The sequence below is a fragment of the Microcoleus sp. Pol7_A1 genome (assembly GCF_036701085.1).
Taxonomy (GTDB): domain Bacteria; phylum Cyanobacteriota; class Cyanobacteriia; order Cyanobacteriales; family Microcoleaceae; genus Microcoleus; species Microcoleus asticus.
This window is the reverse complement of the sequence record NZ_JAUBQD010000039.1, coordinates 1-57,671: the sequence shown is the minus strand read 5'-3', so window position 1 is coordinate 57,671 and position 57,671 is coordinate 1. Positions and strand designations below refer to the sequence as shown.

The 57,671-nt window shown below is 44.4% G+C and carries 44 protein-coding genes, 1 tRNA gene and 1 pseudogene (1 of these 46 running past the window's edge); 28 read left to right on the top strand and 18 right to left on the bottom strand.

All coding sequences use genetic code 11. From position 1 onward, the window contains the following. The 6 genes from msrB to QUA20_RS20685 form a co-directional block, all read left to right on the top strand. Positions 1-70: the 3' portion of a peptide-methionine (R)-S-oxide reductase MsrB gene (gene msrB, locus QUA20_RS20710; RefSeq protein WP_172190869.1), read on the top strand. The gene continues 329 nt to the left of window position 1, outside the view; the window shows 70 of its 399 coding nt (coding positions 330-399); the start codon falls outside the window, past its left edge; it ends in the stop codon at positions 68-70. Positions 71-201: 131 nt separating this feature from the next. Next, positions 202-930, top strand: coding sequence for a UMP kinase (gene pyrH / locus QUA20_RS20705; protein WP_216670679.1), 729 nt, complete (start codon positions 202-204; stop codon positions 928-930). After that, the gene (gene frr / locus QUA20_RS20700) at positions 917-1,465 is read left to right on the top strand and encodes a ribosome recycling factor (protein WP_172190871.1); all 549 of its coding nucleotides are present in this window, start codon (positions 917-919) and stop codon (positions 1,463-1,465) included. Before pyrH ends, frr begins: the two co-directional genes overlap by 14 nt. A gap of 207 nt (positions 1,466-1,672) precedes the next feature. Continuing rightward, positions 1,673-2,200, top strand: a complete 528-nt coding sequence (locus QUA20_RS20695) for a hypothetical protein (protein WP_333190916.1) — start codon at positions 1,673-1,675, stop codon at positions 2,198-2,200. A gap of 547 nt (positions 2,201-2,747) precedes the next feature. Further along, entirely contained in the window at positions 2,748-3,200 is a 453-nt protein-coding gene (locus tag QUA20_RS20690; protein ID WP_333190915.1) for an NADAR domain-containing protein, read from the top strand. Between the two features lie 376 nt (positions 3,201-3,576). Then, positions 3,577-6,582, top strand: a complete 3,006-nt coding sequence (locus QUA20_RS20685) for a GAF domain-containing protein (RefSeq protein ID WP_333190914.1) — start codon at positions 3,577-3,579, stop codon at positions 6,580-6,582. 7 nt (positions 6,583-6,589) lie between these two features. Here the strand turns inward: QUA20_RS20685 and QUA20_RS20680 are convergent, their stop codons facing one another. Beyond that, the gene (locus QUA20_RS20680) at positions 6,590-7,366 is read right to left on the bottom strand and encodes a pentapeptide repeat-containing protein (protein ID WP_333190913.1); all 777 of its coding nucleotides are present in this window, start codon (positions 7,364-7,366) and stop codon (positions 6,590-6,592) included. A gap of 259 nt (positions 7,367-7,625) precedes the next feature. Continuing rightward, positions 7,626-8,270 (bottom strand): pentapeptide repeat-containing protein, encoded by a 645-nt coding sequence (locus tag QUA20_RS20675; RefSeq protein ID WP_172190875.1) that lies wholly within the window; start codon positions 8,268-8,270, stop codon positions 7,626-7,628. A gap of 967 nt (positions 8,271-9,237) precedes the next feature. On the opposite strand from QUA20_RS20675, the gene QUA20_RS20670 reads away from it, so the two are divergent. Then, positions 9,238-9,675: a helix-turn-helix domain-containing protein gene (locus QUA20_RS20670; RefSeq protein ID WP_333190912.1), complete on the top strand. Its 438-nt coding sequence runs from the start codon at positions 9,238-9,240 to the stop codon at positions 9,673-9,675. Between the two features lie 297 nt (positions 9,676-9,972). Here QUA20_RS20670 and QUA20_RS20665 read toward each other — a convergent pair whose 3' ends face one another. Continuing rightward, positions 9,973-10,326: a metal-sensing transcriptional repressor gene (locus QUA20_RS20665; RefSeq protein WP_172190877.1), complete on the bottom strand. Its 354-nt coding sequence runs from the start codon at positions 10,324-10,326 to the stop codon at positions 9,973-9,975. Positions 10,327-10,528: 202 nt separating this feature from the next. Between QUA20_RS20665 and QUA20_RS20660 the strand changes: the two genes are divergently transcribed. From QUA20_RS20660 to QUA20_RS20630, 7 genes are all read left to right on the top strand, one after another. Further along, positions 10,529-11,773: an HhoA/HhoB/HtrA family serine endopeptidase gene (locus QUA20_RS20660; RefSeq protein ID WP_333190911.1), complete on the top strand. Its 1,245-nt coding sequence runs from the start codon at positions 10,529-10,531 to the stop codon at positions 11,771-11,773. A gap of 77 nt (positions 11,774-11,850) precedes the next feature. Continuing rightward, positions 11,851-12,501 (top strand): RNA ligase family protein, encoded by a 651-nt coding sequence (locus tag QUA20_RS20655; RefSeq protein ID WP_333190910.1) that lies wholly within the window; start codon positions 11,851-11,853, stop codon positions 12,499-12,501. Between the two features lie 153 nt (positions 12,502-12,654). Next, on the top strand, positions 12,655-15,063 hold the full coding sequence (locus QUA20_RS20650) for an EF-hand domain-containing protein (RefSeq protein ID WP_333190909.1): 2,409 nt from the start codon (positions 12,655-12,657) through the stop codon (positions 15,061-15,063). A gap of 149 nt (positions 15,064-15,212) precedes the next feature. Continuing rightward, on the top strand, positions 15,213-15,410 hold the full coding sequence (locus tag QUA20_RS20645) for a hypothetical protein (RefSeq protein ID WP_333190908.1): 198 nt from the start codon (positions 15,213-15,215) through the stop codon (positions 15,408-15,410). Then, positions 15,403-17,814, top strand: a complete 2,412-nt coding sequence (gene hsdR / locus QUA20_RS20640) for an EcoAI/FtnUII family type I restriction enzme subunit R (RefSeq protein WP_333190907.1) — start codon at positions 15,403-15,405, stop codon at positions 17,812-17,814. Before QUA20_RS20645 ends, hsdR begins: the two co-directional genes overlap by 8 nt. Next, the gene (locus tag QUA20_RS20635; protein WP_333190906.1) at positions 17,814-19,247 is read left to right on the top strand and encodes a class I SAM-dependent DNA methyltransferase; all 1,434 of its coding nucleotides are present in this window, start codon (positions 17,814-17,816) and stop codon (positions 19,245-19,247) included. The genes hsdR and QUA20_RS20635 overlap by 1 nt, the downstream gene beginning before the upstream one ends. Next, positions 19,240-20,757: a restriction endonuclease subunit S gene (locus tag QUA20_RS20630; RefSeq protein WP_333190905.1), complete on the top strand. Its 1,518-nt coding sequence runs from the start codon at positions 19,240-19,242 to the stop codon at positions 20,755-20,757. Before QUA20_RS20635 ends, QUA20_RS20630 begins: the two co-directional genes overlap by 8 nt. Before the next feature lie 154 nt (positions 20,758-20,911). Here the strand turns inward: QUA20_RS20630 and QUA20_RS20625 are convergent, their stop codons facing one another. From QUA20_RS20625 to QUA20_RS20615, 3 genes are all read right to left on the bottom strand, one after another. After that, positions 20,912-22,105, bottom strand: a complete 1,194-nt coding sequence (locus tag QUA20_RS20625; RefSeq protein ID WP_333190904.1) for a glutathione S-transferase family protein — start codon at positions 22,103-22,105, stop codon at positions 20,912-20,914. A gap of 240 nt (positions 22,106-22,345) precedes the next feature. Beyond that, a complete protein-coding gene (locus QUA20_RS20620; protein WP_445304691.1) occupies positions 22,346-23,230 on the bottom strand; it encodes a tetratricopeptide repeat protein in 885 nt (294 codons plus the stop codon). A 211-nt stretch (positions 23,231-23,441) separates the two neighbouring features. Continuing rightward, entirely contained in the window at positions 23,442-26,672 is a 3,231-nt protein-coding gene (locus QUA20_RS20615; protein ID WP_333190903.1) for an ATP-binding protein, read from the bottom strand. A gap of 396 nt (positions 26,673-27,068) precedes the next feature. Between QUA20_RS20615 and QUA20_RS20610 the strand changes: the two genes are divergently transcribed. The 7 genes and pseudogenes from QUA20_RS20610 (at position 27,069) to QUA20_RS20585 (ending at position 34,285) form a co-directional block, all read left to right on the top strand. Then, entirely contained in the window at positions 27,069-28,007 is a 939-nt protein-coding gene (locus QUA20_RS20610; RefSeq protein ID WP_333190902.1) for a circadian clock protein KaiA, read from the top strand. 189 nt (positions 28,008-28,196) lie between these two features. Continuing rightward, positions 28,197-28,511, top strand: a complete 315-nt coding sequence (gene kaiB / locus QUA20_RS20605) for a circadian clock protein KaiB (RefSeq protein ID WP_172190796.1) — start codon at positions 28,197-28,199, stop codon at positions 28,509-28,511. A gap of 340 nt (positions 28,512-28,851) precedes the next feature. After that, a complete protein-coding gene (kaiC, locus tag QUA20_RS20600) occupies positions 28,852-30,414 on the top strand; it encodes a circadian clock protein KaiC (RefSeq protein WP_333190901.1) in 1,563 nt (520 codons plus the stop codon). Positions 30,415-30,768: 354 nt separating this feature from the next. Next, on the top strand, positions 30,769-30,969 hold the full coding sequence (locus QUA20_RS32065; RefSeq protein WP_445304692.1) for a diguanylate cyclase domain-containing protein: 201 nt from the start codon (positions 30,769-30,771) through the stop codon (positions 30,967-30,969). A 293-nt stretch (positions 30,970-31,262) separates the two neighbouring features. Then, positions 31,263-31,669, top strand: a pseudogene (locus tag QUA20_RS20595) (EAL domain-containing protein). Positions 31,670-31,847: 178 nt separating this feature from the next. After that, positions 31,848-32,663: an alpha/beta hydrolase gene (locus tag QUA20_RS20590; protein WP_333190900.1), complete on the top strand. Its 816-nt coding sequence runs from the start codon at positions 31,848-31,850 to the stop codon at positions 32,661-32,663. A 14-nt stretch (positions 32,664-32,677) separates the two neighbouring features. Further along, complete coding sequence (locus QUA20_RS20585; protein ID WP_333190899.1) at positions 32,678-34,285, top strand: diguanylate cyclase domain-containing protein; 1,608 nt, start codon at positions 32,678-32,680, stop codon at positions 34,283-34,285. Positions 34,286-34,357: 72 nt separating this feature from the next. Here QUA20_RS20585 and QUA20_RS20580 read toward each other — a convergent pair. After that, positions 34,358-34,430: transfer RNA gene (locus tag QUA20_RS20580), tRNA-Arg, on the bottom strand. 22 nt (positions 34,431-34,452) lie between these two features. Here QUA20_RS20580 and QUA20_RS20575 point away from each other — a divergent pair. From QUA20_RS20575 to QUA20_RS20555, 5 genes are all read left to right on the top strand, one after another. Further along, positions 34,453-34,602 carry a hypothetical protein gene (locus tag QUA20_RS20575; RefSeq protein WP_333190898.1) on the top strand — a complete coding sequence of 50 codons (150 nt, stop codon included), beginning with the start codon at positions 34,453-34,455 and terminating at the stop codon, positions 34,600-34,602. Between the two features lie 196 nt (positions 34,603-34,798). After that, entirely contained in the window at positions 34,799-37,669 is a 2,871-nt protein-coding gene (locus QUA20_RS20570; RefSeq protein ID WP_333190897.1) for an ATP-binding protein, read from the top strand. Beyond that, complete coding sequence (locus QUA20_RS20565) at positions 37,662-39,098, top strand: response regulator (protein WP_333190896.1); 1,437 nt, start codon at positions 37,662-37,664, stop codon at positions 39,096-39,098. The genes QUA20_RS20570 and QUA20_RS20565 overlap by 8 nt, the downstream gene beginning before the upstream one ends. Before the next feature lie 127 nt (positions 39,099-39,225). Beyond that, a complete protein-coding gene (locus QUA20_RS20560) occupies positions 39,226-39,621 on the top strand; it encodes a response regulator (RefSeq protein ID WP_333190895.1) in 396 nt (131 codons plus the stop codon). After that, entirely contained in the window at positions 39,618-42,224 is a 2,607-nt protein-coding gene (locus QUA20_RS20555) for a PAS domain S-box protein (RefSeq protein WP_333190894.1), read from the top strand. Before QUA20_RS20560 ends, QUA20_RS20555 begins: the two co-directional genes overlap by 4 nt. 103 nt (positions 42,225-42,327) lie before the next feature. On the opposite strand, the gene QUA20_RS20550 is transcribed toward QUA20_RS20555, so the two are convergent. The 6 genes from QUA20_RS20550 to tkt form a co-directional block, all read right to left on the bottom strand. Further along, entirely contained in the window at positions 42,328-43,416 is a 1,089-nt protein-coding gene (locus tag QUA20_RS20550) for a response regulator (RefSeq protein WP_333190893.1), read from the bottom strand. A gap of 304 nt (positions 43,417-43,720) precedes the next feature. After that, positions 43,721-45,220 carry an ATP-binding protein gene (locus QUA20_RS20545; RefSeq protein ID WP_333190892.1) on the bottom strand — a complete coding sequence of 500 codons (1,500 nt, stop codon included), beginning with the start codon at positions 45,218-45,220 and terminating at the stop codon, positions 43,721-43,723. A 91-nt stretch (positions 45,221-45,311) separates the two neighbouring features. Next, positions 45,312-45,464 (bottom strand): hypothetical protein, encoded by a 153-nt coding sequence (locus tag QUA20_RS20540; RefSeq protein ID WP_333190891.1) that lies wholly within the window; start codon positions 45,462-45,464, stop codon positions 45,312-45,314. Between the two features lie 445 nt (positions 45,465-45,909). Beyond that, positions 45,910-46,356 (bottom strand): response regulator, encoded by a 447-nt coding sequence (locus QUA20_RS20535; RefSeq protein ID WP_172186380.1) that lies wholly within the window; start codon positions 46,354-46,356, stop codon positions 45,910-45,912. 48 nt (positions 46,357-46,404) lie between these two features. Beyond that, positions 46,405-49,200 carry a PAS domain S-box protein gene (locus tag QUA20_RS20530; RefSeq protein ID WP_333190890.1) on the bottom strand — a complete coding sequence of 932 codons (2,796 nt, stop codon included), beginning with the start codon at positions 49,198-49,200 and terminating at the stop codon, positions 46,405-46,407. Positions 49,201-49,536: 336 nt separating this feature from the next. Then, positions 49,537-51,552, bottom strand: a complete 2,016-nt coding sequence (gene tkt, locus QUA20_RS20525; protein WP_333190889.1) for a transketolase — start codon at positions 51,550-51,552, stop codon at positions 49,537-49,539. A 34-nt stretch (positions 51,553-51,586) separates the two neighbouring features. On the opposite strand from tkt, the gene QUA20_RS20520 reads away from it, so the two are divergent. After that, positions 51,587-51,724, top strand: coding sequence for a hypothetical protein (locus tag QUA20_RS20520; RefSeq protein ID WP_172186377.1), 138 nt, complete (start codon positions 51,587-51,589; stop codon positions 51,722-51,724). Here the strand turns inward: QUA20_RS20520 and QUA20_RS20515 are convergent. After that, entirely contained in the window at positions 51,713-51,994 is a 282-nt protein-coding gene (locus QUA20_RS20515) for a hypothetical protein (protein WP_333190888.1), read from the bottom strand. The two genes, QUA20_RS20520 and QUA20_RS20515, sit on opposite strands and share 12 nt — an antisense overlap. Positions 51,995-52,032: 38 nt before the next feature. Between QUA20_RS20515 and lysS the strand changes: the two genes are divergently transcribed. Beyond that, on the top strand, positions 52,033-53,586 hold the full coding sequence (gene lysS, locus QUA20_RS20510) for a lysine--tRNA ligase (protein ID WP_333190887.1): 1,554 nt from the start codon (positions 52,033-52,035) through the stop codon (positions 53,584-53,586). A 144-nt stretch (positions 53,587-53,730) separates the two neighbouring features. Here the strand turns inward: lysS and QUA20_RS20505 are convergent, their stop codons facing one another. The 4 genes from QUA20_RS20505 to def form a co-directional block, all read right to left on the bottom strand. After that, a complete protein-coding gene (locus QUA20_RS20505) occupies positions 53,731-54,330 on the bottom strand; it encodes a TerD family protein (RefSeq protein ID WP_333190886.1) in 600 nt (199 codons plus the stop codon). Positions 54,331-54,411: 81 nt separating this feature from the next. Further along, complete coding sequence (locus QUA20_RS20500) at positions 54,412-55,866, bottom strand: TerD family protein (protein WP_333190885.1); 1,455 nt, start codon at positions 55,864-55,866, stop codon at positions 54,412-54,414. Between the two features lie 102 nt (positions 55,867-55,968). After that, entirely contained in the window at positions 55,969-56,538 is a 570-nt protein-coding gene (locus tag QUA20_RS20495; protein ID WP_172186372.1) for a TerD family protein, read from the bottom strand. Positions 56,539-56,991: 453 nt separating this feature from the next. Next, complete coding sequence (def, locus tag QUA20_RS20490) at positions 56,992-57,525, bottom strand: peptide deformylase (RefSeq protein ID WP_333190884.1); 534 nt, start codon at positions 57,523-57,525, stop codon at positions 56,992-56,994. Positions 57,526-57,671 lie beyond the last annotated feature (146 nt).

Below are 57,671 nucleotides of genomic sequence, written 5' to 3'. Positions count from 1 at the left end.
CGGGCCGAAACCTACCGGTCAGCGTTACTGCATGAATTCTGCTGCTCTTAATTTTGTCCCCAAGGATTAAATGTAGTCAACCGTTCTCAGTCAACAGTTCTGGAACAGGCTTTTGGGTCTGTTCTGGGTAATTGATGTTCAAAATGCACCCATGCTGCTATCTTATGGTGGAGGCAAACAGAGTAAAAAAATAGTGGCGGCATGGGGATGGTTTATCAGCGGGTTTTGCTGAAGCTCAGCGGTGAAGCGCTGATGGGCAGCTTGGGCTACGGCATCGATCCGATAGTCGTTCAGTCGATCGCCCAGGAAGTGGCCAAAGTCGTGTCCGAAGGCATTCAAATCGCGATTGTTGTCGGTGGCGGCAACATTTTTCGCGGGGTGAAAGCTGCTTCGGCAGGTATGGATCGGGCAACGGCTGATTATGTGGGCATGATTGCTACGGTGATGAATGCTATCACTTTGCAGGATGCCCTAGAACAAGTAGGAGTGCCAACGAGGGTGCAATCGGCGATCGCCATGCAAGAAGTAGCTGAACCCTACATCCGGCGGCGGGCGATTCGCCACCTCGAAAAAAAACGAGTAGTAATTTTTGGTGCCGGTTCTGGCAATCCTTTTTTTACTACGGATACTACAGCCGCTCTGCGGGCGGCTGAAATTGATGCAGAGGTGATTTTTAAAGCTACTAAGGTAGATGGGGTGTATGATTCCGACCCCCACCTCAACCCCAACGCGCGCAGGTATCAAACCCTCACCTACGGACACGTCTTGAATCAAGACTTGCGGGTGATGGACAGTACCGCGATCGCCCTTTGCAAAGAAAATAATATTCCTATTATGGTATTTGACCTCTCGGTGTCGGGCAACATCTACCGAGCTGTAATGGGAGAATCTATTGGAACTCTTGTCGGAGGTTTTTGTGAAGTTAGCTGAAGCAGAAGATCATATGCAAAAGGCAGTTGAGGCTACTCAACGGTCTTTTAATACTATTCGGACGGGACGGGCCAACGCCTCCCTCCTCGATCGAGTCATGGTAGACTATTACGGCTCTCCAACTCCGATCAAATCCCTTGCCAATATTGGCACGCCGGATGCGACCACGATCAACATTCAACCGTTCGATCGCACAGCGCTCAACTCGATCGAAAAAGCGATTTCCCTGTCTGATGTAGGACTCGTTCCCAACAACGACGGTTCAGTTATTCGCTTGAACATTCCGCCGCTGACGAGCGACAGACGCCAAGAATTTGTCAAAATGGCCAGTAAGTTTGCTGAAGAAGGTAAAGTTGCAATTCGCAATATCCGCCGCGATGCCGTTGACTCGATTCGCAAGCAGGAAAAAAGCAGCGATATCTCTAAAGATGAATCGCGGGACTTGCAAGATAAAATTCAAAAGCTGACGGACAAGTACATTGCCAAAATAGAAGAAGTTCTAGCAGCGAAAGAGAAAGATATCACGACAGTTTAGGGAATGGGAAATTGGGCCTGGGGAATAGGAATAGTTTTGAGATTGCCGAGAGCCGGCCGCGGACAACGCCCAGACTCTCGATGAGTTGTGATTTGTGAGTTAAAAACTCAAGATTTAACGCTCATAAGTTAGCAATTACCAGTTACTAATTCCATGTTCCCCACAACCAATTACCAATAACCAATTACCCATAACCAAAAATGTTTGATGGCATTATTGTCGGTGCAAGCCCGGCAGGTAGCACAGCAGGTTATCACCACGCAAAGCAGGGATCTTCTGTTTTGGAAAGAACCAAAACTCTGTTCGATCGCAAGTTTAGAAACTCGCTCAATCAAAGGCGATTCGCTCAATTTCGATTTTGGTACTATTAAAAAAGGTTTTATCTGGAGCTTTCCCAAAGCTGACGGCTACTCTTTGAGTATGGCTGCGATGCGCGGCGACAAGCCAAAAGATATCAAGAAAATTTTGGCCGACTGCGCCACTAAGTGCGGTGCGGATGTTAGTGTCAGCAACGTGCGGGAACACCCCATGAGTCTGCGGGATGCCGATCGCCAATTGCACTCGCAAAATATGCTGCTCGCAGGAGACGCAATCTGTCTCGCCGACTCTCTCTCCGGCGAGGGGATTCGACCTGCCCTATTTAGCCGATTTAAGGCTGCTCAGGCGATATATCGAACTCTTGGAGGTGCCGGCGACGCTAAGGAGCAGTATACTCAAACGATCGCCCAAAAATAGGGAACTGATATGGTTTGGGCCGGTCGCTTGGCTAGAGCCTTCTATCAGTTTACAGGAGCTGCTTGCAGAGCGGGCGTCAAATTGCTGATCGCTACTCAGTTGATAAGCAAAATTTTGTGCGGTGAACTGCGTTATGCTGATATCGCTAACCGCGCTCTTAAAAAGCTGATACCGTTTTAGGACAAAGAAAGAAGGAAAAAGGAAGATTCTTAAATCAATTCCTTATTCTTCATTCCCAATTCTTAATCGTTAATTTAAAAATAGGAATTACGCACTATTCCTCAGAAAGCCAGTTGATTCCTAGATTTTTTGTGGCCAAGCCCAATTTTTTCCAATAAACGGGGTTCAAAAGCGTAACTTCTATTTTAAATAAAGTCGATGCGAGGCTTTTTTAATACCAGCCCCGCGCTGCTTGTAGAATCTAATCTCAAATACTCTTGACAAAAAGTGGTTTGATAAGTTACTAAGAGTGCGGTGAGGTGCTTTAGGCGCACCATGAATAATTACATTCTACCTAAATCCTGTAAAATATAAAATCTCAAATCTAATGATAATTTATTTTTATAAAGTAGAGGAGCCTTACGGCTGCTTTTCTAATTTTTCACTACACGACATTAGTCTGCACGGTCAACATTGGTTGACTGTGGAACATTACTATCAAGCGCAAAAATTTGTCAGCACTGATGAAAGATTAGTGGCGACGATTCGAGCCGTAGCAACTCCCCAGGAAGCCGCCAAATTAGGTCGCGATCCCAACCACCGGATTCGTGCTGATTGGGAAGCGGTGAAAATTCCTATTATGCGCGAAGCAGTTTTAACTAAGTTTCTCGTTCATACAGACATTCAAGCTATTCTCCTCGCCACAGGGGATCGAATGATTGTCGAGGATTCGCCAACAGATTACTACTGGGGGTGTGGCTGCGACCGAACCGGTCAAAATCATTTGGGTAAAATTCTGATGAGCGTGCGCAAGGAAATTAGTCAGCGCCTTGCGGGCTGATAAAAATTCAAATTCTTTCGTTCGTTATCATTGTATAAACTTTTACAATAAATGTCAAACTATCCTAACAATCAATAGTTTTGATAGTAAGAGTTTAATATTGCGAGAAATTTATAAGAGGATTAAAATAATAATAATTATTATTTGCTTAAGTCGCTCAGCAGGTTGAAGGCAGGGACTCAACCAGCGCGATCGCAGATTTTTATGATCCCAAGGCGCCAAAGGCGATAGACCGTCGTCTCTCACCAGTGCGCCACCGATTAACTGTACAGATCGGTTGAATCAAAAACTCAGGGTGGTGCATTTGAGTTTGAGCGCTCCAACAGCACATCAAAACTTTTTATTATCATTGTATAATTACAAAAGGAGATTTATTATGCAATTCACAGAAAATACGCAAGAATTACATCATAAACTAGACAGAGAAGTTTTGGTACGGCGGATAACAGAACGCATCCGCCAATCTTTAGAATTAGAAGATATTTTAACCAGTACGGTAGTAGAAGTGCGGTCTTTTTTGAAAACAGATCGCATTATGATTTACAGATTTAGTGTTGACGGGAGTGGAGAAGTTGTTGCTGAGTCAATTAATAACAACCGTCTCCCTTCCTTGAAAGGACTGCACTTTCCAGCAGACGACATTCCCGCACACGCCCGGGAGATGTATGTGAGTATGCGCCTGCGGACAATCATAGATGTTAACTCCGGGACGATCGTCCTGAGTCCCCTTGATGTTGCAGACACCGGTCAACCTTTAGTAAATGAAGAGATGCACTACCGAGCGCTCGATCCTTGCCACACAGCTTACCTGATGGCAATGGGAGTGCAATCTTCCTTAGTCGTCCCGATTTTGCACCGCACGATCGCGTCAGAAAAAAGCAACACACATATCTGCGATGCCCGGACCTGCTTGACTCGATACGAGCCAGGAAACAATCAAAAAATTCACATCGAACTGTGGGGACTTTTAGTGTCTCACCACTGTGCGCCCCTCAATATTTCACCAGCAGATTTAGAAGTAGTTCAGCTCGTATCAGATCAATTGTCTAGTGCTATCACCCACGCGCTCCTCCTCCAGCAAACCCGCTGTCAAGCCACCCGGGAAGCTACCGTGAGCCGCATAGCAGCCCTGTTGTACGGTCACGCTAACATTCAACTGCAACAAGGTTTAGAAGCCACCGTCACCGCTTTGGGCGGCAGTGGCGGCAGACTCTATCTCAACCCCCCCAACCTCAAGGGTGAAAAGTTATCAGTTCCCAAGATCGATCGAGCATTTTCCATTACGCCTGCCCAAAGTGATGCTACCTTTGAACTTTTCGCCACAGGAGAACAGCCCACACTTCCCGACTGGGAAATAGTCAAGGCGATCGAAGCTCATCCTCTCTGGCAGCAATGGCTAACCAAAGGATTCAAAAATACCGAAGAAATTCCTAAATTCCCAATTCTTACTAATGCTCAATTTCCAGTTTGGATAATTACAGACTTATACAAAGAACCTTTATTTAGAGTTTTAGTTCCCGCTTTCCAAACTACTAAAATTCGGGGTTTGCTGGTAATTCCGCTCCACTACCAACAAAAAATAGTCGGCTGTTTGACCATTTTTCGCAATGAAATTGATACCGAAAAAATGTGGGCGGGGCGCTTTGATAGCAGCGCTGCACAAAGGCTTCCCAGACAATCCTTTGAACTCTGGCGAGAAATTAAAAAAGGTCAGTCACCAGAGTGGAAGTCGGAGGATATAGAGCAAGCTTTAGCTATAGGTAGCCAATTTTGTGCGGCAATTGGGCAGTACGTTCTTTATAAAGAAGTCCAAGCCCTAAATGCCAACTTGGAGCGTCAAGTTCAAGAACGCACCGCCCAATTGCAAAAATCCTTGGACTTTGCCCAAGTATTGACGCGAGTTAGAGACCAGATTCGCAGCACCTTAGATTTAACAACCATACTGCAAACTATTGTGCGAGAAGTCAGAGTTTTGTTGGATACCGATCGCACGGTAATCTACCAGTTTGCAGAAGACAAACAGGGCGAGGTAGTTGTCGAAGCTGTTTGCGGCCAGTGGCGGTCAATTTTAGGTATAACATCTCCACAAGAATGCTTTACCGAAGCCTCAGACTGCTTTTCTCAAACCGGGCGGGTGCGAGCAATTAATGATATTTATACTGAGGATTTAACAGCCTGTCACCGCGAGTTTTTGGAAGATTTGCAGGTGAGAGGAAGTTTAATTGTGCCCATGAGGGGCAAAGATTCCCAATTGTGGGGGTTGCTGATTGCCCATGAGTGTTCGGGGCCCAGAGTTTGGCAAACAGCAGAACAGGAATTGGTGCAACATTTAGCGGCTCAAGCTGCGATCGCCATTCACCAAGCAGAACTTTATCAAGAAAGTCTCAATGCAGCAACTGCCGATCGATTAAAAGCCGAACAGCTAGCTAAAACCCTCACAGAATTGCACAATACCCAAGCCCAACTGATTCAAACCGAAAAAATGTCCAGTCTCGGACAACTGCTGGCGGGAGTCGCCCACGAAATCAATAACCCCGTTAACTTTATCTACGGCAATCTGTCCCACGCCAGCGAATACACCAAAGATTTGCTCTGCTTGGTGGCACTCTACCGCCAGCACTACCCCAATCCCAACCAAGAAATTAGCGAGTGCTCTGAAGCAATCGACATCGAATTTCTTGCCGAAGATTTGCCAAAAATTTTGGGTTCCATGACAGTCGGAGTTGACCGGATACGCCAGTTAGTTGTATCTTTGCGCAATTTTTCCAGGAGCGATCAAGCCGAGAAAAAAGCTGTTGACATTCACGAGGGCATCGACAGTACCCTGTTGATTTTGCAGCACCGGATTAAAGCCAATTCAGATCGCAACACCGTAGAAATTATTAAAGAATACGGCAATTTGCCCTTAGTAGAATGCTATGCCAGCTCCCTCAATCAGGTATTTATGAATCTGATCGGCAATGCCCTTGACGCCCTAGAAATGAGACAAAGAGAGCGAGTTATGAATCTTCCCTTTCCAGTGGCAAGTGGAGCGGCGACACATTTAAGCTCGCAAAAACTGGCTGTCGAGCCACTAGATATAAATGCCAGCACCGAATGTTTGATTCCTGATTTCCCATCCCCTTGCATTCGGATTCGCACCGAATTAATCGATGAAAAAAGGGTAGGAATTTATATTGCCGACAACGGTCACGGTATCCCCAAAGAGTTAATCTCTCACATCTTTAATCCGTTTTTTACTACTAAACCCGTCGGTCGGGGCACGGGTTTAGGACTGTCTATCAGTTACCAAATAGTAGTTGAGAAACACCAAGGCGTACTCAAGTGTGTTTCTATACCTGGCCAGGGTACAGAATTCAGGATCGAGATTCCACAGAATTAGGTAACTGTTAAGGCAAGATCAACTTCACCAGAACAGAACCGATCGAACCCAGAAGACTCATAAAGTCGCCGCGGCTGGCAGTGCGGGCTTCCGTAGGCTTTTGGCGCGCCACAATGGCTTCGGCTAACTGCTTTGACAACTCCTGACCTTGGGGATTTCCTTGAGCTGCAAAAAGTTGGTTTGCTCTTGCAGCGTCTTGAGTCGCGCCGGCGAAGTCTCCCAAGTCAGCGCGAGACATACTGCGCGCAAAATAAACGGCTGCTAAATCCGATTTCAGATTCAGTGCTTGATTGTAATAATCAATGGCGTTTCTGTAGTTTCCCGCTTGAGCTTCCAGCACTCCCAACCGGTAGAAGTCTTCAGCCGTGCCGATATTGGTTGGCATTCCTCTAACTCCGAGCAGTTGCGCGTTAGTTAAATTGGCGTTGAGCAAATTGGCGTCGCTGAGATAGGCACTTCTCAAATCAGCACCGCTGAGGTTTGCCCCCGTCAGGTTGGCCCCTGTCAGGTTGACGCCAAACAGGCTGGTGCCGCTGAGGTTGGCACCGCTGAGGTCAGCCCCGGTGAGGTTGGCTCGGCTGAGGTTAGCCAACCTCAAGTCAGCACCTTTGAGATTGGCTCCTGTTAAATTCGCTAAGACCAAGCCCGCACTGCTGAGGTCGCAGTTGGGGCACTCTCTGGTGGCTAGTAATTGTTGCGTGTGTTGGATGTTCTCGGCGGGTGCAGGAGCGATCGGGGCGATCGCGCTCAGCAGCGTTGCAGCAGCGAGGATTCTGAGTTTCATTTTAACCGTCCAAAATCCAAAATATTAAATCTAAAATAGCTTTTATCGAAGCAATTGAAAATCACCATAACACGAGTTAACCAACAAATCCTTTGGCTCGCCGTATGTAGGAGTTCTGTGCGCCATCAGCACCCTACATTGAAGTTATCCGCCTTACCTTAGTGTCAAATAAACACTTCCCTGCCAATAAATTAGGGTAATGAATTACTCATTACCCTTTAGCCGCGGTTCTCGGCAACCATAAAAATTAACAAATAAATTACTCGTGAATCGTGCCGTCGGGCATCGTCGTACCCTTAAGATATACTCCGCTCAGGTTGACTTTTGTAAGGTTTGCTCCCAACAGGTTTGCGCCGCTTAAGTCTGACGCACTTAAAATCGCTTCAGTCAAGTCTGCCCTAATTAGATTCGCCCCCATTAAGTCAGCTCCACTGAGGTCTACTTTGCTTAGGTTTGCGCCAATTAAATCGCATTCTGTGAGCACTGCCCTGCGCAAGTTTACTCCGTACAGATTTACTCCGTGCAAGTCTGCACGGCTGAGTGTTGCCCGAGATATGTTGGCTCCAATTAAAGTTGCTTGTATCAGGGAAGCTCCGCTCAAGTCTGCTTTGCTGAGGTTCGCTCCCATCAACTCAGCTCGATTCAGGTTAGCTTCAGCTAAAAGTGCTTCTGTGAGGTCGGCTCCACCTAAGTCTGCTCTGCTCAAATTAATCTTGCACAAATTGGCTTTGCCAAAGTTGACTCTGTTGAGTTTGGCTTTGCTGAGATTGGCTCCAATCAGGTCGGCTTCATACAGATTGGCTCCAATCAATTCTGCTTCGTAGAGGTACACCTCGTGCAGGTAGACCCCGCTAAAATTTCTTTCTCCTATTGCGTATAGCTTGAGCAGTTCGTCAACGTTCATTGTGGCTTCTCTACACCTTTTAAATGAAGAATACTGTCAGCAAGCTGGTTACACCGGATGTTCTGCTATTTTAGATTTTAGGTTCTGAAAGATTCAGACTCATGGTGAGACTTCCCTCAATCTGCAAGGTTTTAGGTGGAAAGTCCGATCGAACCCATAACTTTTTGTGGCTAGTTGAGCTTACTGAGTCTTAACGTGATTTAGATCACTAATTGGTGTTAGTAGTATCACATAGGAACCACAATTTCGATCACAGCAGGCTGGAAAAAATAGCCGATACTTATACAAGAATGCTGAGAAATTGACAATGCCACCCTCGTCGTGTTTTACTCAACTGGCGATCGAGCAAGTAGTTTCACAGATAATTGTCCGCTTGCTGTGAAAGTCGGTTGCAACGTCACTCGGCGCTAGCCGCTCCGGGCGATCGGAGAGTAGATATATCAGGATTTCTCGCACAGCGAAAGTCAGAAATGCACTTCTGGTAGTAGGAGAATGTCTGTATAAAAATGCGATCGCTAATGTACAGACAAAGCCTGTTTGCTATCATCTAATGACTAACAATCACCCATACGTTCGCAAAAAATACCAATCAATAAATACAAAAAAACCATGATATAAATATTTAACAATAAGAGCAAAAATGGTATTCCTTAAAAGTCACCTATTCAGCTAATGTTACAGTCGCTCGGTTAACGGCTGCTATCAGTATTAGCAATGATGCTTGTCTATCAAATACAAAACTGACCCAGGAACCCGGTTTTTTACCGAAAAACTTCGTTGCAATCCTTGCTCCAGGTTAAAAAAATCCGCTTTCTGAGCGTTTCAGTGCGTCCAAGAATCAAAAAGTTTAATGAGAGCGCTTTTTTTTGTATTGCTTGATGGCAAACAAAAGGCGAGCATTTAGGAGCGAATTTTGCTCCATTCTCAAACAAAGGTATTGTATAACCCTAATCGTGAGGTAATTGATATGGCTGGAGTATGTAAACTTAGCATTACAGAGACAAGTGAAGAACTAAAAAACTTGTTAAATGAACAAAAAACGGCAAGTGGCTTTCAAAAAATTCAAGCACTTTACCTGTTCAAAATTTCTCATGTTAAGACAGTTAAAGAATTGGCAATGACGATCGGGGTAAACCGAATTACAGTGCAGCGGTGGCTGAGAAAGTACCGATCTGACGGACTCGAAGGACTCCTCGAAACAAAGCACAGCGGCGGCCGCAAGCCGGCCATTCCTCATCTGGCCCGCGCTAGTTTGGCAATGCGCCTCAGCGACCCTCAGAAAGGCTTTAAAAGCTATGGAGAAATTCAAGAGTGGTTGCAGGAGGAATACAGCATTGAAGCTTCCTATAAAGCGGTTTACGCAACAGTCAGATACCACCTAAAAGCCAAGCTGACAAAAGTCTAGAGACTTCATACCAAGTCCGATTAATCACCGATTATCTAATGGTTTGCAGTCAGCTTTTGAAGTTTTTGAGTAGTTCCGCCGTCACGACAAACCTGACTAATTCTTTTTTAACAAAACGCGCTCTTATACACTGCGGGGCATAGAAATTATATGCGGCGGCGATTGGGGTGAGGGGGAGAAAATTTGACGCTTTTCCCGCGTTTGTGAAAAATGTTTAAAAAATTCGCCAGAAATCATAACTTGCAAGTTTTGTCTAATTTGCAGGTTTTGTTATATGGATGTAAAAATTGGCAGGGGCTAAGGCAAAAATCGATCCAAAGCCGCTTTCAACTCTTCTATTTCGGTATCAATATTGCCTTCTTTCGCGGCTCTGGCGATGCACTCAGTTAAATGTTCGTCGAGAATGATTCTCGCTACGCGATCGAGCGCTCCTCGAACCGCAGCAACTTGCACGAGAACTTCGGGACAGGGACGGTTTTCTTGCACCATAGTTTTGATGCCGCGGACGTGTCCCTCAATCCGAGACAAGCGATTGACCAGCCGCCGCATGGATTCTTCATTGTGAAGGTGAGGGTGGGCTGATTTATCGTCGTGATGGTGGTGGGAATTTGAGGCTACGGATTTGTCAGTAGAAGTATCAGATATAATCATCGGGGTTACAAGGGCAATTTTAAAAGTTAGAAAAAGTTAGAATTGAGAATATGTTGAGTTTGTACTGGCTCCTGACTCATGTATTGTAACTGTTGTATTGTAACTGTCAAAATATATTTAGGATCTTCATAGCGACAGATTATTGATTCCGCACGATCGAATACCTTTACTAGACTAACCCAGAGTAACCAAGATTGACGCTATGCCACTATTTAAGTTTTTTCGCCCCGCGCCCCGAACCGTTGCTCCTTGGTTCGCACTAATTTTAGGAATGACCATCGCCCTGAGTGCTTTAGCGATCAATGCTGCACCCGCTGCCGCCGTTGATGGCACCAATCCGCCCAACTTAGAGTTCCAGAGTTCCCCCGCCACTCCCCCGAATCCGCAACTGTTAGCGCTGCGGAGTCCAGAACTACCGGGGGATACCGGCAGCTTTGTCACGGCCGCCGTCGATCGAGTCGGGCCGGCCGTTGTCCGTATTGATACTGAGCGGACTGTCAGCCGCAACCTCGACCCCTTAATGGAAGATCCCTTCTTCCGCAGATTTTTGGGAGAAGATTTACGCAGCATGACCCCCAGACAAGAACGCTTACGCGGTCAAGGTTCCGGCTTCATCATTGACAAAAGCGGGATTGTTTTAACCAACGCTCACGTAGTTGACAAAGCCGATCGAGTGACTGTCACCTTAAACGACGGCAGGACATTTCCAGGAGAAGTGCAAGGTACTGACGAAGTAACAGATTTGGCTGTTGTCAAAATTAATACTAAGCAATTCGACTTACCGACTGCCACCTTGGGAGATTCCGACGCGGTGAAAGTAGGAGATTGGGCGATCGCCGTGGGAAACCCCCTCGGATTTGACAACACCGTCACCTTGGGCATTATCAGCACCCTCAAACGCTCTAGTGCAGCCGTCGGCATTCCCGACAAGCGCCTTGATTTCATTCAAACCGACGCCGCCATCAATCCCGGCAATTCCGGCGGCCCCCTGTTAAACAGCAGAGGAGAAGTGATTGGCATCAACACGGCGATTCGAGCTGATGCAATGGGTATTGGGTTTGCGATTCCGATCGCCAAAGCCAAGGCCATCTACGCGCAGCTAGCCAAGGGAGAACAAGTCAGCCATCCGTTTTTGGGGATTCAGATGATTGCTTTGACTCCTGAAATGGCCAGAGAGAATAACGCTGACCCCAATGCTCCTTTGATTGTCCCGGAAGTTAACGGAGTGTTAGTGATGCGAGTTGTGCCAAATACGCCTGCTGAGAAAGCAGGGATTCGCAAAGGGGATGTGATAGTTCAAATTGACGGTGAGGGAGTGACTGAGGCCGAACAGTTGCAAAGTTTGGTGGACAACAGTGAAATCGGTCAAATTCTAAAACTGAAGGTGCGCCGCGGTGCCCAGATTAAAGAAGTCGCCGTTCAAACTGCTCAATTGCAAGATTTTTAGAAGTGAAAAGGAAGGGGGTAAACTGTTAGAAAACCTTTCCTTCTTCCTTCTTCCTTCTTCCTTCTTCCTTCCTCTATATGACACGAATTCAACTTGCCTATCCCAAAATTCCAGATAGTAAAAATTGCCCTAATGAACAGTGTATAGCTTTTGAGAAGTACGATGGTACTAATTTGCATTGGGTTTGGGAAGTAGAACTCGGTTGGTATGCTTTTGGTACGCGCCGCAGTAGATTTGATTTGGATGAGATGGGAATTGCAGAATTTAACGCTGCACATCCAGGTTTAGAAGCAGCACCTGAAATATTTAAGATAGATTTTGCTAGTCCCTTAGAGTCTATATTTCGAGATAACGAACAGTATCACTGCGCTGAAATTACTGTGTTTACAGAGTTTTTTGGTGCTAATTCGTTTGCGGGAATGCACCAAAAGGACGATCGCAAACAATTGGTGCTTTTTGATGTGGAAACCGATCGCGGTATGGTTGTTCCCGATCGGTTTATTCAGGACTTTGGTAAATTAAATATTGCGCGAGTGATTTATCGCGGCAAACTGACAGGCAAGTTTATGGACGATCTTCGGCAGGGGAAATACGGTGTGGATGAAGGCGTTGTGTGCAAGGGAGGCCGCAATGCTAATAATCTGTGGATGGTGAAGATTAAGACTGATGCGTATATGCAAAGATTGCAGGAAGCTTTTAAGGATGATTGGGAAAATTACTGGGAGTAATATCAAACTGATAGATCGACTGTCACAAGCCAAAGTGGGAGATATCGGCAATCTCCTTGGATTTGACAATACCGTTGCGTACCTCATCAGGAATTAAAGTATATTGGTCGTAATCAATAGACAGCCAATAAAAAAATCAGGGAAGATTTAGTTATGACATCTGTGGAGCTTGAAAAAAAAGCCATGACTGAAGAAGATGTGGCAAAGTTATGGGAAGCCTTCAAAGTATTTGACGCGGACGGGAGCGGTGGTATTTCATCAGAAGAACTGGGTCAAGTGATGCGATCGCTAGGCCAGAGTCCTAACGAAACCGAGCTGCGCGACATGATTAAGGAAGTAGACGTAGACTTGTCGGGCAGTATCGATTTTGAGGAATTCAAAATGCTGATGGTGTCCCAGCAGGGCGATCGCCAAAGTCGTCTCAAAATGGCATTTAGTGTATTTGATGAAAACGGTAGCGGTCAAATCACCAGAGACGAGCTGCACGGCGTGATGAGCCAGTTTGGGCTGACAGAGCAAGAGCTCGATGAGATCATCAAAGAGGTAGACCATGACGGGGATGCCTCAATTGACTTTAAGGAATTCTGCAAACTGGTACCGGATGAGTCAGAGCTCACAACCGGATATCAAGACTCACCCGTTCCGATTGTCGGTACACAGACAACCGAGATTTCAGACAGTACAGCGGCTGCGATCGCAAGTACAGCAACTGCTATCAACGAGGCAGCTTCTGCCAATATTGAACCTAATCTAGAAGAAGCACCCACCGATAGCAATCCAGAAATAGCGCGGCTAAAAGAACTACTCGCGCAACACCCACAAGCTGAGAACAAGCGCGGTACCTCCCGCTTGCAGATGCAGATTGGTTTGTTTCGTCTGATCCAGGGAGCAGCCTACCGCAGCTTCCGCGAGAGTTTTTCCGCCAACCACGAGACTCACCTGCGCGTGAGAAACTTGCCATACAGAATCGCTGATTTTGTACAATTTGTCAGGAGTGCGATCGCGCTTTATAAAGGATTAGGTGTAGTAGAGTCTGCGTGCAACCCTGTACTGGATGCAGTAGTGAAATCGATCGAAGATGAATATGCCAGACTGCAAGCTCGCATCAAAAACTGGAAGACTATAGAAAAAACTCCAGAAATGTTGGCAGAACAAAAAGCCATGTTGGAAGCGCGGGGTAAGTCTGCCAGCGCCAAGGAAAAGTTTGCGGCGGGAGTTGAGTTTGCAATCACCATCAAGAAGAAAAGTCTTAACTTGCGGGACATCGCCGAGGGTGTGCTTGCCGTCAACGAACTCAACCGATTGAGAAAAATGGAACTGAGTGAGGAAATGGCACCGCCACCAGCCCAATCCGAGGGAGATCCCAAAGAGTACCTGAAGAAGTGGAACCGAGTCATCCTCTCGGATGCCTCAGAGGAAATCGATGGTGCGATGATGCCAGTCGCCTATTGGTATGAAGACTTTATGCCGAAGCTGCTGGCTGCTTTCAGCGTCAGCACAGCAGCAGACATCCCCTTGAACACGGTGGCTGACGAAGCAGCTTTAAACCAGTGGTACGAAGCCACTAAAACGTCAGGGGAATTTGGGCGCTATGGGGCGGATGTTGTAGAAAGCTTTCCCAAATGCGCTCCAAAACAAAAGCTAATGCTCAAACAGGCATGGCGATTGACGCACAACTACCTGAACGGGGTACAGAAACGGCGCGAACGCTTGGAGTTTGGGCGGGAGTCTGGCGAACTCTCGCAATATGTATCGTTCATTGACGTTTATATCGATCGCAGTGAAATAAAGAATTCACAAATGCGCGTCAGCTTCCCTTACTATATTGGCCCTGCGGTTTGGCGTTTCTTCCACACTACGGCTGAAATCGTCTCTACCAAGACCCCCAAACAGCAAAAAACTCTGGTGGCAATCTTCAAGGACTTCTTCAAGCTGTTTGCCACTATGTATCCCTGCCCCTACTGCCGCCACCACCTCAACGCCTACGTCGTGCAGAATAAAGAGGTGGAAATGTACCCTGTGGAGTACCTCGTGCTTGGGCGCGACCCGCGTCTGAATGACTTTGAGGTATCAATGGAGGCGAAGCTGTCCACCGTAGTAGATGGCGCTTCCCTGCGCTTATTCTTCTGGAAGCTGCACAATACTGTCTCCTCATCAATTGCGCGATCGGAGGAGTGGTATCACAAGGATGAGAAAGCATTTTATACCACTCGTTATTGGCCCAGCATTGACTCTGAGCTAGCACGAGCCAACGCCCTCAAACACATCAGCATTGCCACCGATCGGATGTACCGCCTCTACGGTATGCTCAAGCCCGCGGCACGACTGACAGGTGTGAGAGCAACATTGCAAAAGCTGTTGGATAAGAGGGATGAGGAAGGCATCAAGGAGGCCTGCTTAGTTGCCCAAGATTACATCAAGGAGTTGGAGGAGGCGATCGTCACCGGACAATTCCTACAAGAGACATACTACTTTGACCCTGACCTTGTGGATCGAGCTCCAGTCTTTAGTCCTGAAGAAGAGCAGTTTGCTCGAAGCGGTGTGTTCGTAGAGGTTGCTTAGATATCAGCCAGTAAAAAGTTAAGTTTTTAAGCTTAACTTTTTACCGATTATAAAAAACTAGACAAATTAACGTGATTAACATTCTGAGTAGATTTATAGCAGAAGGAAGAACAAAGAAGTCGATGCGAAATGCAATTCCAGGCAATTGTTTGAGCGATCTAGAACGTCCTGACCCTCTTGGCGGTTGCCAGGGAGGTGACAATGCTAATAAGTTTTTAGAGTTGGCTGTTAGTGGTAATGCCAATGTAATTGTTACGGGTGATTTGGATTTATTGGTATTAAATCCTTTTCAAGCAGTAGAAATTCTTCCTCCTATAGTTAAGATCGGTGACATAAAAGATGACTAATAAACGAGAGCTTTCAGAACAGGATATTTGTACACAGTATATTTTACCTGCTTTAGTTCTAGCGGGGTGGGATATTAGCAAGCAAGTCCGAGAACAGGTTTATTTTACTGATGGTCGAATTTATGTTAAAGGGAATCTAACCCAAAGGGGTAAGGCTAAAAAGGCTGATTACATTCTTTATTATAAACCGAATATACCGATTGCTGTTATTGAAGCTAAAAAAAATATTTATCCTCTTGGTGCTGGTATGCAGCAGGCTTTAAACTATGCAGATATTTTAGATTTACCTGTCGCTTTTAGTTCTAATGGGGATGGTTTTTTAGAGCATGATAAATCGGGATTTTCTACTTTGATTGAGCGAGAATTAAGCCTTGATAATTTTCCGAGTCCTGATGAGATTTGGCAAAAATACAAGAAATTTAAGCAGATTGAAACGTCTGAAGCGGAAGAAATAGCCAGCTTTGATTACTTTTTTGATTCTCAAGGTCGCCAGCCGCGCTATTATCAGCAGATCGCGATTAATCGGACTGTAGAAGCGATCGCAAAAGGTCAGAATCGTTTACTGTTGGTGATGGCAACGGGTTCGGGTAAGACTTACACGGCTTTCCAGATTATTTATCGGCTATGGAAAAATGGCCTCAAAAAACGAATTTTATTTTTAGCCGATCGCACATCTTTAATTAGTCAGACAAAACGGGGTGATTTTAAGCATTTTAAAAATAAAATGACAGTGATTAAAAAGAAAGTAATTGACACCGCGTTTGAAATCTATTTATCCTTGTATCAGGGTTTGGTTAATTATGATGATGAAGATGCTGATGCTTATCGAGAATTTAGCCCAGATTTTTTTGATTTAGTTATAGTTGATGAATGTCATCGAGGTAGCGCTGCTGATGATAGTAAATGGCGAGAGATTTTAGAGTATTTTAGTTCAGCAACTCAAATCGGATTAACGGCAACTCCAAAGGAAACTAAGGAAGTTTCTAATATTGAATATTTTGCCGATCCGATTTATACTTATTCTCTCAAACAAGGAATTGATGATGGTTTTCTCGCACCCTATAAGGTGATTCGAGTCGGTTTAAATGTTGATTTAGAAGGATATCGCCCCGAAGCGGGTAAGCTAGATAAATCAGGGGATTTAGTCGAGGATGGGATTTATAATCTTAAGGAGTTTGACCGGAATTTAGTCATTGATGAACGGACACAATCTGTTGCTAAAAGAGTGATGGATTTTTTGCGACAAACAGATGTTTACTCAAAGACTATTATTTTTTGTGTCGATGTAGAACACGCGGAGAGAATGCGACAAGGTATTAGTAATGAAGCCGGAGATTTAGTCAGGGAAAATTATAAATATGTAATGCGAATTACTGGAGAAGATAAGGAAGGCAAACTGGAATTAGATAACTTTATTAATCCAGAAGAACGTTATCCGGTGATTGCGACAACTTCTAAGTTAATGACGACGGGGGTTGATGCTCAAACCTGTAAATTGATTGTACTGGATTCTAATATTCGTTCTATGACCGAATTTAAACAAATTATTGGACGCGGAACCAGAATTAATGAACAATTTGATAAGCGATTTTTCACTATTATGGATTTTAGAAATGTGACGGATCTGTTTTCGGATCGAGCATTTGATGGCGATCCGGTGATGATTAAGGAAATACGGGATGATGAGGAATTTACACCAGAGAATATTCTAGGGGATCGCACCGAGGAAATTATCGATCAGGAGACGGGCGAAATAGTTAATTTCGATCAAAATAATGATCTTCCTGAAAATCTAAAACCGACAATTATTTCTGCTGGTGAAATTACTACAGAACAACAGGGGAAAGTTTATATTGCTGGGGTAGATGTGACCATTTTAAATGAGCGGATTCAATATCTCAATGATAATGGGGATTTGGTGACAACGAGTTTGAAAGACTATACTAAACAGAACTTGCTGCGAGAATTTAGCAGTTTAGATGAATTTTTAGCTTGTTGGAATGAAGCGGATAAAAAAAGTGCTTTGATTGCAGAACTGCGAGAACATGATATTATTGTTGAGGATTTACAGAGGGATATTAAAAAAGAGTTGGATTTATTCGATTTGATTTGTCATATTGCTTGGGATCGTCCCCCTTTAACTCGCAGGGAACGGGCAGAAAATGTCAAAAAACGAGATTATTTTACTAAGTATGAGTCACAGGCGCGAGCGGTGTTAGAGGCTCTTTTAGAAAAATATGCTACGGATGGGATCGAGAATATAGAGGAGCTTTCTGTGCTAAAATTAGAACCCCTCAAGCAATTTGGCTCTCCAGGGGAGATCGTTAAACGATTTGGGGGTAAACCTCAATATGTTTCAGCTTTGCGGGAATTGATGTCTGAATTGTATCAAGTAGCGGCGTAATGAAAAATTTGGGCGGTAATATTAAACGTCTGCGTAATTTTATGCGGAAAGATCCGGGGGTGTCTGGCGATGGACAACGGATCGAACAGTTAGGTTGGTTACTATTTCTCAAAATTCTTGATGCTAGTGATTCAGAGTTAGAATTGCTTAGGGATGATTTTGTTTCCCCTATTCCTGAAAGGTTGCGCTGGTGTAATTGGGCGGCGGATAAGGAAGGAATGACGGGGGATGAATTACGGAATTTTATCGATCAAAAATTGTTTCCGACTTTGAGATCCCTTGATATTAGCACCGGGAATAAACGGGCGATGATTGTCCGAGAGATTTTTGAAGGTACGAATAATTACATGAAAAATGGGACTATTATTCGTCAGGTGTTGAATAGTCTCAATGAAATTGATTTTGAAAGTTCGGAAGATCGTCATTTATTCGGTGATATTTACGAAACTATTTTGCGGGAACTTCAGACTGCGGGCGCTTATGGGGAGTTTTACACGCCTCGCGCTTTAACTGAATTTATGACAGAAATGGTTAATCCCCAGTTAGGAGAATTTGTACTCGATCCTGCTTGTGGTACGGGTGGTTTTTTAACCTGTGCGATTAATCATTTACGTCAGCAAGGTTTGGATGATGTACGAGATTTAGTAACATTAGAAAAAACGATTAAGGGGATGGAATTTAAGCCTTTACCCTTTATGTTAGCGGTGACAAATTTATTTCTCCATGAAATCGAAGTTCCGAATATTGAATATACTGATAGTTTAAATCGGGAATATACTTCTATTGGTGATAAAGATCGGGTTGATGTCATATTAGCAAATCCACCTTTTGGGGCTTCGGTGACTGATGGGGTACAGGATAATTTTCCGATGAGTTATCGTACTACAGAAAGCGCAGATTTGTTTTTATTATTGATGGTGCGGTATTTGCATAATGGCGGACGGGCTGCTATTGTTTTACCTGATGGATCGTTAACGGGGGATGGGGTAAAGGCGCGGATTCGTCAGCATTTATTAGAGTCTTGTAATCTGCATACTATTGTCCGTTTACCTAATTCGGTATTTCAACCTTATGCGTCTGTGGCGACAAATTTGTTATTTTTTACCAAAGGTAAACCGACTCAGGAAATCTGGTATTGGGAACATCAATTACCGTCAGGTGTGAAGGCGTATTCTAAGACGAAACCGATTAATAAAAATGAGTTTCAATCTTTAAAACAATGGTGGCATAAGCGAGAGGAAAACCCGCAAGCATGGCGGGTGAGTATTGAGGATTTAGAGAAAAATGGTTTTAATATAGATGTCAAAAATTCCCATATTTCGGAACTTGAAAGGGGTTATAGTTCGGTTGAGTTGTTGGAAATGTTGCATGATTCTTTTAGAAAGAGCGATCAATTATTAGAGATTTTAAAGAAGGAAGGAATTAATGGTTAAAACTCTCAATTTTCAATTTTGCAAACTGACGTTCATAAAAACTGATAATGAAGAATTAAATCAATTAGAAAACACTATTCTAATGAGGGCTATTTTCAATGAATATAATCAACCTCTACCTCTAAAAAAAGCGTTATCAAAAACACAATATGGTTTTTCTGCTTCAGCCCAAAATTCAGGAAATTGTAGATTATTAAGAATCACCGATATTAAAGAAGATGGTATTGACTGGGATACAGTTCCTTTTTGTGATTGTAATGAAATTGAAAAATATAGATTAAACGAGAAAGATATATTAATTACTCGAACAGGCGGGACTACTGGAAAAACAACGTTAATTCAAGAAATAAAAGAAACTAGCATTTTTGCAAGTTACTTGATCCGGCTTTCTATCTCTGAAGATTACAATCCAGAATATATTTATTTGTTTTTAAATTCCTATTTGTTTTGGAATCAAATTCTTGATTTAAAAAATGGAACTGCACAGCCTAATGTAAATGCAAATAAAATGACAACTATAATATTCCCATCATGTCCTAAAGAAATTCAGGATAAAATTGTAGAATATAAAAAAGATAAAGCTGTACAAATTTCTGTTTTAAAACAAGTTCAATCCGATTTCCAAAAAATAAATATTTCACATAAAAATTTAAAGTCAATTATTATAGAAAATGAAAAGCAATCAGATATAATTTCTCAACTAAAACAGGCGATTTTACAAGAGGCTATTTCTGGTCAACTAACAGCAGAATGGCGTAAACAAAACCCAATTCAAAAAGGTAATCCAGACACCGATGCAGCCGCACTCCTCGCCAAAATTAAAGCGGAAAAACAACAATTAATAGCTGATGGAAAACTCAAAAAAGAAAAACCTATCCCCGAAGTTTCACCCGATGAAATCCCGTTTTCTTTACCTGATAGTTGGGTTTGGTGTCGTTTGGGAGATATTTGTGAAACATTATCTACAGGCCCTTTTGGAATGATGTTGCATAAATCAGACTATGAAGATAACGGTATTCCTGTTGTAAATCCTACTAATATTGTTAAAGGGGTTATTTTTGCTGAATCAAAGATGCTGGTTTCAGAAAAAACCGTGCAAAGATTAAGCCAATATAAATTACATCAGGGTGATATTGTCATTGCTAGACGGGGAAACTTAGAAAAATGCGCTGTAGTGCAAAATGATCAGCATGGGTGGCTGTGTGGTACAGGTTCATTTTTTATGCGACTAATCATTATTTATAATGATTTCTTTGTAATGGCATATTGTTCTAAAAAATCACAAGCTTATTTGTTAAAAGATTCTATTGGTCAAACTATGAATAATCTCAATCAAAAACTTTTAATTAAAATGCTTATTCCCCTCCCCCCCCTTGCAGAACAAAAAGCAATAGTTGAAAAAGTAGATTATTTAATGAAAATAATAGACCAACTAGAAGCACAAATCAAACATCGAAAACAATTAGCAGAAGACCTAATGCAAACAGTGTTAAGAGAAGCATTTGAATAGTGCTCCAACTGTTACCGCAAAAATACATCTTCAATAATCGTATTCTCAAACAAAATTGACGCTATGATCTTGTGCTTGGATGCGATCGCGCTGGCAAAAGTAATCACTAACCATGCTACCAAAAGTTAATTTAACACGCGATCGCCCTAGAATCCTACACAAAATTAGCCGGATCTTGATCTCGCCGATGCTTCAGCAGAATCGGAGAACCTTGGCCATCACCCACTAAAGCCGCCGTTTCCTCCAACGCTTCCCTCAGCCGCTTGGCCGCGTAGATGGAGATATCACGGGGCACATTCACCCGATCGCGCAAATACCGCAAAGCCGCATCAGAACCACTCGGCGGCGTACAAACTTCGCCAGTCATCATCAAAGTTAAAGCACAACGCAAAGCCTCATCAAATAAGTTGTCATCAGCAGGATTGACTCGAACGATGTTGCGCTGGTGCTTAATGACGCGATGAAGTGCTTCAGCGCGGGAGGTTTCCGGTTCTGGATACATCACATCCGGGAGTCCAGCCCAAGGCCCATTATCCACGCGGGCTTTATTGAGTAGCATCTGAGGTTCGCCGTTTTCATAACAGCCGCCCATCTGAGGCGGTAAATCGTGGACGTGAGTGTGAAAATCGCTCTGAGTGCCGCGATAGGTAGGGCGGGTTTCCATCGCCGCAAACCAGTCAGCAAAGCGCGGGTTTTCTTCGCGCATCGAGTAGCCTTTGTAGTAGTAAAGACTGGCATTCATCCGTTCGACGTAGGGCGTAAAGATAACATCCGCAGTGCCAAATTCATCAAGGAAATAAGGCCCCGGAGTGCTAGCCAGAGCTTTTTCTACGTGGGTGACGACGCTGATAAATTGCTCGCGGTTGTGTTGTTCTGCTTTGGCTGAACTTGCTGGGTAGCACAGCCAGGTGCACCAGGCTCTAAATAGCAGTCGCTCTAACCGCCGCAGGGGTATTACTGCCGGGTTTTCCATGCCCAAACCCAAGGGGCCATAGACTCGTTCCAGCGCGATTAAAATATCATCGCTTTCGGTGATGATGCGGCCGTCTAGTTCGATCGCCGGTAGCATTCCCGATGGCACTTTCCGCTTGTACCAGCTTTCCTTTTCCCCATAGCAGAACATTGTAATTTTGTCAATACGGTAGGGGATTTGTTTTTCTTCCAGCCACAGCCAGATTTTTTGGCAATAAGGACACCAGGCGTGGTTGTCGCGGTACAGGGTGACTCGCACATCCGATTCAGTTTTACCAAAGAGGCGCAACCGGGATTGAGCGTTCGTTGGCCCGTTGACGCGATCGACTTCAAAGTCTGTGAGGGCTTCTAATTCTGTCCAGCTTAGGGGGGTCATGCGATTTTAGATTTTAGATTTTAGATTTTAGATTTTAGAGTGGAGAATTGAAGACAGCGATTTCTTCGCGGTAATAATAGAAGTTACGCACCAACTCTATTTGTAGGGTGCGCACTGCGCACCTTACCCCTACCCATAGCGCATTCAACTATTTTTTGGTCTTAGTCCTGAATAAGATAGTTTGCTCTGAGTTAAAAAAGGCTTTGAGGACTCAAGTCCTCACTACAAAAGTAACTAGAATTAAGGCGACATTTGCGGAGACGGTGGCGCGTCTTCAATTTTGGCGAGTGCTGCTTTAATTTGGGGGGTGGCCAGGAAGTTTTGGGTAGCTGCGATCAGGCGATCGCCCCAGAGGTTTTCTTTGAGGAAATCTACAGTGGCATAGCGTTTGTCCAATTTCAGGGCGGCTTCTCCCATTGCTAAACCTTTTTCTTGGTCGCCTTTGGTGTAGAGTGCCACTGCTAGAGCTAGCATTGATTCTGCTGCTTTGTCGTCGATCGCGATCGCCTGTTCCCAGCGTTTGATAGCGCCATCGGCATCTCCCATTTCGTATTTGACTAATCCGATATTATTAATAGCGGGCCACAGGTTTTTTTCTAAAGCAAAGGCTTTTTCGTATTGGGCGATCGCCCGATCGAACCGCTTTAGCTTATAAAAAGCATTGCCTAAATCAAATAATGCACCTGGAGTGTCTGGTTTTAATTTCAACCCTGCTTGCAAATATTCGGCTGCTTTCTCGTAGTTCGCTTTCCGAAAGTGAGCTTCACCCAATACAAATTTAATTGAAGCATTTTCTGGCGACAGAGATTGAGCTTGCCCCAAAGCTTCAATGCCTTTGTCAAACTGCTCGACTTGAAGATACAAGCTGCCTAACAAAGTCCAAGTTTGAGCATTCTTGGGGGCTAACTGTGTCGCGAGTTCGGCTCGGGGTACGGCAAGTTCGTACTGCTGGAGTCTGGCTAGCTGGACGGCTTCTTCTGCAAGGCTCAAGGCTGTCTGTTCGAGTTGGGCCGAGTCAATTTTCAGGGTGTAAGGCAGGAGTGCCTGTGCGACAGCAGGCTCGGGCATTGCTCCCAAACCGAGTGCGAGTAGCAGAGATAATAGTAGAGGAATCCGATTAGGCACGCGATCAGCCCCAGCAAAAAATATAAAGGTTTCTCGATCGCCTATAATAACCCATATTTTTGAGTTTTGATATTGCTTTCTGACTCGCAACGCTTCAAGGTTTTCAGTTAAATAGTTCCCAAATTCTGTTTGCACTCAGGAATAATAGTTTTTCTTTACTGGTTTAGAGAGGACTGAAGTCTTCTCTAAAAACCGGGTAAATTCTTCATTTTTAGCAACTTGAGTGAGTTAATAAAGTCTGTTGAATTTTGTCTAATAATTGTGCTGCAGACAAGGAAGAAGGCAAAATCTTGGCAGAGACTTCTTGCAGGAGAAAGTCGATCGCCTCGGATTCCGAATTTACAGCAGACCGATAATCCCAGACTAAAATCGGCAATTTTACTGGCATTTCCCGGAGGTTCGATAGCGCCTGCAGCATAGCGGTTGATTCTGAGGGGGCATCTCGCAAGCACAGCAAAACTAAGTCAACGCTTTGATATTGCAACTGCTGTAAAACTTCTGTCCAGCAGGGAGCGATCGACCCTCGAAATCCTGCTGTTTGGATGTACTGAATCAAAGCTTGAAGGTTGGGAGTAGAAAACTTGGAATTGGAATTAGGAATCTGGGCATTGGTCGATCGATCGCGATTTTCCAATTCTCCCGTCGGGTTCCCCCCAGAAGTTCGATGCAAATCCGGTAAAGTCGAAATGTCGGCAAATAAAATGCTGGGCTTCCAACTCATGCCAGCAGCTACTTGAATCACTTGCCACAAGGCAGACACCACCAACCCAGTGCCTGAGGTTTCACTGCCGTCGGGACTGCCATTGGCCAAACAGGGAAATACGGACAATCCTTTGACTTGATTTGCCAGTTGCGTAGTTGCGGGGTCTAAAGTCACCAAGGGGAGAGAACCCAAATTTCGAGACCTACTTAACTGTTCGATAAAAGCTAAGGGGTTTTGCAGTTGACTCGTACCGTCCAAGACGATCGCGTCGGGCCGCCAAATTCGGGCAACGACTTCTGCTTGGCCGAGGTCGTCTGCTTCTAAAACGCGGCAGTGGGTGGGGTTGAGGAGTAAAGCGGAGCCTTGAGAGGAACTGTTTTGCGGGCTGAGCCACAATACAGTTAAAGAACTCCTCACCTTGGCGGTACTGCCATTACTGTGGCCGATCGAGTCTGCCAGCAGCCGCCGCAAAGCGGGTTCTTCGATCGGCAAGCTCAAAAAGCCTTCGGCTCTGTTGACACTGGCCCGTTCTTTTTCGCCTCTGGTGGCCGTGACGATCGCCGGAATCGATCGGGTATCCGGGTCGCTCTTGAGCAGCGTCAGCACGTCCCAACCGGACAGCAGCGGCAGCAGCGGGTTGAGGAAAATCGCTTCGGGACTGAACCTGCGGGCTTTTTCCAAGGCTTCGGTGCCCGAACGGGCGACTATTACTTGGTAGCCCAAACCTGAGAGGACGTTGGTTAAATCTTCGATATATTTAGGAACTGCTTCGACTATTAATACTAAACGAGAGCGAGAATTGGCGATCGGAATCTGATATTGGGGTTTTAATAATTCTTCCTCGGCGGCTCCAGATGCCGGGACTTCTTCGCTCTTTCCCGGAGGATTTGGCGGCAGTAGCAGGGTAAATTGAGAGCCTTGGTTTTCTGAGGAAATAAACGAAACGTCTCCGCCGTGGAGCCGAGCTAGGCGTTGAGTCAGTACCAGTCCCAGTCCGGTTCCTTGAAAGCGTCTGGTGAGGGGGCTTTCTAGTTGTTGGAATTTCTGAAAGATCAGGTGCTGTTTGTCGGCGGGGATGCCGATGCCGGTGTCCCAAACTGTGAATGCGAGCCAGCCTTCCCAAACATTTACTTTCAATCCGATTTTGCCGCCGGCTTCGGTGAATTTTAGGGCGTTGGAAAGGAGGTTGACGAGCATTTGCCGCAGTCGCAGTTCGTCGGCAATTAAGTGGCTCAGTCCCGGTTCTATTTCGAGTGTAAATTCTATTTGGGCGGAGGGTTCGGCGTTTGCTGCGCCGTTTGTTTTGCTCGGCTCCGGAGGGGCTTTTTCTTCTTGCTGTTGCAGTTGTTTTGCTTGTTCAAAGGCTCTTTTGCAGGTAGCTGCTATTTCGATCGGTTCGGGAATTAGTTCGAGCTGCCCGGTTTCCATCCGGGTCAAGTCTAAAATGTCGTTAACTATTGTCATCAAATGCCGCCCGCTTTTATGGATTAGTTTGGCGTAGCGTGTTTGGCGGTCGTTGAGTTCTCCGATCAATTTATCTTTGAGGAGGCTCGACAAACCGAGGACGGCGGTGAGCGGGGTTTTTAGTTCGTGGCTGATGCAGGATAAAAATTCGTCTTTGAGTCGGTTGAGGTGGATTAAATCTGCGTTTTTCGCTGCTAGTTCTTTGGCGACTAAATGTTCTTCGGTGACATCTTGTCCCATTACTAAAATTAGCTTGTCTGAGAGCGGCTGTTTGACAAATTGCCAGATCCGTTCTTGACCTTTTTGTACGGGGCACTCGCAAATGTAGGTGTCTGGTTTGCCGGCAGTGGGGCACCAAGCTGGAGCGGTTAAGGTTGAGGGGGAGGCGGCGGCGTACAAGGGCAGCGGGCAACTGGTGGCTGGGGTTGAATCGCGATCGCCCGATCTACTTGCTCCTACTAGGCTCATGCACTCTTGGGTGATGGGATCTACCTGCAGGCTCTTGTATTCGGTTGTTAAATGACTGGGTTTGTGGGGCGAGTGTTTGCCCAAATTTGCTGCGGGTTCTGGAACTGGTTCCGGGCCTGCTCCCAGCAAAATCCGCCACGCTGCGTTTTGGCTGACTATTTGTGCGGTGGGGGTTTGCAATCTCAGGGGCAGGGGCAGTTTTTCCAACAGTTGGACGAGGGAGTTGAGGTTTTCCGAGGGTTTCAATCCTGCTTCTAGAAAGCGCATTTGAGCGTCTAGGGCAGTGGCGATGGCTTCGGAAATCGGCCTTAATTCGATTTCTTTGACTGCTGTTGGCGGCTCTGTGAGGCTGCCGATCGAGCTGCTGTTGAGTGCGGCGAATTGCAGCAGGCTCAGGCTGTCTAGCATTCCTAAAAATTTACCGCTGGCATCTGTGAGGGCGATCGGGCTGTTTGAGGAGCAGCAGGCGGTTTGGGGGCTTGGCCCGGCTGGGGTGTTCAGTTCTTCTGTTTGCAGGTACTGCCAGAATTCGCTGACGCTCAGAGCTGCAGGTAATGCCCTGACTGGTTCGATCGCGATCGGGCTTTCTGACAAAGGTTGCTGCCCGTCGTTTGTACGATCGGCCGCGCGGGCCCAAAGGCTGCGCAGGTAAACTAATCCCAGGGGCTGTAGCTGTTCGTTGACTACTGCGACTCGATCGCAGTTACTGGATCTGAAAATTGACTGCAGCGATTCTAGCGCCGCAGTTTGGAGGCACAGCGGCACTGGCTCGATAAAATTTTTGAGACTGGGGCTGGTGGTTGACATAACAAACCTGAGAGTCTGCTATACATAGCAGTAATATTTTTGAGACGTAATGTAGCTGAGGATTTCTGTACCTTATTTGTTTTATATCAGTTTGCTAGTATGCCGGGGATCTGCACCGAAACCTGGGAGTTCGATGCCTGCACCTGATTTGAGGCGGCTAGCAATTATTTTAAGGCTTAAGCTTAATTGCAGAAATCAAGCTCAGGGTGCTTGACACTAAAACAAAGGAGTACAGTCCGATTATTCCTGTGATGCAAGTACATCGCTTATTTTGCGGTTAAGATTGGTTAAAATAAATGTTGAGATGATTGTTAAAATGTTAAGTTTTTTGTAAAGGAGATATCAACTCTGAGCGATTCAGCACTTTCGGGCAACTTAGGTGGTGCGCCTACAGCTTTGCTTCCCCAACTGTCTATCGGTATTTTTGTCCGCTCTGAGGAAATCGCAGCCTCCGCGATCGAGCTTTTGAGGGGCGATCGCTATGCTTTAACGCACATTAAGTCGGTCGCGGAGTTTTTGGGGTTCCTTAAGCAAAATTACCACCTTGATTGTTTGATTTTTGAGGTGGATGGGGATCTGCGATCGCTTCTGGGCAAGCTGCAAGAACGATCGATCTTTTTGCCTGCGGTGATTTTTTCGCCCCAGCCCGGGGTGGAAGGAATGCCCGAAGCACCATCCTATTCAGATGGTTTTGAGACCGCAGCCAGTACCGCCAACAATAGCCAAGAGGAAAGCTGTGCTTTTTTTTATCACCCTGCTGAGGTGCAACTGGCAATCGCTCGATCGAGCGAAATAAGTTCAGGTATAGATCGGGCGATCGCACAATTCCTGAAACTTTCAACTCCGGTTCCTGTCAATTACCAATCCGCAACGGTCGATGCAACGGCCCAATTAACTGCTCAAAGTTTGCTAAGCCGACAGCAGCGGCGACTGGCGGAAAAATTACGGGAGCGATTAGGATACTTGGGCATCTATTATAAAAGAAATTCCCAGATATTTTTGCGAAATCTGTCTGAATCAGATAAGCAAAAGTTTTTGGAGCAACTCAAGTCAAGTTATCGCCACATACTTTTAAATTATTTTTCTCAAGATACTGCGGTCAACAATCAAATAGATGAATTTGTGAATTTGGCTTTTTTTGCTGACGTTCCCGTCACTCAAATTGTTGAAATTCACATGGAATTGATGGAAGAGTTTGCTAAACAGCTAAAATTAGAAGGGCGCAACGAGGAAATATTGCTCGATTACCGCTTGACTCTGATTGACGCGATCGCTCATATGTGCGAGATGTACAGGCGATCTATTCCGAAAGAGGCATCTCAAGGTAAGAGGTAGAAGGGATTGGGCAGAATTCAAGAAAAAAGAAGTTAGAAGAGAGAATTTAACAAAGAAGAAAGGAAAAGACAAACGGCCGCGCGATCGCGAGGCTGAAATTATTATAAAATAACAAAGAACAGCGGATTAAAGAGAAATAACAACTATAACTAACATCTGACAACTAATTCTCAACATTAAAAAAAGTTCATGAGTTCTCTGAAGAAAACCTACGTTCTGAAGCTGTACGTTGCGGGGAATACTCCCAACTCCGTGCGAGCTTTAAAAACCCTCAAGGACATTTTAGAACAAGAATTTCAAGGAGTCTATGCGCTGAAAGTCATAGACGTTCTCAAAAATCCTCAGCTAGCAGAAGAGGACAAAATATTGGCAACCCCAACGCTGTCAAAAATCCTGCCGCCGCCGGTGCGAAAAATTATTGGCGATTTGTCCGATCGCGAGAAAGTTCTGATAGGATTAGATTTGCTCTATGAAGAACTTCGCGAAGAAGACCTGAATTCATAAGATAATCAGGTGAGAGTCAGTCGATTTTAGATTTGAGGCTTCGGCGTGAGACGTTCGGCGAGCGCTCGGTCGAGCCGTCGAGTCGCGCTCGGTCGAACGATTTGAGATTTTAGATTTACTCCACAGATGAATCTGGGAGCTTGAACAAGAATCTAAAATTTTGATCTCTCCACGACAGGAGTACGTGGCACGGTATCTGTTTTTGGGCGGGGTCATTAGTCAGCAGTCAGCAGTCATTAGTTATTGAGCAAGAGCCAAAACTAAAAGCTGGGTACAAAGACTCATGATCGGCGGTTAATGAGTGACAACTAAAGAATACTGAGAGTTGACAAAAATCGACATGAATGAAAGTAGTCAAACGGTGCAACGACAAGGATTGGTAACTGCAGGAGTTGAAAAAATTCGCACGATGATTGAGGGTTTCGATGACATCAGTCACGGCGGAATGCCGGTCGGCAGAACCACCTTAGTCAGCGGCACGTCAGGAACGGGAAAAACTTTATTTGCCGTACAATTTCTCTATAACGGAATTACCCATTTTGACGAAGCTGGAGTGTTCGTAACTTTTGAAGAATCTCCGACAGATATTATTAAAAATGCTTGCAGTTTCGGTTGGGATCTCGCACAGTTAATCGAGGAAGGCAAGCTATTTATTTTGGACGCTTCCCCCGATCCTGAAGGTCAAGATATCGTAGGAAATTTTGATTTATCAGCCTTAATCGAGCGAATTCAGTACGCCATTCGCAAGTACAAAGCCAAGCGGGTTTCTATAGATTCGGTGACAGCCGTATTTCAGCAATACGACGCTGCATCTGTAGTGCGGCGAGAAATTTTTCGCTTAGTTGCGCGCCTCAAACAAGTAGGAGCAACTACAGTTATGACTACGGAACGGGTGGAAGAATACGGCCCGGTGGCTCGGTTTGGAGTGGAAGAGTTCGTGTCGGATAATGTGGTGATTGTTCGCAACGTATTGGAAGGAGAACGCCGCCGCCGCACAATGGAAATTTTGAAGTTGCGGGGTACAACTCACATGAAAGGCGAATATCCTTTTACTATGACTAATGACGGAATTAATATTTTCCCATTGGGGGCGATGCGATTAACTCAAAAGTCTTCAAACGTGCGGGTTTCTTCGGGCGATAAAACTCTCGACGAGATGTGCGGTGGCGGTTTCTTCAAAGACTCGATTATTTTGGCTACGGGTGCCACGGGAACCGGCAAAACGCTGTTGGTGAGCAAGTTCTTGCAGAATGCTTGTATGAACGGCAATCGGGCGCTGCTGTTTGCCTATGAAGAGTCGCGGGCTCAGTTGTTCCGCAATGCTTATTCTTGGGGCATTGATTTTGAGGAAATGGAACAGAAAGGACTGCTAAAGCTGCTGTGTACTTACCCGGAATCTGCCGGTTTGGAAGACCACTTGCAGACTATTAAATCAGAAATTGCTGAGTTCAAACCTTCTCGAATTGCTATAGACTCGCTGTCGGCTTTAGCTAGGGGTGTCAGCAATAATGCTTTCAGGCAATTTGTGATCGGAGTGACAGGTTTTGCGAAGCAGGAAGAAATAACTGGCTTTTTTACGAATACAAGCGACCAGTTTATGGGTTCTAATTCGATTACGGACTCCCATATTTCTACGATTACTGACACGATTATTATGTTGCAGTATGTAGAGATTCGAGGAGAAATGTCCCGGGCAATTAATGTCTTTAAGATGCGCGGTTCGTGGCACGACAAAGGGATTCGGGAATACACGATTACTGAAAGAGGGCCACAAATTAAAGATTCGTTCCGTGGTTACGAACGGATTATCAGCGGTTCTCCGACTCGGATTACCATTAATGAGAAGAATGAGCTATCGCGGATTCTCCAGGGTGTGCAAGGTCAAGAGGATGAGGATATTTGAGAGTTCGCAGTGATTCGTCGTTAAAAATGAGGTTGGGTTGAGCTAGGAAACCCAACTTTTTTAATTTGAGGAGTTTGTGAACATTTATAGCAACCGCGACAATGTTTTGGAGTTTCTTAATTGCTGAAATATGAGCTTTTATTGCCTTCTGCATAAGCCCATTTTGCTATAGCAATCCCACTAAATAGGTTGTGGTAAAAATCTATGAGTAAGCTGTTGTGCGTCTAAATTGTATATTTCAATGACATCTCAAAAATCAGAAGATCCGGTCTCCATCCGATTCTTGAACATAACAGAAAATCTTTCTGACTTAGCAGCTTGGTGCCGCGTAGTACCTATCCCTACTACCCCTAGATTAGGGGAGCCACGAGGGATTGCCTCTACAAAAACATTAGAACTAATTTTATTATCAAAAATCATTATTTACACATCACTACCAGTATTGGTATCTCCCTATATCCACAAGATGCAATGAATGTTGATACCTTGCTCAATAATGCAGATATTGCCCTAAATCGTATTAAAGCCTCGGGGCGCAATACCTATAGTTTTTAGACAGCAACAATACCTTCGCCCGAATCGAATACCCTAGCCCTTGGCGATCGAAAATCGCTTGAATTGTGCTTGGAAGGCGAATGCTTGCTGTATTATCAAATCAGCTCTATTTGCAAACAAGTAGCCTTGCTGGTGTTTAAGTTATCCTAGGATGGCATTCTCCTGAACTAGGTTGAATTCCTCCCGATCGATTTATTCCCATCGCCGAAGAAACAGGATTGATTTTGCCATTGGGCAAATAAATTTTAGAGCAAGCTTGTTGACAATATCAGCAGGGGCTAGGAGCCGGACTAATTTTTCAGAAAATCGCGGTAAATCCGTCGGCACGTCAACTCATCCAACTAACTTTAATCACTAAGAGCGATCGCATTCTTGAGCGCACCGATATTAATCCGAAATATCTAGAGCTAGAGATTACCGAAACGGCAATCATGCTTAATTTTGACATTACATACAATGTTTTAACCCTATTATCAGAGCGTGATATTCGGATTTATGTCGATGATTTGGGGACTGGCTATGCTGATTTTAACTACCAGAAAAATTTTCCGGTGAAATCGCTCAAGATCGCTCATTTGTGCGCGATTTAGCCAGCGCTCCGAGCGATCGCGGAATTGACAAAGCCCTACTTGCAATGGCACATGGCTTAAATCTGAGCACAATAGCCGAAGCAATTGAAACCCCAGCGCAATTGCAATAGTTACAAGTGCTCGGCTGTGAAATCGGTCAGGGTTATATGTTTAGCCCGCCTGTCCGTGCTGAGGTTGCCACTCAATTAATCTGACATCCTAAATTGTTGTCTATCCCTATTTGGGATCAGCAATCCTTATAAAAGCGCCCAAAAGTCTTATAATCAACTTAATGCTCGTGTCGATCAAATGACTCAAAATATTTTCTTACGGAATAATATAAAAGTGTTTGGACAAGGCACCCAGACCCTGATGTTTGCTCATGGATTTGGGTGCGATCAAAATATGTGGCGTTTCGTGACACAGGCCTTCGAGAAGGACTACAAAATTATCCTATTTGATTATGTAGGTTCTGGAAAGTCCGATATTAGTGCCTACAGTTCTGAACGTTACAGCGACCTCTATGGCTATGTTCAGGATGTCCTCGATATCTGTAGAGAATTAGCCTTGACTGATGTGATTTTTGTCGGCCATTCTGTCAGCAGTATGATCGGCATTCTGTCGTCAATTCAAGCTCCTAATTACTTTAATCGCCTGATTCTCCTAGGGCCTTCACCCTGCTACATTAATGATTTACCAAATTATTACGGAGGTTTTGAGCGCAAAGATATTGAGGATCTCCTCGATATCATGGAGAAAAATTACATTGGTTGGGCAAGCTTTATGGCGCCAATGGTGATGCAGAATCAGGATCGTCCTGAGTTAAGTGATGAGCTTGAGGCAAGTTTTTGCTCCACCGACCCGGTGGTTGCAAGTCGCTTTGCCGAGGTGACTTTTTACTCGGACAATCGCAGTGATTTACCCAAGGTGTCAGTACCTTCACTGATATTGCAATGTGCTGATGACGTCATCGCTCCCACCGAGGTAGGGGATTACCTCCACCGCCACCTGCCTAAAAGTACGCTAGGGCTGATGAAAGCTACGGGACATTGCCCGCACATGAGTCATCCACAAGAAACGATCGAGATGATTGAGGAGTATTTGAGTGTACCTCATACTACCTGATTTGTAGGGCAAACATGACCGACCACATAGACGAGCTACTCAACATTTCACCCTGTGGATTCCTCTCGTTTGCTGACGATGGTACGATCGTAATGGTCAACGCCACATTACTGCAATTACTCGGACACGAAACCGATGAACTGCGGGAACGGAAAATGGATTCCATTCTGCCGACCGCCAGCCGGATTTTCTTTCAAACCCATTTCTTCCCCCTGTTGAAGCTCCACGGTAAAGTAGAGGAAATTTACTTCTCATTAAGGTCAAAGCAGGGTAGTGATATACCCATGCTGATCAATGCTGTGCGTCGGAAGAACGGAGAAAACTTCGTCAACGATTGCATCTTGATCTGTATCCGCCAGCGTATCATGTACGAAGGTGAAATTATTAAAGCAAAAAAAGCTGCCGAGGCAGCTATTCTCGCCCAGAAGCAAGCGGAAATCGCTCTGCGGAAACAGTACGACAAGGCTATATTACTTCAAGAAATTACTCAACACATCCGTCAATCTCTTGATTTGTGTACTATTTTTGAGATTGCTTCGCAGGAGATTCGCCTGTTTCTTGATGCCGAGCGCGTCGGCATATTTAAGTTCTATCCTGACAGTAAATTTGGATATGGTGAGTTTGTTTCAGAATCCGTAGGCGAAGGATGTAAATTGGTAAGCAGAAATCAATTTAACGACCATTCTTGTGGTGAACCATACCCTAATTTATATCAAGAATTCAGAATGCAGGTAGTAGAAGATATCAATAATATTGACCTTCAACACTGTTACCGAGATATTTGGAAACATTTTCCGGTTCGGGCTAATTTAGTTGCGCCGTTGCTCAATGGAAAAGATTTGTGGGGGTTGTTATGTATTCATCAATGTTCTGCTCCTCGGCAATGGGAAGAATTTGAAGTTGACCTTGTTAAACAGATTGCTAATCAGTTAGCAATCGCCATTAAACAAGCAGATGTTTTTGAGAAGTTGCAGGAGGAATTGGCAGAAAGGCAGCAGGCACAAGCGCGCATGAGAGAAATTAATCAACAACTTGCACTCTCTAACGAAGAACTAGCCCGCGCTACTCACCTCTTACAACAAGTCGTAAATATTGATGGGTTGACTCAAATTGCTAATCGCCGCTGTTTTAATGACCGCTTAGAGCGTGAATGGGAGCGGCTCTACCGCGAACAAAAACCTATTTCTCTTTTGTTATTTGATGTGGATTATTTCAAACGTTATAATGATTGCTACGGTCATCAAATGGGGGATGATTGTCTGTTCAAACTTGCTCAGACTGTGCAAGAGGTGGTGTACCGTCCGGCGGATTTGGTGGCGCGTTACGGCGGGGAAGAATTTGGCATCATTTTGCCTAATACAGATCTTAAAGGAGCGAGTTCGGTGGCGCAACGGATTCACGCTGCTATTCAAGCTTTAAATATTCCTCACAAAACCTCTGATGTGAGCGACCTAGTTACTATTAGTATGGGTATCGCCAACTTGATTCCGATTTCGGAACTATCATCGGCTGACTTGATTGCGATCGCAGATCGTGCACTCTATCGTGCAAAGGAACAGGGGCGCAATCAGTCCCGGATCAGCAACTATAGCGGCGATTCGATTTTTGACACGGAGAGTTAAATCACAATAATTGAGACAGAGGACAAAAATTTGTCCTCTGTCTCTCCAAGTCAGTCAGTCTATAAATTTAAATGAGCACGGAGGGATTTGAACCCCCGACCCTCAGGACCGGAACCTGATGCTCTATCCACTGAGCTACGTGCCCTCGACTTTTCTGAGTATAACACGTGTTGCGGAAAATGGCGACTGCCGATCGCAAATTTCCTGCCCTGCCTGCAAACCGCTTGACCAATGCGGGTTCGACTCGCCTGTGCGATCGGGTATCAGGCACTTCTCAAAGCCAGAGACTGCAAATTTTATCTAAAAGGTCACAATAATACGACAATGGGTAAAATAATAGACTTTAATCGAGCAAACATTAGGTTCACATTCGATCGGGGTCGAGCATCTACCACAGCTAAAATAGCCCGCATCAATTCCTCCTAGCTAATCGGCAGTAAATAAATGGTGCTGCTGTTAAGACCGGTTGTGCAAATACGGTTCTAGACTAAGTTCACCAAACCTCTCAATTTTATGGTTTCTAAAATTTTAGACAAATTACCGCTGCGAACTGTTCTCATAGTTCCATTTATACTGCAAATCGTGGGAGCCGTGGGACTCGTAGGATATCTGTCTTTTAGAAACGGACAAAAAGCAGTTAATAACCTTGCCAGTCAGTTAATGAACGAGGTGAGTTTGCGTGTAGAGCAAAACCTGCAAGTTTACCTGAAAACTCCCCATCAAATCAATCAAACTAAGCTGGATGCTGTCAAGCTCGGGTTGTTAAAGATGGAAAACTTATCAGCTTGGGAGAAATATCTTTTGCGGCAAGTACAATTATATCCCTATATCAATTATACCTCCGTTGGCAACGAGAACGGAGATTATAGATCCGGTGAACAACTGTCTAACGGTTCCCGAACGATTAATGTGATAGAGAAATCTACGGGGTTAAATTTTTATTCTTATAATACAAATAAAAACGGCGATCGCACTACAGTTGTTACCGTTGTGAAAAACTTTGATAACCGACAGCATCCTGCGTACAAAAGTGCAGTAAAATCAGGTCAACCAACTTGGAGTTCGGTTTTTGTTTCTTTACTAGAACCGACATTAATTATCAACGCTCTCCAACCAGTATACAGCGAAAAATATCAGCTAGAAGGAGTATTATGTGCTGCCTTGCGTCTCGACCATCTTGGGAGATTTCTCAACAGTCTCAAAGTTGGCAAATCCGGTCAAACATTTATTATCGATCGCCAGGGTATTTTGTTAGCAACTTCCACCACCGAAAAACCATTTCGCACCAAAGATAATCAAAAACAATTGTTTAAAGTGGCAGAAAGCAGCAACCCTTTTACTCAAGCGACAGCTAAATATTTAACTGCACAGTTTCAAAAATTAGACAAGATTAAAAAATCAGAGTTATTGGAATTTGAAATAGATGGCAAGCGACAACTTTTAAAAGTCCTGCCGTTCCAAGACGGGAAAGGTTTAGACTGGCTGATTGTAGTAGTTGTTCCCGAAGCAGATTTCACTAAAGAAATCAATGCCAATACCCGCACAGCGGTTTTGCTTTGTTTTGCAGCTTTAGGAGTAGCTGTGGCGATCGGCATTCTGACTTCTCGGTGGGTGACAAATCCTATATTGAGCTTAAATACAGCCGCCAAAAATATTGCTAAAGGTGAATGGGACCAAACAGTAGAAAGCGAACGCTCCGACGAATTGGGGGAATTAGCCAAGTCATTTAGCAGCATGGCTCAACAACTTCAACAATCTTTTGAAACTTTAGAAAACCGAGTGCATGAGCGAACGGCGGAATTGGCTGTAGCTAAAGACAAAGCGGAAGTAGCAAATCAAGCTAAAAGCACCTTCCTTGCTAACATGAGCCACGAATTGCGATCGCCTCTCAATGCAATTCTCGGCTTTTCCCAACTGATGACTCGCAGCCAAACTCTATCTCCAGAACATCAAGAAAATATTAGCATAATTAGCAGCAGCGGAGAACACCTACTCACCCTGATTAATAACGTACTAGATTTATCTAAAATTGAATCGGGGCGCACTACCCTCAATCATAAAAAAATCGACCTCTATCGCCTTCTCAACGACTTGGAAGATATGTTTCAACTCAAAGCAGATGACAAGCATTTGCAGTTAGTTTTTGAGCGCAGTCCCGAGGTGCCGCAATACGTAGAAACTGACGATTTAAAGTTGCGGCAAATCTTAATTAATCTGCTCAATAACTCTCTTAAATTTACCGAGGAGGGCGGTGTATCGGTCAGAGTTAGCAAGCAGTCATCAGGTAGAAATCAGAATAGAGAAGAGAAAAATCTTTATCTCTCAGTATCCTTAAAAAATAATAGAGAAGTTTCCGCTAGTAATAATCTGGAATTTTCCCAATTAAATCAATCTAAAAACACAATTCTTGCAACCCAACATGACGAAGCAGAAGCTGCCTCTTCCTTCTTCCTCCATTTTGAAGTCGAAGATACTGGCCCCGGTATTGCCACCAATGAATTAGACAATCTTTTTGAAGCTTTCGTCCAAACCAAGACAGGCAAAGATTCGCAAGAAGGTACAGGCTTGGGATTGCCAATTAGCCGCAAATTTGTGGAATTAATGGGCGGCGAAATGAGTGTCTGTTCTGCTGTTGGCAAAGGAACTAATTTTAAGTTTGACATTCAAGTTATTGCGGTCGATGCGGCTGATATTGAAAGCCGAAAACCGACCCGCAATGTTATTGCCTTGGAACCAAACCAACACAGCTATAGAATTTTGATAGTAGACGATAAACCGCTCAACCGCCAACTGTTAATTAAAATCCTTCATCCTCTGGGTTTTGAACTGAAAGAAGCTACTAACGGTCAAGAAGCTATTGAGATTTGGGACAGTTGGGAACCGCATTTAATTTGGATGGACATGAGAATGCCCGTGATGGACGGCTACGAAGCGACGCAATACATTAAAACCACTATTAAAGGTCAAGCTACGGCGATAATTGCACTGACTGCCAGCGTTTTGGAGGAAGAACGGGCAGTTATTTTATCGGCGGGCTGCGATGCTTTTATGCGGAAACCTTTCCGGGAAGCGGATATTTTTGATGCTATGCACAAACATATCGGAGTGCGCTATCTTTATGAAGATCCGGGTCAAGGTAATTTATTGGGCATCAAAGAGGGCGATCGCGCAATGACTGCGACTGATTTCGTGAAATTGCCTGACTCGCTGGTAGCTGATTTAAAGCTGGCGATACTGAATGCTGATATGGATTTAATTGATAGCTCTATCGAGCAAATTCGATTAAAGGATGCTGTAACGGCTGGTGCGATCGCGAATTGTATAGAAAATTTCGAGTACGACAAAGTTTTAAAGTTAATCTCTCAAAGAATATCAAATGAATAACGACCTTCTCAGCACCGATCGCGGTAATATTTTAGTAGTTGACGACACCCCAGCTAATTTGCGCCTCCTAGCCGGAATTTTGAATGGCAAGGGCTATAAAGTCCGCCCCGTACCTAGCGGCGAGTTAGCGCTTTCGGCGGCAAAAGGTATGCCTCCCGATTTGATTTTGCTGGATATTATGATGCCCGAAATGAATGGGTACGAAGTTTGCGAAAAAATCAAAGCTGATGAACGCACTCGCGACATTCCGGTGATTTTTATTAGCGCGATTAATGACGTACTAGATAAAGTCAAAGCTTTTGCTGTGGGCGGGATAGATTATATTACCAAGCCCTTTCACGTGGAAGAGGTTCTAGTTAGGGTAGAAACCCATTTAGCAATTTGCCAGTTGCAAAAAAAGCTCCAACAGAAAAACGATGAACTGACTGTTACTTTAGAGCAACTGCAAGCTACTCAAAGTCAATTAGTGCAATCGGAAAAAATGGCTGCCTTAGGGCAATTAATTGCGGGCATTGCTCACGAAATTAATACACCACTGGGGGCGATTCGATCCTCTATTGGAAATATTACCAGCTTTTTGGATAACAATCTCGAAAGTTTGCCAGTTTTTTTCAAAGAACTGTCAACCGAACGCCAGCAGGATTTCGTGAGTTTGATGTACAGTTCCAGCCAACAAACTTACTCTTTATCTACGCGAGAAAAACGGGGCTTGAAAAAAGAAGTGAAGCAGCAATTAGAGTCGGAAGGGATTGACAATGCTGACAGCATTGCTAGCATTTTAGTCAATATCGGATTGCAGGGAAATCTGCAACAATTCTTGCCGTTGCTCAAAGACCCTGACAGCGAAAATATCATAAAAACAGCCTATGACTTTGCTAGCATTCACAGAAGCGCCCGAACCATCGCTACCGCTACTGAACGCGCTGCAAAAGTCGTCTTTGCCCTAAAAAATTATTCGCGTTACGATGTAAATGGGGAAAAAATACAGGTGAATATTACCGAGGGAATTGAAACTGTATTAACTCTTTATCAGAACCAGATAAAGCAGGGTGTAGAAGTCGTCAGAAAGTATCAAGCTAAATTGCCTCCGGTACTGTGTTATCCCGACGAACTCAATCAAGTTTGGACAAATTTAATTCACAATGCCTTACAAGCGATGGACAATCAAGGAACTTTAACACTTGACGTGGTAGAGCAAGATACCAATATCCTGGTAAAAATTACTGACAGCGGTAAGGGGATTCAACCGGAGATTTTTATGAAAATTTTTGAGCCGTTTTTTACTACCAAACCTGCGGGAGAAGGCAGCGGGTTGGGATTGGATATTGTCAAAAAAATAATTGAAAAACATCAGGGTAGAGTTGATGTGGAGTCCGTGCCCGGTAAAACAGCATTTACAGTCTCTTTGCCGATTAATTTAACGGAGTAGGTAAAGCGCCGCAGACTGAAGTCTGGGGCTAAAAATTTGCAGTCTTACGGCGCGGGATGTAGAATTTGGAAAACGGTGTGCTTACCCATCGGGGTTGACTCTGCCACACTAAACAAGGAAACTAGCGATGTCTAAACCAGCAATTTTGTGCGTTGACGATGAAGTAGGGGTATTGGAAAGTCTGGAAATTGAACTGCAACAAGCATTTAACGGTAAATATATTTGCGAATTTGCTGAAAGTGCGGCCGAAGCCCTAGAGATTATTGAAGAGCTATGTGAAGCTAATGTTAACATTCTAGTGATTGTCTCTGATTGGTTGATGCCCGGAATGAAAGGAGATGAACTGCTGATTATAATTCATCAAAAATATCCGCAAATTGTGAAAGTGATGCTGACGGGACAAGCAGACAAAGAAGCAATCGAACGAACAAAACTTCAAGCAAATCTTCATGCTTTTATACAAAAACCTTGGGAAAATCAAGAATTAATTGAAGCGATTAATTCTGGTCTAGCAAATTTATGAAAAAACCTGTCATTATTTGTGTTGATGATGAGCAGACTATACTCGATAGTCTGGAAATAGACCTGCTAAAAGCCTTTGAAGATAAATATTTAATTGAAACGGCCCAAAGTGGCGAAGAAGCTTTAGAGTTGCTGTCAGAACTTTTAGCAGAACAGTATGAAGTTCCTTTGGTTATTTCGGATCATATCATGCCTAATATGAAAGGAGACGAACTATTAAGGAACGTTCATGCTATCTCGCCAAACTGTCTCAAGATTATGCTGACAGGGCAGGCAGATTTGGAGGCGGTAGCCAATGCTATTAACTATGCTAAATTGTACCGATACATACCTAAACCTTGGCAATGTGATGACTTAAAATTAACTGTTACTGAGGCAATATATAGATATTTTCAAGATAAACAATTAGCTGAAAAACAAAGAGAACTTCAGGAAATGAATCAGGAGTTGGTAAAATTAAGCCGCAAGCAGGCAATGCTGATTGCCAAACTCCATGAAAACGAAAGTCGCTTGACGCAATATTTAGAAGCTATCCCTTTGGGCGTGTGTGTACTTGATGCAAACGGGCAATCTTTTTACGCTAATCAGAAGGCGCGGGATGTATTTGGCAAAGGCACTGTGCCGCATATTAATTCAGAGCAAAAAGCAGCAATTTATCAATTTTATAAAGCCGGAACTAATCAGAGATGCCCCGTGGAAGACTTGCCAATTATGCGGGCACTTCGGGGCGAAAATGTGCGGACTGAGAGTGTAGAAATTCGTACAGCTAATAAGATTATTCCTGTAGAGAGTTGGGCGACTCCAATTTATGATTCTACAGGCGACATTTCCTATGCGATTATTGCTTTTAGTGACATAACTGAACGCAAGGAAGCTGAAGCGGCGCTAATTCAAGCTGAAGAGAAGTATCGCGGGATATTTGAAAATGCTTTAGAAGGTATTTTTCAGACGACGCCAGAGGGACTTTTTATTAGTGCTAATCCTGCTCTTGCGGAAATTTACGGCTATGATTCCGCGTCAGAATTGATAGAAAGTATTAATGATATTCAGCAGCAATTGTACGTGGAACCAAACCGCCGTCAAGAGTTTCTGGCGCTGATGAAACAGCACGGTACTCTGTGTGAGTTTGAGTCTCAGGTTTACTGTCGAGATGGCAGCATTATCTGGATTTCTGAATATGCGCGCACAGTTTGTGATGCTAACGGTGAAGTGCTTTACTATCAGGGTTTTGCTAAGGATATTAGTTTGCAAAGACAGGTGGAAGTGGAAAGAATCAAGTTTACTAATGATTTAGAAAAAGCTTTGGCCGCCGAAGAAAAGTTAAACGAGGCGCTGTCAGAAAGCGAAAGCCGATTGACTCAATTCCTGGAAGCCATGCCGGTGGGAATATTTGTTGTGGATGGTGAGGGTAAACCTTTTTATATGAATTCTTGGGGCGAAAGGATACTAGCCCAAGGTTTAATTTCTGATGTGGTTACTGAGCAATTTCCAGAAGCTTATCATTTTTACGACGCTGGAACTAATCAATTGTATCCGAGGGATCGCCAACCGATTATTCGGGCGTTGCGGGGAGAATTTGTGCGTATGGACGATCTAGAAATTCACGGGTCGGATCGGAGTGTGCCGATCGAGGTCTGGGCGACTCCAATCTACGACGAACGGAAAAACATAGTTTACGCGATCGCAGCTTTTCAAGACATCACAGAACGTCAAGAGGTAGAAACCGAGCGCCGCCAATTCACAGACGAGTTGGAAAAAGCTTTAGCAGCGGAAGAAAAATTAACAGATGCTTACGGGCGGTTTGTGCCGCACGAATTTCTCCACTTTCTGGGATATGAAAGTATTCTGGAAGTAAAATTAGGCGATCAAGTACAGAAAGAAATGTCGGTGCTGTTTTCAGATATTCGCAATTTCACTTTTCTTTCTGAGACAATGAATCCCGAAGAAAATTTTCAATTTATTAATGCTTATTTGTCGCGGATGGAACCTGCAATTACTGACAATTTTGGTTTTATTGATAAATACATTGGCGACGCGATTATGGCGCTGTTTGATGGCAGTGCTGACAATGCTGTGAAAGCTGGAATTGCTATGCTAGAACACCTTAACGAGTATAATATTAGTCGCAATAGACCCGATCGCCCGCCGCTGCAAATTGGCATTGGAATCAATACGGGTTCTTTGATGTTAGGCACGGTTGGCGGTCAAAGCCGGATGGACAGCACGGTGATTAGCGATGCGGTAAACTTAGCCTCCCGCGTGGAATGTTTGACTAAAGAGTATGGAGTTTCGATGTTAATTACTCACAATACTTTTATACAGTTGAACGATATTTATGATTTTAGGTTGATCGATCGCGTCAAAGTTAAAGGCAAATCGCAAATGGTAACAGTTTATGAAGTATTTTCGGCCGATCCGGCAGAGTTACGACTGAAAAAGTTAGAGACAAAGACAATCTTTGAGCAAGCTTTGGTACTCTACAATAGTGACAGGTGTGTCGAAGCTAAAAGATTGTTTTCGGCGTGCTTGGAAATCAACCCTAAGGATAAGGTAGCTCAAATTTATATGCAGCGGTGTCTGAAAGGGGCGATCGCTCGTGCATAATACCATTTTAGATTTAGATTGTATAATTGGGAATGACTTATTCCATAAGGATTTGGAATTTGCCTACAGTTGTCTTCTTTTTTGAAACTGGTATAATCATTGTTTAGACAGGCAGGAAAACGCAAACTATTGTTTCTTGCTGCGGCAAACTTTCTATTTTAAATCCTCCTCCGTGCAATTCTGCAAGGCGTTGAACGATAGCCAAACCCAATCCTAAACCTGCTTGTTGGTAAAGTTTGCGATCGAACTGTCTGTAAGCTTCTAGGTGTGCAATCTGATCGGCAGTCATGCCGCGGCCTTGGTCTTTTACAGATAGAACAAAAGTCTGGTTTTCCACCAAAGTGCTTAATAAAACCGGCGTTCCTTCTAAAGAAAATTTGAAGGCATTGTCCAATAGTTCCTCAACAATTTTCGTGAGTCTGATAGCATCCATAGCCACCGACGAATCTTGCAAATTTAATTGTAAATCGTCTGTTCTATTCGCGTGTTTCGCTTGCTGCCGCGCTTTTTGAGTCAGCAAAGATTTTACGCAGCTAAATTCGCTATTGCGCATCTCCTTTAGCAGTTCGGGATTTGTGGCTGCTATCTCTAGTTCTGCATACAGCAAAAAGTTCTGAATCAGCCTGTACAAGCGATGGCCGGAAGTTTGGATTTGACCGATCATCTCTAAGATATCTGATTCCTCTAAGACATGATATTCTGACAAAATTAGCTCGGAAAAACCCATAATTGCATTCAAAGGAGTCCGCAATTCGTGGGGGAGCGACATACTAATGTTGGTGCGCAATTCGTCTAGAGTTTTTTGAGATTGCCTGCTAATTGTTTTCTGTTTTTCAAGTCTAATAGCAATTGCTTTGAGCAGTTCTTGCGGCGTACAAGGCTTAGTAATGTAATCGTCTGCTCCCAGTTCCATGCCCGTGCGAACGTCACTTTTATCGGCTTTTGCTGTGAGAAAAATAAACGGAATTGTGGCAGTCAGAGGTTCGGATCGCAAAGCTTTGAGGACGCCGTGACCGTCAACTTCCGGCATCATCATGTCGCACAATATTAAATCTGGGATTTGTTCGATCGCCAGTTTGATGCCGGCGTTGCCGTTAATTGCTCCAATTCCTTCAAAATTCTCGGCTTCGAGCAACTCTAAAATATTTTCTCTAATCGATTCTTCGTCTTCAATTACCAAAATCTTTGCCACGGTTATTGCTCCTTTTAGTTAGTAGTTTGTTTAAAAAACCTGCGTTCAGACAGTTGACAAATTTGTTTATTTATGAACTTAATCGATCCTTAACTTGCGGATGTTTTTAGTTGATATAGCAACCGCCAAGACGCTGAGGACATTCTTAATAGCCCTTTGCCTATGCGGTCGATTGCTTTTTCCTTCTGTCTTAGATAACTAAAGCCTTCTTCTTCCTTCTTGGTGACCTCGGTTATATCCGTTACACCCGAAGAAAGCAAATCTGTTGCTGAACTTCCTTCTGCCTTCTGCTATAATTCAGTTGTTATATGCTAGCGCAAATTAAAGGCAAGGTAATAGTGAAAGTTGTGCCTTTTCCTTCTTGAGTATCGATCGCGAGTTGGCCACCGTGAAGCTCCACAGCCCTTTTCACAATTGCTAAACCAAGACCTGTTCCCGAAATAGTGCCGACATTGGTAGCTCGGTAAAAAGTTTCTAAGATCCGCTCTAGATCGGCTTGAGGAATCCCGATCCCCTGGTCTTGAACTTGGAAAACAGCTTCTTTGTTTTGACACTTGAGATGCAAGCAAACTGTACTGGCGACGGGAGAATATTTGAGGGCATTGGAGAGGACATTTCCCAATATTTGCTGCAGGAGTTTTTCATCCATTTGAGCGTCGCAGTTGCCACCTTCATGTTGAAAGTTGATCGGGTGTTGGTTGCTGTCGTTGAGCTGCTGCTCTTCTACCAGTTGACGGCAAAATTTTTCGAGGTTTAAAGAAATCGGTTGAAACTGCAAGGTATTTGCTTCGATTTTGCCAATTACGAGGATATCTTCTAATAACTCTGTCATGCGTTTAATGGCTAATTGAATCCGCACAAAATGAGTAGCTTTTTTATCTTGTGACCACTGAAAACTGTAATCTTGCAGCAATCCAGCCGAAAATTGGATGGTTGTCAAGGGGGTGCGGAACTCGTGGGAAACCATTGTGACAAATTTAGCTCGCAGTTCTGAAAGTTCCTTTTCTCGTGCGAGTGCTTTGAGAATTTCGGCTTCTGCTCGTTTGCGATCGCTAATGTCACGGGCTTCAGCAATCAGGAGCAAAACTTGTCCTGTCTCATTTTTAACAGGTTTCAGTGAGAAATCAACAGTCACTATTTGGCCACTTTTGGCTAACAAGTCGATTTCGCTGCGGAAAAACTCGCCACGACTTGCTTTGCCGATCGCGCATTGCAATTGTTCGCAAACCTGTTGCGACTGACCCCAAATCGCCATTTCCCAAATCGGCAGACCCACAATATCCTCCGATCGCAATCCGGCAAAATCGAGGGCTGTCTCGTTCACTTCTAGCACGATTCCTTCGGGAGTCAGCAGCTTTGTTAGCTGAAACGAAGAGTCAAAAATCGCCCGAAAACGCCGCTCGCTTTCTCGCAGCATTTGAAATGTTTGAGATCGTTCGATCGCGTAGCGGATCGTCCGCACTAATAATTGAGTAGTAATTTGACCTTTAACAATGTAATCTTGAGCTCCCAAGCGAACTGATTCAAGTGCGATCGCCTCATCGTCCCAGCCTGTCATTACCACCATTGCTGTATCCGGGGCAACTTCTCGCAGGCGAGTTAAGGTTTCCAAACCGCGGCTGTCCGGCAAAGAAAGATCGAGCAAAACTACATCAAAGGGTTGTTTACACAGTTGTGCGATCGCCTCATGCAGGAACTCAACAGACACCAGTTCCCACTGGACGCCCACAGATACTTCTAACAGTTCTGCAAGCAAATCAGCATCAGCAGGATTGTCTTCTACTAACAGAATCTTAATCCACATAGCTTATACCTTTTTGACTGTAAAATTTTCTCTCTACCCATCTCAGGTTAAACTTTTTTGCTTTCCCTTGCCATTTTTAACTTGAAAATTATTATTTGGGAACTGTCACCACCACCGGCCACCAATCCTCAATCCATTTTACCAGCTTAGCGACTTGACTAAAATCGACAGGCTTAGGAATGCAGCACCGGGCTAACAGGGCATAAGACTTGAGAATCTCTTCATCCGCTGCTGAGGTTGTCATAATTACCGCCGGAATCATTTTTAACTTGGGTGATGAGTTAATTTCTCGCAACAATTCTCAACAACTTTTTTTAGGTAAATTCAAGTCAAGCAGAATTAAATCGGGAGGGGCTAAGTTCACATACAAACCTTATTGATTTAAAAAATTAATTGCTCGCACCCCATCTTCCATTATTGTGCAACTGGTTAAAAAATTTGCTTGACGCCACACTTTCTAAAGCCAAGTCATACCTTTTGAGATTTAAGATTTAAGACTTCGGCATGAGGGCTCAGTCGAAGGATTTTAGATTGGGAAATGAGTGATCGCAACCAGGGTTGGGATCGCGGGCATACAACAGTGGCATTTTTTTTTACTGGTATCAGCATCGCTGGGCGGATATTTCATCGGCAGAATGTCAAGACCTTTAAAAAATTTTATATCGCCGGTCGGCAAAGTATCTCTTCGTTTAATTTAAAGGAAGTTGGACGACTGCCAGCCAGAATTCCTCAATTAACCTGATTACTTTAGTAAATTGTAGGAAATCTACTGGCTTGGTAATATAACAGTTGGCGTGCAGCGAGTAGGACTTGATAATGTCCTCTTGGGCGGCTGAAGTGCTGAGAATCACTACTGGAATTAGTTTTAAACTTTGGTCTGTTTTAATTTCTGTTAGCACTTCTACGCCACTTTTTTTGGGCAAATTCAAATCAAGCAAAATTAAGTCGGGACGGGGTACCCTGAGATAGGGTTCTTTTCTGCGCAAAAACTTCATTGCTTCGACTCCATCTTCGACAAAATGCAAGTTATTCAATATTTTACCCTGGCCGAGAGCTTCTATTGCCAAATCGGCATCGCTGGGAGAATCCTCAATCAGCAGAATCTCTATGGGTTTAACACTGCTTCGATCGCTCATAACCGGGGTATCCTTATTGATTATAAAAAAAAATTGAATTTTTAGTCTTCAGGTACTAATTATAGGAATAGTGAAGTAAAAAGTCGCTCCTTTTCCCTCCTGAGATTCCACCCAGATGCGCCCGCCGTGGCGTTCAACAATTCGCTTGCACATCGCCAAACCTATGCCTGTACCGGAATATTCGCGGCGGGAGTGCAGGCGCCCAAAAATGATAAAAATGCGATCGGCATACTGCGGATCGATGCCAATGCCGTTATCGCGGACGCTAAACAGCCATTCGCTCTCTTGCCTACCAGCAGCGATATGAATCAACGGGGTATCTTGACGGCAAAATTTGATACCGTTGGCGATCAAATTTTGGAATAATTGCACCAGTTGAAATTCATCCGCCATCACGGTTGGCATCGCGTCCCAAGTGATGACCGCTTTCTTTTCTGCGATCGCAATTTGCAAATTAGACAAACTTTGCTTCACAGCAGCGTTGCAGTCCGCTTCCTCAAACTCCTGACCACTCGTTCCCAGGCGCGAATACGCCAACAAATCGTTAATTAACTGCTGCATTCTGGTAGCGCCATCGACAATATAATTAATATATTTATTTGCGCGATCGTCCAAATTTCCTTGATAGCGCTGGGCCAGCAATTGAGTGTAACTGGTAACGGCTCGCAGCGGTTCTTGCAAATCGTGGGAAGCCACATAAGCAAATTGTTCTAATTCCTCGTTGGAACGCTTCAAATCTTCTGTAAGTTGCAGCATTTGCTGCTCGGCTTCTTTGCGGCTTGTAATGTTGTAAACCAAGGCGCAACAAGACAGCAGATTACCCTGGGAGTCCATGACTGGACTGGTAGACATATCAGTCCAAATGTCTTTGCCGTCCTTGGTTTTGAATTTAAATTCGTGTTGTTCACCAATACCTTGCTTGCGCAGCTCGAAATTATCAATAGCTTGTGGTTTTTCCTGTTCGTCCATGAAATCAAAAAGCGACCGCCCGAACATTTCTAATTCAGTATAGCCGAGCATTCGCGCCATTGCGTGGTTCACGTAAGTCGTGAGGGAATTGCTGTCAATTACCCAAATACCTTCTTCTGCTAATTCAACTATTTGTCTGTACTTAAATTCGCTTTCCTGCAACGCTCTTTCCGTTAGTTTGCGCTCGGTGATATCTTTCATAAAACAGTGGTTGCCGTTAAATATCCCTTGTTCGTCGCAAGCTTTTACCATTGTTACTTGCTTGTAAAAAAACGAGCCATTTTTCCGCACACCTCTAGTTTCAACTTCTACTTTACCAGAAAATACCATTTCCTGATAAGCTGAGAGCATCATCTCAACATCGCCCGGATGTACGGTGAGCTGCCATCTCATGCCGAGCATTTCTTCTGGTTCGTAACCGCATCTATGAGCGTAAGCTCGGTTAACATTCACGTAGCATCCCTCAATATCTAGCCGTGAAATGCCTTCCACAGTATTTTGCATGGCATTGGTGAGGTCGCGCACCTCTTTTTCAGCTTGTTTGCGATCGCTAATATCCTGAGCGATACCCAAAAAACCAGTGATATTTCCTTCAGGATTAAATAAGGCAGTCACCGACAATTGCACCGGAAACCGCGAACCATCTTTGCGAATGTAAGTCCATTCATTTTCGTCAGCTATTCCCCGGCGCGGCAAAGCAACCAAAACTTCCATTCCCGGATCTATTTTTACTCCCAATTCTTGAGAAAGAATTTCAGCTCTTTTACCGAACTCCACAGGATCGTGAATTATTGCTAGCGTGACTTTCCCCACCACTTCTTCGGGGGAATAGCCTAAAAGTTTCTGTGCTGCGCGATTAAATGTTTTAATTGTACCGTCGGGCTCTGTAGAAATAATTGTGTAGTGAGCGCTGTTAAGAATTGCATTTTGCAGTTGCGTCAATTCCAACAAAGTAATCGCAATTCTTTGTCTGTAGGCTATTTCTTCTGGCAATGAGTGGTGAGAAATTTCGATTTGAGCAATGCGCTCAGCAACTCGATGTTCCAGAGTTTCATGGAGCAGTCGATTTTCTGCTTCTACCTGCTTGCGTTCTGTAATATCAGTAATCGTACCAACATAACTTTTAACCTCCCCATTTTCTCCGATTATACCGACAGCTTGACCGAATACCCAACTGATTTTAGCGTGATTAATGCCTTGAAAGCGGTACTCACATTTAAACGGCAATTTCTCCTGCGCGGCGCTATACCATTCAGCAAAAACCCGCTGGCGGTCCTCTGGATGAATGGCTTGCAACCACCCTTTACCCAAAGCTCGATCGCAGGCTATTCCCGAAATTTGACACCAGCGCTCGTTGACATACAAGCAGTCTCCTAAAGCGTCTGCATAAAATATTCCTACCGGCGAAGCTTCAGTTAAAGTTTGATAGCAAGCTTCTGTTTTTCGGCGTTCAATGATTTCTTTTTGCAGTATTCGAGCGAGCATCTCTAACTGAGTTGGAGTGACGAGAGTTAATGCTTGGGGAACTAAAGGAATTAATGAAAAAGCTGTGTAAGCAGAAATCGCGGCGGTAATAATTTTCAGACTGCCAGAAACCCAATAAACAGGATGCCAAAGCGTCCAAATTTCCATTAGATGAGTAGTGCCACAGGAGATAATAAAGGCTGCGAACAGCCAAAAGACGTTGCGAAAGGGCAAGTCTTTTCCCTGAGTGATAATATAAATTAGGGATAGCGGTATTGAATAGTAAGCCAGGGCAATTATAAAGTCTGACACTATGTGGAGCGCGACTAACTCTCGCTGCCAAAGGTAACAGTGGCCGTGAGGAATATAATTTCCGGTGAATAACAGCTTATTTAAAAAGTTCCAAATCATAAATAGAATTGGGAATGTGGAAGGGGTAATGGGAAATTTAACCCAATAACTTATAACTTATCTCAAATTTCTGAAATATACAGTGCTGGACGCACGGGGGGCTACAAACCAGGTTTCTTCGTAGATGCCTCGTTGGCAAAACCGGGTTTCCTCAGAAAGCGTGCGTCTAGGACTAATACCATTTTAGATTTGAGATTTTAGATTAAATAATTGGGAATCACTGATTATGTATGGATTTGGAGCTTGTCTACAGTTGCATTCTTTTTTAAACTTGTATAATCGTATAAAAAATGGGGCGAGCCAGAAGCCCGCCCCACCAAAATTATGCTGGTGCTATTAACCCAACAGCGCCTGAGCCTTAGCTACCACATTCTCAACGGTGTAGCCAAACTTTTCTAAAGCAACTGGGCCCGGTGCAGAAGCGCCGAATCGGTCGATGCTGATGCTGTCGCCTTCGGAGCCCAAATAACGTCCCCAGCCGAAGCTAGCAGCCGCTTCAACGGCCAACCGCTTAGTAACAGCTTTCGGCAGTACAGATTCGCGGTAAGCGGCATCTTGTAAGTCGAACAATTCCCAGCAAGGCATCGAAACTACCCGCACTTTATTGCCTGCGGCGCGCAATTTTTCAGCGGCATCAACGCAGAGGTATGTTTCGCCGCCGGTGCCGATTAAAATGATGTCGGGAGTGCCGCCGTCGTCAGACAAAATGTAAGCGCCTTTGGCCGTTCCTTCGATCGAACTTCCAGCCAAGTTAGGCAGATTTTGGCGCGACAGAGCCATTAAAGTTGGGCGGGTGCGGCTTTCAACTGCCACTTTGTAAGCGCCGGATGTTTCATTACCATCCGCAGGGCGCATTACCAACAAATCGGGAATTACGCGCAGAGAAGCGAGAGTTTCCACGGGTTGGTGAGTGGGGCCATCTTCGCCCAAGGCTACGGAGTCGTGAGTCATTACATAAATAACTCCAGCTTCCGAGAGTGCAGAGAGGCGAATTGCTCCCCGCATATAGTCAGCAAACACCAAGAACGTTGCGCAGTAAGGAATTAAACCGCCGTGCAGTACCATACCGTTGGCGATCGCGCCCATGCCGTGTTCCCGCACACCAAAGCGCAGGTTACGTCCTTCGTATTGACCTTTTTGGAAGTCTTTTTCACCCTTGAGCAAAGTCATGTTAGAAGATGCCAAGTCAGCGGAACCGCCGATCAATTCAGGTAAGACACCTGCCAAAGCATTCAAACATTTTCCAGAATGATTCCGAGTCGAATCTGCCTTATCTTCCGGGTTGTATGTCGGCAAAACTTGATCCCAACCTTCGGGAAGTTTGCCAGCAACCGTGCGCTCGTATTCTGCTGCTTCTGCAGGATATGCTGCTTTATAAGCATCAAAAGCTTTCTGCCATTCTTGCTCAGATTGAGCGCCACGTTCGACTGCTTTGCGGAAGTGTGACAAAGCATCATCAGGAATCTCAAACGGTGCGTGTTCCCATTTCAAGAAATCGCGAGTGGCTTTCACTTCATCGCCACCCAAAGCAGCACCGTGAGCGCTGTAAGAATTGCGCTTGTTGGGAGAACCGTAACCAATGATGGTGCGGACTTTAATCATGGACGGTTTGTCCGTGACTTTTTTGGCTTCTTCAATAGCTTTGTGAACTGCTTCTAGGTTAGTATCTTCGTCTAGAGCGGTATTGTCTACTGTAATAACGTGCCAATTGTAAGCTTCAAAACGCTTGCCGACATCTTCAGTAAAGGCCAAGCTTGTGTCGCCTTCAATAGAAATGTGATTGTCATCGTACAAGGCAATTAATTTGCCGAGTCCGAGGTGTCCGGCCAAAGAACAAGCTTCGCCAGAAACACCTTCCATGTGGCAGCCGTCACCCAAAATTACATAGGTGTAGTGGTCAACAATTGTGTGGTCGGGCTTGTTATACTTAGCAGCGAGGTGAGCTTCTGCCATTGCCAAACCGACGGCATTAGCAATTCCTTGTCCCAGGGGGCCGGTGGTAACTTCTACGCCTTCGGTCATGAAGTTTTCGGGGTGTCCGGGGGTTCTGGATTCCCACTGGCGAAATTGCTTGATGTCGTCGAGGGTGACGCTATCGTAGCCTGTCAAGTACAGGAGGGCGTACTGTAGCATACAGCCGTGGCCGGCGGAGAGGACGAAGCGATCGCGATTAAACCACTTGGGGTTTTTGGGGTTGAACCGCATGAACCGATCCCACAGCACGAAGGCCATAGGGGCAGCGCCCATCGGCAGTCCCGGGTGTCCTGATTTTGCTTTTTCTACCGCATCGATGGCCAAAAAGCGGATAGAGTTGATGCAGAGTTCTTCGAGTGATTGAGTTGCAACAGCCATAATTCTGGTTTTTATATGTTAAGAGAGAGTGTGTGTGGTCGATTCTGACAGAGGTGCGATCAGCCGAGTTCGATCGCTCGCGTTTCTGCTGTTCAGTTTCTGTGGAACTGCCGTGAGGCTGCACTACATATCATCTCACCAGTTGCGATCGACAGACAACTTAATTTTTTAATGTTTCGGTCGCTTTGTGCAGTCGATCGCCATTTGCGCTCGGAGATATTTCTAGGGCGAGTGCGGCTCTGTGCGATCGGGCTACGAGAAGGTGTAATTTATTATTTGGCAAATTGGCTCTCAAAGCAGCCCTGTTATGATAGAGTTTGGTGTTTCTGACATCTTGCAGTTTTGTCACGAACTGGCAAGATGCCTCTTCAACAAAGAGAGAATTTTCTTGTCGGGCGTTGCTCCGACGCCGCCCGATCGCACGAGCGCCAGAATAGTGCAAGATGTCAGATATTTGTAATTTTAATCAGGCAATAACTAATGACTCTCAGTGAAGCCGAAGTCCGCAGTCAAAAAGTAGACGAACTGCGATCGCAAGGCATAGAACCGTATCCCAGTGAATCCTACGCGCGATCGCACACAGCCAAGCAAGTTCGCGAAATATTTAGTCAGCCGGGAAAAGAACTCCAAAACGGAGAAAGTGACCCCGAAGAAATTTCCCTGCGATTAGCCGGCCGCATCACTTCCAAGCGAGACAGCGGCAAAATTGGTTTCATCGATTTAAAAGACGCCACAGACAAGATTCAACTCAAAATCGAGAAAGCAATAGTCACCGGCGAAGTCGGTTTGAGCTTTGAACAAATTAAAAAATTGCTCGATGTCGGCGATTTTGTCGGCGTCGAAGGTATCGGCTGCCGTACCCCCAGGGGAGAACTTTCTATTTTAGTGAGGGAATTAAAGCTTTTATCAAAAGCTACTATTCAATTTCCCGATTCTTATTATGGAATTAACGACCCCGAAGTTTGCCGCCGCCACCGCGAAATGGATTTGGCTAGCAACCAAGATGCTCTCAACCGTTTTATGCTGCGCAGCCGCATCGTTCAAAGCATCCGTTCTTATCTCTGGAAAGCCGATTTTTACGAAATAGAAACGCCGACACTGCAAGCTATTTACGGCGGTGCTGCTGCTAAGCCATTCATTACTCACCACAATGCTTTGGAGGTGGATTTGTATTTGCGAGTTGCTCCAGAACTGTTCTTGAAAAGAGCAATATGCGGCGGCTTCGAGCGAGTTTTTGAACTAGGAAAAGCCTTTAGAAATGAGGGAATTGATAGCACCCACAATCCAGAGTTTACCTCTCTAGAAGTTTACCAAGCTTATGCTGATGTTTTCGACATTTTAACAGTTGTCGAAGACGTGATATGTTTCGCAGCGGCCGCGGTATTTGGGGATGTCAAAGAAATTGAAAATCAGGGGGAAACGATTAGTTTAGAACGCAAGTTCGACTACAGCGAAAAGTATCCCGGTTTTAGCGGCAAACACTGGCAAGTAAAAACGATGGTAGAAGCTGTCAGAGACGAGTTTGGGCTGGATTTTGACAGTTTGGACTTGGAAAGTGCGATCGCCTCTGCAACCAAGCTAGAATTGCACCTGTCTAAGTTAGAACAACAGAGTTTAGGCTACGTGCTGTTTGCGGTTTTTGACAAATTAGTTGTTCCCAAACTAATTCAACCTACATTCATCATCGACTATCCCGTCGAAGTCAGTCCTTTAGCAAAAGGACATCGCAGCAAGCCCGGATTTGTAGAACGTTTCGAGCTCTTTATCAACGGTACAGAATACTCGAACGGCTTCTCAGAATTGAACGATCCGAAAGAGCAAAGAAAGCGGTTTGAGGAACAGTTGGCGCAGAAAAATGCCGGCGATGAGGAAGCGCATCCAATGGATGAAGACTTTATTCAAGCGCTATCTTTGGGAATGCCTAATTGTGCGGGAATGGGTATCGGCGTAGACAGATTGGTGATGCTTTTAACTAATACTCAAAGCATCCGCGATGCGGTGATGTTCCCGACAATGCGGCCGGTCAAAGATTGATGGGAGTAGCTTTTTGGCCGATGTGTAATAAGTACATGGGGATTTTTTAACCGCAGATATCAGCGGATTAATACAGATAAACGCAGATGGAATTTCATCTGCGTTTATCTGCCTTTATCTGCGGTTAAAAAAACCTTTTTGAGATCACCGCATAAATGAACCGACAACACCGTTCAAATCTTCAGCCAAAGGATTTCCCAAAGCCTTAAACTTCCACTCGCCGCCTTCTCGATAGACTTCTCCCATCAACATATTTAATTTTCCTTCATAAGAAGGGTCATTTGACAAGCGATAGCGAGCTATTTCTTTGCCGGCGGCGTCTACAGCTCTTACGAAAGCATTTTCTACCAGGCCAAAATGCTGTTTTCTCTCTTTCCCATCGTAAATATTAACTCCCAAAATTATTTTGTGGTATTGTGCTGGCAAAGAGCTCAGTTTCACTAATATTTGTTCGTCATCTCCATCTCCAGCCCCGGTGAGATTGTCGCCTGAGTGAACAACTGTTTTGTCCTTTGACTCCAAATGAGAGTAATAAATTACATCCTCTTTGTAGTTCTTTATTTTGCCATTTTCTCCCAGCAGCAGAGCGTAGGAATCTAAGTCAAAATTGGCACCGCTGCTGCGGCCGAAAAGACCTTTTTTAGCTTGTGCAACATCCCAGCCCAAAGCCATTGTCAGTCTGGACAAGTCGTATTCGCTTTTGCTGAGAACGATCGATTGTCCTTTTGTCAAGTTGATAGCCATAGTTTTGTGATTTTGTAAGGTTTATTGTGAAGTTGAATGATTGCCCTAAGTTAGCATTTTGTTTGCCTGGAAAAGCTGTTTCTAGGGTAAGAGATTTTTGATTCGTGCTGATTTTACCCAAGCCGGATATTCGGCTGTCAACAAATCGTATAATTCCTCATCGGCAATATGTTCCGGGTCTTCTAAACTGAAGAAATCTGCGTTGTCTAGGTAGCGATCGCCCATTTCGTCAAGCTGTTCTAAAAATGTAAAATCGCTCGCTACGGATCTTGCTAACCACCCGCGAACTCCCTGACTTTTGACATCTTTCTGCGACTTGCCGATCGCCATAAACTGCCAAAATATCGGCTCGTGGGACGACCATTGTAGCTGCTGCTTGCTTTCCGATTCGTCCGCAGTTTCTCCATCAGTTACAAACATCACGTAGACAGGTCGATCGGCTTTAATAGCTGCGTAGCGCCTGCTACCGCGACCATCAGGAAAATAGAACTTTCTAATTTCCTTCATCACTTTACCGTAGTAAGTACCTCCTTCTAAAGGATACTGTTGCAGTATATGGTGGATGAAGTTTGAGAAATTGTCGATCGACATTTCACCGGGATTGTGGGGGTTGACTCCAAACAGAAATATGTCGATCGATCCGTTGTCATCAAACCGACATCCCAAAGCCAAAATCTTCTCTGCCAAACGCTGAATTTTTCCTGAACGGTATAGGGAAGACATAGAAGCAGAAATATCGAGGCAAAGCGCTACTTGAGCATTGTGATTTGTTAGATTTGCTTTCTTGAGCGAGATATCGGCTTTCTTCGCGAGATTGAAAATGTGCGGCGCTTTCTCCTCAAGCTTTTTGTCTAATGCTATAGCTTTCTGACTTTTGGGGCTATCTTCAATAACTGGTAATTTAGGCAGTTCTACTGTACGTTTTGCTGGCTTTTCTTGCGGTTGAATCTCTGAATGATACTTGTCAACAAAACTCTGCAACCCTGCTTTATATCCTTGTCCTACAGCCTGAAATCTCCAAGCTGCATCTTTTTTATACAATCGTCCAAACTCGACTGCTGTTTCTTCAGAAAAACCTTCTGTTAAATCATAGCGCGCTAGTTCGCTGTCGGTGTCGCGATCGTACAATCGGATAAAAGCATTTCTAATTTGGCTGAAATTTTGATGTTTAGCTTGTGCGTCGTGAATCGTGACCACAAAAACCATTTCTTCAACAGCAGCCGTTACTTTTCCTAAGTCTACATAAATTGTCTCGTCATCCCCTTGAGTTTGACCAGTTTGATTATCTCCCGAATGGACGATCGCTCCGTCCGGCGACTGCGAGTTATTGTAAAATACAAAGTATCTTTCATCGGGGATTTTTCCGTCCGAACCTAATGCAAAAACAGAGGCATCGATATCGCAGCTTTGCGGGTTTGAGTCAGATAAATTTAGTTCACTTGCTATTTCCCACCCCAGGGCGATCGCAACTTTTGTTAAAGTTGGAGATGTTTTAGAAAGATTAAATCTTTCGCCCTTCTTTAATTGAATTCCCATCTGGTTTATCACCTCATGAGTCTGATTGTTTAAAATCGAGGGAAACATTCCTGCTTCCGAATTTCCCCTCGATTTAATTAGCTGGGAGCGATCGACCTTTTATCAGGCATACTTATCGACAAAGCTTTGCAAGCCGGAATTGTAGCCTTGTCCTACAGCTTGGAATCTCCACTCGCCGTCTTTCTTGTAAAGTCTGCCAAACTCTACCGCTGTCTCCCGAGAAAAATCCTCGTCCAAATCATACTTCGTTACCTCTGTGTTAGTAGTAGTGTCGTAAATCCTGATAAAAGCATTCCGCACTTGACCGAAGTTTTGCCTTCTCGATTCTGCTTCGTGGATAGTTACCACAAACACAATTTCTTGCACCCCCGGATCGACTTTGGCTAAATCGACTGTAACGGTTTCATCATCGCCAAATCCTTCTCCGGTTCTGCTATCTCCCAGATGTATTACAGCAGTGTCCGGCGACTCCTTGTTGTTGTAGAAAACAAAGTATTTTTCGCCGGGAATTTTGCCAGTAGCCCCCAACATAAACACGGAAGCATCTAAGTCAAACGCTGCGCCCGTGTCTGTAGCGTTGATATCCCATCCCAAACCAATCCCGGCATTTTTCAACCCGGGTGCTTCTTTAGATAGATTGATTCTCCCGCCTTTTTCCAAATTGATAGACATTCGCCCTCCTGCGTGCAAAATCTGTAATATTACTGATAACAATTATACAAACTGTCAGAGCAGCTTGACAAATTGCTGCTGATACTCGTTTTCGGTCAATCGATTTGAGATTTGAGATTTGGGATTTTAGATTGTAGAAGTGAGCCCACGGATAAATCCGGGGGCTTTGTACCTTGAATGCTTGCGGCTACAGCAGGTTGACAATTTGCTTTTGGTACTCATCTATCGATTTGAGATTTGAGATTTGGGATTTTAGATTGGATAATTGAAGAATTGACCCTGCGGATGAATCCGGGGGCTTGTACGCTGGATGCTTTTAGTTAAAGTAGCTTGACAAATTGCTGCTGGTACTCATCAATCGATTTTAGATTGGAGATTTTAGATTTTAGATTGGATAATTGAAGAATTGACCCTGCGGATGAATCCGGGGGCTTGTACGCTGGATGCTTTTGGTTAAAGTAGCTTGACAAATTGCTTTTGGTACTCATCTTCAGTCATCAGTTCGTGGGTATTTTCCACTCTGTCTAAAAACACGATTCCATCTAAATGGTCGTGTTCGTGTTGAAAAATTCGGGCTACAAAGTCTGTCAATTCTTGTCGGTGGAGTTTGCCGTCTCTACTGGTGTATTCTATCTCGATAGCCCTACTTCTCGGCACCAATCCCCGAATCCCCGGAATGCTCAAACAGCCTTCCCAGTCTTTGACTGTCTCTGTTGATGCAGCCACAATCCGGGGATTAATCATCGCTGTGGGTTCCATGTTGGGTGCTTGGGGATACCGCAAATTAGGACGGGATGCGACGATGAACAGGCGATCGGACTGAGCCACTTGAGGGGCGGCAATCCCCACTCCGTTTGCCTGCTGTACTGTACTGATTAAGCTGTCAATCAACTGTTGAATGCGATCGTCCTGAATATTCTCGACAACTTGCGACGGGCGGCGCAGTACAGGATTTCCTAATTGTGAGATTTGTAATATTTCTGCCATAGTTATTTGTTAGTGGTTATTTGTTAGTGGTTATTTGTTAGTGGTTAACTACTGACAAATAACCATTTTTTTCTTCCTTCTTCCTTCTTCCTTCTTCCTTCTTCCTTCTTCCTTCTTCCTTCTTCCTTCTTCCTTCTTCCTTCTTC

Bases quoted from the DNA above. Each gene is read 5' to 3' on its own strand.
- pyrH (WP_216670679.1), top strand. From the start codon at position 202: ATGGGGATGGTTTATCAGCGGGTTTTGCTGAAGCTCAGCGGTGAAGCG.
- QUA20_RS20695 (WP_333190916.1), top strand. From the start codon at position 1,673: ATGGCATTATTGTCGGTGCAAGCCCGGCAGGTAGCACAGCAGGTTATC.
- QUA20_RS20690 (WP_333190915.1), top strand. From the start codon at position 2,748: ATGATAATTTATTTTTATAAAGTAGAGGAGCCTTACGGCTGCTTTTCT.
- QUA20_RS20685 (WP_333190914.1), top strand. From the start codon at position 3,577: ATGCAATTCACAGAAAATACGCAAGAATTACATCATAAACTAGACAGA.
- QUA20_RS20680 (WP_333190913.1), bottom strand. From the start codon at position 7,366: ATGAAACTCAGAATCCTCGCTGCTGCAACGCTGCTGAGCGCGATCGCC.
- QUA20_RS20675 (WP_172190875.1), bottom strand. From the start codon at position 8,270: ATGAACGTTGACGAACTGCTCAAGCTATACGCAATAGGAGAAAGAAAT.
- QUA20_RS20670 (WP_333190912.1), top strand. From the start codon at position 9,238: ATGGCTGGAGTATGTAAACTTAGCATTACAGAGACAAGTGAAGAACTA.
- QUA20_RS20665 (WP_172190877.1), bottom strand. From the start codon at position 10,326: ATGATTATATCTGATACTTCTACTGACAAATCCGTAGCCTCAAATTCC.
- QUA20_RS20660 (WP_333190911.1), top strand. From the start codon at position 10,529: ATGCCACTATTTAAGTTTTTTCGCCCCGCGCCCCGAACCGTTGCTCCT.
- QUA20_RS20655 (WP_333190910.1), top strand. From the start codon at position 11,851: ATGACACGAATTCAACTTGCCTATCCCAAAATTCCAGATAGTAAAAAT.
- QUA20_RS20650 (WP_333190909.1), top strand. From the start codon at position 12,655: ATGACATCTGTGGAGCTTGAAAAAAAAGCCATGACTGAAGAAGATGTG.
- hsdR (WP_333190907.1), top strand. From the start codon at position 15,403: ATGACTAATAAACGAGAGCTTTCAGAACAGGATATTTGTACACAGTAT.
- QUA20_RS20635 (WP_333190906.1), top strand. From the start codon at position 17,814: ATGAAAAATTTGGGCGGTAATATTAAACGTCTGCGTAATTTTATGCGG.
- QUA20_RS20630 (WP_333190905.1), top strand. From the start codon at position 19,240: ATGGTTAAAACTCTCAATTTTCAATTTTGCAAACTGACGTTCATAAAA.
- QUA20_RS20625 (WP_333190904.1), bottom strand. From the start codon at position 22,105: ATGACCCCCCTAAGCTGGACAGAATTAGAAGCCCTCACAGACTTTGAA.
- QUA20_RS20615 (WP_333190903.1), bottom strand. From the start codon at position 26,672: ATGTCAACCACCAGCCCCAGTCTCAAAAATTTTATCGAGCCAGTGCCG.
- kaiB (WP_172190796.1), top strand. From the start codon at position 28,197: ATGAGTTCTCTGAAGAAAACCTACGTTCTGAAGCTGTACGTTGCGGGG.
- kaiC (WP_333190901.1), top strand. From the start codon at position 28,852: ATGAATGAAAGTAGTCAAACGGTGCAACGACAAGGATTGGTAACTGCA.
- QUA20_RS20590 (WP_333190900.1), top strand. From the start codon at position 31,848: ATGACTCAAAATATTTTCTTACGGAATAATATAAAAGTGTTTGGACAA.
- QUA20_RS20585 (WP_333190899.1), top strand. From the start codon at position 32,678: ATGACCGACCACATAGACGAGCTACTCAACATTTCACCCTGTGGATTC.
- QUA20_RS20570 (WP_333190897.1), top strand. From the start codon at position 34,799: ATGGTTTCTAAAATTTTAGACAAATTACCGCTGCGAACTGTTCTCATA.
- QUA20_RS20565 (WP_333190896.1), top strand. From the start codon at position 37,662: ATGAATAACGACCTTCTCAGCACCGATCGCGGTAATATTTTAGTAGTT.
- QUA20_RS20560 (WP_333190895.1), top strand. From the start codon at position 39,226: ATGTCTAAACCAGCAATTTTGTGCGTTGACGATGAAGTAGGGGTATTG.
- QUA20_RS20555 (WP_333190894.1), top strand. From the start codon at position 39,618: ATGAAAAAACCTGTCATTATTTGTGTTGATGATGAGCAGACTATACTC.
- QUA20_RS20545 (WP_333190892.1), bottom strand. From the start codon at position 45,220: ATGTGGATTAAGATTCTGTTAGTAGAAGACAATCCTGCTGATGCTGAT.
- QUA20_RS20540 (WP_333190891.1), bottom strand. From the start codon at position 45,464: ATGACAACCTCAGCAGCGGATGAAGAGATTCTCAAGTCTTATGCCCTG.
- QUA20_RS20535 (WP_172186380.1), bottom strand. From the start codon at position 46,356: ATGAGCGATCGAAGCAGTGTTAAACCCATAGAGATTCTGCTGATTGAG.
- QUA20_RS20530 (WP_333190890.1), bottom strand. From the start codon at position 49,200: ATGATTTGGAACTTTTTAAATAAGCTGTTATTCACCGGAAATTATATT.
- tkt (WP_333190889.1), bottom strand. From the start codon at position 51,552: ATGGCTGTTGCAACTCAATCACTCGAAGAACTCTGCATCAACTCTATC.
- lysS (WP_333190887.1), top strand. From the start codon at position 52,033: ATGACTCTCAGTGAAGCCGAAGTCCGCAGTCAAAAAGTAGACGAACTG.
- QUA20_RS20505 (WP_333190886.1), bottom strand. From the start codon at position 54,330: ATGGCTATCAACTTGACAAAAGGACAATCGATCGTTCTCAGCAAAAGC.
- QUA20_RS20500 (WP_333190885.1), bottom strand. From the start codon at position 55,866: ATGGGAATTCAATTAAAGAAGGGCGAAAGATTTAATCTTTCTAAAACA.
- QUA20_RS20495 (WP_172186372.1), bottom strand. From the start codon at position 56,538: ATGTCTATCAATTTGGAAAAAGGCGGGAGAATCAATCTATCTAAAGAA.
- def (WP_333190884.1), bottom strand. From the start codon at position 57,525: ATGGCAGAAATATTACAAATCTCACAATTAGGAAATCCTGTACTGCGC.